Consider the following 57,671-nt stretch of genomic DNA (forward strand, 5'->3'; position numbering starts at 1 on the left):
AAAAAAGCTCCAGCGGAGCGTAATAATGTTTTTCTAACAGCTAAACATCTCACCCTAATGAGAGACTTTTGTGTGCTATTTTAATTAAAATATTTACATTAAAAAATAAAATAATGTTCCATTTTAGTTTATTTCTCCATAAGATATTTATATTTGCAACCAAGTTGCGTTAGTTATAAACTCAGAAAGTCCGCTACATACAAGCATTTCCAAAACAAGAATGAAAAAGAAAATTATCTTAATTAATCTTTTTATGTCTTTGACCGTATTGTTCGCAATGCTGTTTCAGACGGTGCATTCTTACGAGCATGTCTACAGGCAATTGACAGAAAAACAATGTGAGCATCAATATGTTGACGGGCAAAAGCAAATCACGCACCTTCATGCTGTAGATAGCAATTGTCCTGTTTGTCACTTTGCTTTTAGTACTTTTATTCCTAATTCATTTCAGGCTTTATCCTTTTATAAAGTCAGTTTCGAAACTGCTTATGTATTTTATGATACAAAAGTTGCTTCAACCTTTTTTAAAGGCAGTCTTTTTGCCCTTAGAGCACCACCTGTTTTAGTTTAGTTTATTACATTTTATTTTCGAAAAATTAAAGAGAGATCTCTAATGCAACATGCTTCAACAGATTAAACTGTTGGCTATGTCTCTGTTTTGTATCCTGATAAGGCTCAAATAAACCTCTTATTTTTCAAATCCTGATAGATATTCTTCTATCAAAATAGTTGTAAACTATCCCTTCCTCCTACTCAAATTCTAAAGTTGTCACCGCATCAAAGCAGCGACCAATAACTGGCACTGAGACTGAGACTGAGACTGAGATTGAGACTGAAAACTAAAAAAAATCCAAATACATACAAACCATGCTTATAGCTGAAAACCTGACGAAAAAATATGGCGATCATACCGCTTTAAACAAACTGAACTTAACGATTAAAGAAGGCGAAATTTTTGCGCTTTTGGGGCAAAATGGTGCCGGAAAAACGACTACTATAAATCTCTTTTTGGGTTTTATAACTCCTACAGACGGAGAACTCAAAATCAATGGTATCTCTGTGACAGAAAACGATCAGGAAACCAAAAAATATGTAGCCTATATCCCTGAAACGGTCCTGTTATATCCTAATCTTACGGGTTTAGAAAACTTAAAATTCTTCTCGTCTCTTGCCGGATTTAAATACTCTGTTGGCGAATTGACTTACTTCCTGACCAAAGCAGGTTTGCAGGTTGCAGCTCATGACCAGAATCTGGGCGGATATTCGAAAGGAATGCGACAAAAGGTAGGAATTGCTATTGCGATTGCCAAAAAAGCCAAAGTATTGTTATTAGATGAGCCTACAAGTGGTTTGGACCCTAAAGCATCGAATGAATTTTCGCAAATTCTAAAAGAACTTTCTACAGATGGAACAGCAATATTAATGGCGACCCATGATATTTTCAGGGCCAGAGAAGTGGCAACGCACATTGGGATCATGAAACAAGGAAATCTGGTAACGGTAATCGAAGCCAATAAAATCTCGGCAAACGAACTCGAAAATCTGTATTTACAAACCGTATAAAAGGAAATACAAATTTCCATCAGTAGCAAAATGAAACATTTAATTCCCTTTTTATTTTTAATAATTGGTACGCAACACGTACAATCCCAAACCATTGCTAAAAAAAGCAAAGACAGCATTGTTGCCGATTCTGTCAAAATAGCGAAAAACGAATTGCAAACCGTTGAAATCGTGGGTCGCTCCTCAAAAAAATACAATAGCGATTATTCTTTTGCAGCCACCAAAACGGCAGCACTCAACAAAGATATCCCGCAATCTATCTCGACAATTACCAAAGAATTAATAGCTGACAAAGGTGCTTTTTATCTTGCCGATGCCGTAAAAATGGCAAGTGGCGTGATTCCGGCAAGTTATTACAACCAATATACGATTCGTGGCATCAGTCAAAACGAAGAAGGTCAGATTATAAACGGAATGCGAACCCGACAATACTACTTTTTGCAGCCGTTGACCAATAATATCGAACGTGTAGAAGTGATCAAAGGTCCGTCGAGTGCTACATTTTCGTCTGTAGATCCGGGCGGAAGCATCAATTTGGTGACTAAAAAACCGCTGGCAATGGATCGCAAGGAAGTAAGTTTAAGCGTTGGGAGTTTTAGTACTTTTCGCGGAAGTCTGGACTTTACAGGACCTCTAAACGAATCAAAAACACTTTTGTACCGTGTAAACGGTGCCTATCAGGAAGCAAAATCATTTCGGGATCTCGTACGCAATAAATCATTTTTGATCTCTCCGTCGTTCAGTTATATCCCAAATGAAAAAACAGCGATTAATACGGAACTAATTTTAAGCGACATGACCGGAATCCTTGATCGTGGCCAGCCTGTTTTTGGAGCTGTTGCGGGCGTTACGAATTTAAATAAAACCCCAATAAGTTTAAATCTGGGTGCTCCAAGTGATTTTTTTAAATCAAAAGAAATGATTTTTACGACCAGTTTGGCACATAAATTTAGTTCTAAAATTGGTTTTAATGCACAATATATGAAGCAATCCTGGACCGAAAATCTTCAGGAACACAGAACCACCAATGCTTTTGCGGTCGATATGAACAATGCCCCTGTAACGAGTCTGGCGATGATGCAATTTGTGCAGCGCCAACAATATTGGAACATTGATAATTTGAGTACGTATTTTAATTTCGACTTAAAAACCGCAAAACTCAAACATAAAGTATTGGTGGGCTACGATTTAAGCAGCTGGAACAAAACCAAAGGAGGCGGGCAAAACGCAGCAAGAGGTTATTTGCTAAAAGACGGAACTGTAGCGAGTACTTTTGTTCCGGCAAATGCAGCCAATTATCAAACCACCACGGTTGAGGGAGTGGTTTTGCCAAAACCAAATGTAAACTACTTCAATCTCAACAATCCAACCTATACCCTGACCAGTCCGGATGATTATACCCTGAATGTGAGAACCGCATTGCCATCTGCCTTAACGACCACCAATGCCGTTTATATTCAGGATCAGATTCAGTGGGACAAGCTGAGTTTTTTGCTGGGTTTGCGACACGAATGGTTCGAAGATATTACGAATTATAAAGCCAACAATGAATTGACCGTCAAAAAAACCGCTTTATTGCCGCGTGTTGGTCTTACTTATGCCCTAAGCAATGCGATCAACGTTTATACGACATATCTCGAGGGTTATCAGCCCCAATCGAATACTGTGACTTTAATGCCACAAACAGGTTCTTTGCCTGCCGGAAGTTTGTATGATCCGCTAAAAAGTAATTTGAAAGAAGCAGGTCTAAAAGCTACTTTTTTCGACAATTCGATCAGTTTTAATGCTGCTGTTTACGAAATCAATCAGCGCAATATCCTGATGAATGCCAATGATCCTGCCAATCCGGATTTATTGGTAACCAGAGGTGCAGAGAGAAGTCGTGGTTTTGAGTGTGATATAGCGGGTTATATTACTGCTGATTGGCAAATAAATGCTTCATACAGTTATATCGATGCCCAAATTACGAACGATCGTGATGTGTCGTTAATTGGTGCCCGAAAACAAAATACACCAAAAAACAGCGCCAATTTATGGACACGCTACAATTTTAATTCAGATTCTGCCCTGAAAGATCTGGGTGTTGGTTTTGGGATGCAATATCAAAGCAGTAAAGTGCCTTGGTTTACGAGAGCTTTTATGCTTCCTGATTTTACTGTTTTTGATGCCGCTTTATATTACAAACCCAACAAAAGCAATATGCAAATTGCTCTCAATGCAGGCAATTTATTCAATAAAACCTATTGGTTGGGCGCCCAGAATTATTTGCGTTTATTTCCCGGAGCTCCCAGAAATTTTAACCTGACCGTAACCTATAAATTTTAGTTGTATGATGTCCTTACACATAGAAATTTTAATAGCCAAACATCTAAAGAATTCCGTTTTTAAAAATACGGCAGTTTTTATTATCACCCTTTTTATTGGGATTATTTTGCTTTATGCTGCATTAACAGGTTGGGAAAATTATACCGCTCAAAACGAAACCAGCGAAAAATACCAGCATGAATCCAGAGAAGACTGGCTTAAAAATCCGGACAAAAACCCACATCGAATGGCACATTACGGAAATTTTGCTTTTAGAAAAAGTACGCCTTTAAGTGTTTTTGAGTTTGGAATGGAGCCTTTTTTCGGGAATGCTATTTTTCTCGAAGCACACAAACAAAATACTGCCAATTTCTCTGAAGCAGGATTTTCAAACAGTATGCTTCGTTTTGGAGAAATAAGCATTGCAATGGTTTTACAGATTTTATTGCCGTTATTGATCTTTTTTCTGGGATTTAATGCCATCGCTGCCGAAAGAGAAGACGGAACCTTAAAACTACTTTTAAGTCAGGGAATAAGCTGGAAACAACTCTTGAGAGGTAAGATTCTGGGTATTGCAAGTGTTATCATGCTGCTTTTTATTCCAACAATTATAGCGCTTGTTTTGATCTGGTTGCTGCTTCAGGATTTTAGCATTTCGAGCGATGAAACCATAAAAATGCTGTTGTTTGTTCTCTTTCATTTTATCTATCTGCTCTTTTTTTGTGTTATCGCCGTTTTGATTTCTGCTGCGAGCAAAACATCCAAGAAAGCTTTGATTTCGCTCATTGGTATTTGGTTGGTTTTTACGATTATCCTGCCCAGAACTACGCAGGCAATTGGTGCTTACATTTATCAAGCGCCTTCTAAAATTGCGTTTCAGAGCGGGATCGAAAAAGACATTCTCAAACAAGGAGACAGCCATAACCCAAACGATTTGCATTATAAAGCGATCAAAGATTCCCTTTTAAGAGTTTACAAAGTCGATTCAGTACAAAAACTTCCCTTCAATTATTCCGGTTTCATCATGACCGAAGGCGAGAAAATAAGTTCCCGTATCTACAGTCAGCATTTAGAAAAATTGCTTCAGGTTTACGAAAAGCAAAACAGTTTTTCGAAAACAGTCTCTTTTATAAATCCGTACATCGCTATCAAAAATTTGTCGATGGGATTATCCAATACAGATTACGATTCGTATATCGATTTCCAGAAACAAGCCGAAAATTACCGGTATACTATGGCGCAAAAAATGAATGGTTTGCAGGTAAAATACATCTCTAACAAAAAACCAAAACCCAACGATAAACCCTTAACAATTAGCAAACAACATTGGGCAGATGTCGCTGAGTTTCATTATAAACCTAAAGGAATCAGGGATGTATTAAAATCTAAATTCGTCTCTGTAATTTCCGTTTTTTTATGGATCATCCTGTTGTTTATTTTGATACGGATTGCAGCCAAAAACCTTAAAGCCCTTTAATATGTTAGCACTATTATTTAAAAATTTTATACGATCCAAAGGAACCAAAATTGGACTGATTTTCCTTTTATTAATCTGTTTTATAAGCCTTTTAATTGGGCAGCAATTTCAGCAAAAACAACAGAAAAACATCTCTGAAGCCGCACTTTATCAAAAAGAACATATTGCCAGAAATGCTGCGTTTCATCAAGACGAAATAGGGCTTTTACTCTATTACATCAAATTTTCGCTGGTCAATAAAACAGTACCTGTCAACAGTCTGGCAATTGGTCAGAGAGATGTAAATCCGTCGATACAAAGTGTTACGATTCGTGGTTTAGAAGCCCAGAAATACGACTCGGAATTGAATAACCCCAATAATTTATTATCCGGAAATATCGATTTTAGCTTTGTGCTTATTTATCTTTTTCCACTTTTGATTATTGCCTTTTCTTATAATCTGGTTTCGGAAGAAAAAGAAAGCGGAACCTGGAAAATTGTCGCCACTCAAAGCACAAACACTTTTTTATACATCCTGAAATTATTCTATATCCGGATTTTAAGCCTGACAGCACTTTTATCAATCGTACTTTTTTGTGCTGTTTTGTTTCTGAATATCCCACTGGATGAATCTTTTTTTACTTTTTACGGAATAGCAATTCTTTATCTTTTGTTTTGGTTTGCAGTTTGCTTTTTTATCGTTTCCCTGCAAAAGCATTCGAACTTTAATGCTGTAATTTTATTAACGATCTGGTTGTTTCTTATTATCATTTTACCGGCAACAATAAACACTTATATTGTCAATAAATACCCTATTCCGGAGGCTTTAGAGTTAACCGTAAAACAAAGAAATGCATATCACGAAAAATGGGATATGGATAAAAAATTTACTATGGATAAATTCTATAGTCATTATCCGCAATTCAGGCATTACCCTTTGCCCAATACAGAGTTTAGCTGGCTTTGGTATTATGCCATGCAACAAGCGGGTGACGACGATTCTATAAAACAATCTCAGGAACTGGAACAGAAATTAGAGCAGCGAAACGCGACGAGTGCGTTTATAGCACAGTTTATTCCAACTTTGCATGCTCAGATCCAACTCAACGAAATTGCCAAAGCCGACTTAGGAAACCAGCTTTTGTTTTGGAAAGAAACCAAACATTTTCATGAAAAAATGCGTTTGTATTTCTATCCCAAAATCTTTGATAATGCAGCTGTTGCCAAACAAAACTGGTCTAAATTTAAAGTAGAAACCTTTGCAGATCCCACAGAAGTTGACTTTGCAAAAGCATTTTTGCCGTTGCTGCTTTTCAATTTGGTATTGGTAGGTTTAGGCTGGAGAAACTTTAGAATAAGAAAACAGACATTCTAATTTTTTTTAACCTTATAAGTGATATAAGTTCATAACCCGTTGGGTGTAATTAATTTGTCTGTTTGCTCTTGGGTCAAAAGATATATTTAACACATAGTAACATAGTTTTTTTTAGCTAAAAGAATGCAAAAAGAATTACATTTCTTTGACATAGCCAGGCTATGTGCATTTTAAATAAGTGAAAGCCTTTTTTAAAGGTTCAAAAGCTATGTTTCTATGTGTTAAAATTAATTACACTCAATGGGTTAAGTTCATAAAAAAGTAGTGCGTTAAGCTTAAATCACTTATATCTTTTCATTATTTAAAAGTTTAAGCAATGTAGCTTAAATTACTTATATCCCTTATATGGTTTAAAAATTTACTCCTATTCTGACTAATATTATTTGAAACCTTCTTTATTTTAATTTTATTTAGAATTAATATAAATAAACTTTTATATTTGCCGCTTTCTTGGCAAATCTGGGTAGTTTTTTATATTTACCGATATTGCTTTTCCTAAGTAAATTTCGTTTGATGAACAATAATAACAGTTTCGAATTAAATCTTTTTGAATCTTTCAAAGAAGGAGACGAAGCTGCTTTTACTTATTTTTACGACAAATACTTTCGCAGAATCACCTCTTTTAGCGTTCAGTTTATTTATGATCCTGAAGAAGCCGAAAATCTCGCTCAGGAAGCTTTTTTATATTTATGGCAAAACCGGGAAACGGTTGAATCTATAAATGGCATACAATCGTTCTTGTATACGTATGCCAAATCGAAATGCCTGAACATGATTCGCCACAACAAAGTAAAGGACAAATTCAAAAATGAGGTTTTAAACCAAAAAGAAAGAGAACTGGATATCGAAATCTTAAACTCGGTTCAGTTTGATACTTTAGAATTAACCGAATTAGAGCGTTTAATTCAGGAATCTATAAGCGATTTACCACCAAAAACCCGAGAAGTTTTTATAAAAAAACGTTTCGAGAATAAAAAAAATGCAGAAATAGCCGAAGAAATGCAAGTAACCTTAAAAGCTGTCGAAGCCCACATGACAAAGGCTTTGAAGATTTTGAAAACTAAATTATCCGACTATTTGTTCTTAATTTTTATTCTTATTTGTAATAATTAAAAATAAAGGTAGGGTATTTTATTTCTCAAGTGTACTTACTATAACCGGAAGTTTAAAGAACCAAAATATGAGTACCGAAATTATTTATAAATACCTTTCTAACGAAGCTTCAGAACAAGAAGTCCTAATACTTTTTGAATGGATTGCTGCTTCAGACGAAAACAAAAAACAGTTTATTGCTTTAAAGAAAACCTGGGCATTAGCGGCACTTACAACCAATATTTCCAGCGATTCTGTTTCGGTTATTTCGATCAGACCCAAAAAGAAAGCGTATCAGTATCTAAAATATGCAGCTGTATTTTTAGTCTTACTGGGATTAGGAAAACTGGCTTTTGACTGGAGCCAAAAAACAAAATCAGCCTCTAAAGAAATTGTTTTAGAAGGGGCAGATGGTCGTTCAGAATTTATCACCAAAAACAATAAGGGAACATTAGTCCTTAACGAGAATAAAAGTTTGATTGCCCGGAAATTTCCCAATCAAATTATCTATTTCGGAAAAGTTCAGGATCAAAAAGTGGTTTACAATACCCTAAAAGTTCCGTATGGCAAAACATTTAAGCTAATCCTTTCAGACGGAACGGTTGTGAGTTTAAATTCCGGTACGACATTGCGTTATCCGGAACAATTTGGCATCAACGGAAAAAGAAATGTATATCTCACCGGAGAAGCTTTTTTTGAGGTTGCAAAAGACAAACAACATCCGTTTATTGTCAATGCCAATGAGGTTGATATTGAGGTTTTAGGAACAAAATTCAATATTAGTGCTTATCCTGAAAACCCAACGGTTAACAGTACTCTGGTCGAAGGAAGCATTCAAATGTATGAAGTTGTAAACCAGCAAAATCTGGTTTTACTTACCCCAAACCAAATGGCAACCTGGAATAATAATTCTAAAAAAATTACAACAAAAGCAGTAGATCCAAGCTTTTATGCTGCCTGGACAAAAGGGGAACTTGCTTTTAAAGATACCCCGTTTTCTACAATCGCTAAAATAATTCAGCGTACCTACGACGTCGAAATTATCAATGAAAATGCTGTTTTGGCCAAACAGAGTTTTACCGGTACAATTAAAATTAGAGAATCGAGTGTCGAAAACATTTTAGAACTTCTAAAACGGGATACGCCTTTTAGTTATTCTATTAAAGAAAATACGATTACCATTACCAATCTTCCATAACTATATAAACATGACTTTTACGATAGCCAATTTAAGGAAAATTCTATTTTTCCTAGCCCTGTTCATATCTGGTTTTAAGGGTTTTTCTCAGAATAAAGGGATTACTTTACAGCTAAAAAGCAAACCTATAAGCTTGATTATTAAATCGATTGAAGAACAAAGCGATTTTAGAATCATTTATAATGCCCGAAAAATTAATGCCGATCAGTTGGCGGATATAAATGTTGTTAATGCAAGTTTAGAAACTACATTAACACAATTATTTTCAGGTAAAAATATTGACTTTTATATCCAAAACAAACAGGTTTTATTAACGAACTCTGCTCCTGCTTCGACCGCTACTGTAACCACTCCCGAAAAAGAACGATTGATAAGCGGAACGGTTTATAGTGTGAAGGAAAAACTACCGCTTGCCGGCGCAACAATTCGCATAAAAGGTACCGGAATGGGTGCTATAACAGACTTTAAAGGAAAATTTGTTTATGCTTTAAAAGGAAATAATATTAATAATACGATCCTTGAAGTTGGCTTTTTGGGCATGCAACCACAAACGATTAAAGCCGATAATAAAAAGGAATTTACGTTTTATCTTGACGAATTTACAGATGAACTAAGTCAGGTGATTATTACATCGTCTTACGGAACCAAAAAACTAAAAGAGGAAATTGTAGGGAGTATTTCGACTCTGAATGCTAAGGATATAGCGGTACAACAAGCATCTGAAAGTATCGATAAAATGGTCGAAGGGCAAATTGCAGGAGTTTTGGTCGAAAATGTTTCGGGAGTTGGCGGTCCGGTTAAGATCAACATTCGCGGGCAGGGAACCCTAAAATCATTGTCGAATTCTTTTCTGGGTACATCGACACAACCGTTAATCATTGTCGATGGCGTTATCATGAGCGAACAAGCCGGTATTGACAGCGAATATTTTGACGGAGGGCGATTAGCCGAAGGTTTATCGAATCCTCTGGCAATGATCTCACCGGATAATATCGAAGATTTTACAGTGCTAAAAGATGCCGCAGCTGTTGGTATTTATGGTGCTGACGGTGCAAACGGAGTCATTTTGATTACGACTAAAAAGGGAAAAGCAGGAAAAACTAAATTCGGATTTTCAAACCAACTTGGAGTTTCATCTGCCGTAAATCAAATTAAATATTTGAATGGTGCACAATATACTGAATTGAGAAATGATTACCTGAAGAATACTTCTACGGGATATGTTCCGGTTCCCTACAACGGAATCGACACCAATTGGTTCGATTTATTAAACAAAACAGGAATCTACAACAAATATAATTTTAGTGTTTCCGGAGGTGTTTCCAATTTTTCGTATCGCAGTACCTTAACCTATTTAAGCATCGACGAACCCCAATTGGGCAATACTACAAAACAACTTAACGGAGGATTAAATCTAGGATACCACCACTCAAAATGGGATGTTAATGTATCGTTGAACCCCAGTTATATCAAAAAAGATGCACCTAATATTTATTATGACTTTGCTTATTTGCCTACCCTGTCTCCTTATAATCCGGACGGTACTTATTCGACTCTTGGCGTGTCAGGCGGTAATACAGGAGGAAACCCCTTGGCGGCAATCGGGCAAAACAAGAATGAAACAGAGAGTCGCGGGATTTTAGGAAGTTTGAATCTAGGGTATGAACTGAATAAAAATATAAAATTTGGAACCTTGTTTGGTATCGATTATCTGGATAAAGCGCAGGATCGTTACTTTTCGGGAGAAAACGAAAGCGGACAAAATAATGGTACATTTCTCTTAAATGAAAAAACATATCCAAACTGGGGAAGACGCCTGATACATAACCGAAATTCTACCAAATGGAACTGGCAGGGACAAATGTTGTTTAACAAAAACATCAACCCAAACAATACTATAGACGGTGTTGCAGGTTTTGAACTTTCGGAAGAAAAAATCAATTTTGATTATGCATCAGCATCCGGTTTTGTAAACCCAAATGTCATTAATAAAATTGAAGATGCGATACAGGACGACAATCTTTTGACACCTTTGATCAACGAAACCAGAACCAGACAAGTAAGAGGTTCCGAGATTAGCAATAATTCGAGAGTGTCCTTATTCTCTCAGATCAATTACAATTATAAAAAGAAATACTATGTTTTGGCCAATTTTAGACGTGACGAAAGTTCTGTTTTTGGCGATGATACAAATGTGGCTTACAACAGTGGTGCAGGTTTAGCCTGGATTACGAGCAACGAAAATTTCCTGAAATCAAATTCCTGGATCGATCTCTTAAAGTTTAAAATCAGTTACGGTTCAACCGGTAATTCACGTATAGGTTCGTACCGATCCAAGGGGTTGTATACGGTTTCTCAAAACGGATATAATGGCGATACGAGTGCCACTTCGAGCGTTTCTCCTAACGGAAATTTAAGCTGGGAGAAAAATGTAAAATTCAATACCGGAATCGATTTTAATGTTTTCAATACGGTCGAACTTTCGTTAGAATACTATTACGACAGTTTATCTGATTTGATTGCTGCGCGCGACATTCCAACAGAAACAGGATATAGTTCTGTACAATTGAACGCTGCCGATATGTACAATAAAGGTTTTGAGTTTACGACCAGAATCAAATGGTTTAAAAAAGGAAAGTTCAAATGGACTTCGTCTTTCAATATCTCAACAGTCGAAAATAAAGTAACTGATCTGGTTGGTTTAGGCAGTGATTATTCGTTGTCTAATATTGCTCTGGAACAAAAAATTGGGTACAGTACCACCACTATCTGGGGCTTAAACTGGGTTGGTGTTGATCCGGCAACCGGAAGGGATTTAATTAAGAAAAATGGTCAGATTTATGACGCAGCCACTTACAACAGATTATTTACCAATGCCGATTGGGAACCTATTGGCGATTCGCAACCTAAAGCTTTTGGTGGTTTTAGCAATAAATTTACGCTAAACAACATTACTTTATCGATAACAGGTGCTTTTCAATGGGGCGGTGACAAACTAGTTTCAGATCAGATTATCTCAAAATACAGTACAACATCAAACCGAAACATGTCTGTAAATGCTTATGATTACTGGAGAAATCAGGGAGACATTGTTACACAACCTACACCTAGCAATAATACTTTGTTAGCGAATATGAGTAAATATGTTTATGATGCGACTTATATCAAAATCAACAATATAAACCTGAGTTATAATGTTCCTCTCAAAAATACTTTTCTGGATACTTTGACTGTTTTTGCAGATGTTTCGAATGCTTTGTATTGGTACAAAGAAAAAAGTCCGTCAGGAATGAATGGCATCAGAGAATTTAATTACACTTATCCGCAAGCAAGAACAATTTCGTGCGGAATTAATACTAAATTTTAAAAAGATGAAATATTTTAAATATAGAACCGGATTGCAATTCACGCTCCTTATGGTCTCGCTTTTTTTATGGCAAGGGTGTAGTGATTTTTTAGAACAAGAACCGGGTACACAAGTTTCTATTACAGAACAGCTGGATAGTAAAGCCGGTGTATTGCAAGCCTTAAACGGTATGTATCGTGGTGTTGAGTCTAATTTGCGTGCCGGAGTGTTTCCTGTTTATGCAGATGTACAAGGCGGAAATTTAAAATTTACCCCATCTGTTGCTTCCAGTACATCAGGATTAATTACGATCCCGTCGCCTATAGTAAACCTCTACTCTTTTGACGATCAATCTGATGCTTCAAATTTTTCGACCTTTTACAGCAGCAGTTACAGCATTATCAATCAGTGCAATTTGATTTTAGAATTTACAGATGCTTTACCCGATGCAACAGCTGCCGAAAAAAGTCAGATAAAAGCACAGGCATTGACTGTTAGGGCTTATGCTCATTTTTTATTAAGCGAAGTATACGCCCAAAACTACGGGTATACAGAAGATGCCTCGCATTTGGGAATTATTTACAATACGGCCTCATTGGTCAAAGGTCTTACCTATCCTGCCAGAGAAACTGTCGCCAATACCTATACTCTAATAATCAATGACATTACAACTGCCGTAAGCCTGTATTCTGATACTGTACTTTTGACCGGACCGTCTTATTCTTATTTTAATAAAAATAGCGCAAAAGCATTATTAGCCCGGGTTTATTTGTCTAAAAAAGACTGGAAAAATGCATACGAAACAGCCAATGATGTTATTTTAAATTCAGGCGTTACCCTTGTAAATTCAGCCAATTATGTTGCACAATGGGAACAACCTGATCTTCCGGTTTCTGAAATTTTATTAGAATTTTCGATTCCTAAAACTACAGACGGAACTGTAAGCGGGTCAATGTCTGTACCGTTTGGATATACTTCTAAAACCGTTTACGGAACTTATGTAGCATCGCAGGATCTGATAGACCTGTATGAAACGACAGATATCAGAAAACAATTATTTCTCGAAAAACCACTAGCTACTTTAGTAAACCTGCAACCGGCAGACCGCAATTACAGTTTTACCAAAAAATTTCAGGGAAATCCCGGATATGTTGCTTTCAGATTAAGCGAGCAATACTTAATTCGTGCCGAAGCCGCCTTGAAACTAAACAATCCGGATCAGGCAAAAACAGATATTAATACAATCAGAGCCAGAGCCAATGCAACTTTGCTAACCAATAACAACAACCTTGAAGAAGCTTTGTTTCTGGAAAGAAGAAAAGAGTTGTGTTTTGAGGGGCATTTACTTTTTGACATCGCCAGAAACAAAAAAAATATTTCGCGCAATGACGGCTGTATCTCCCTTACTTGTTCACTTACTTATCCGTCGCCTAAGTATGTTTTACCAATACCACGTTACAATCTTAATCTTAATCCAAACTTAAAACAAAATGAATCGTACTAAATTTATATCCGTATTAAGTCTCGTTATAACCTTATTTGCCTCTTGTTCTAAAGATGATTACAGATTAGATTCTAAAAATACAACGCCTTATATCAGGTTCAATTTTCTGGCAAACTCTGCTGGTGTTCCGCTTGAATACCCTGCTGTAAGTACCACAATAATTCCGGCAATCACGTATGATAATAAATCGATCAAAAAATTAAAAGTTCCTGTAACCTTGAGTTCTGCAACACTAAAATCGTCTGTTACGGCCCATTTTAGTGCCGTAACATCCGGAGATATCACGAGTTTTAGCGTAGAACCTGTAAACCAATTGTTGTTTGAAGGCAATAAACTTACCGATACCATTTATCTTTCTTTTGATAAAAGATGGAAAGACAAACAGACTATTACGCTAAAATTAGAGCATGTTTCAGATCCTGAAATCCATATTGGCAATCTCAATTCGTCCTCCTTAAACGATAGTTTTACCATAAATCTGGCAGAAATAAGTACCACCTATACCCTTCCTGAAAAACAAATTAATATAAAAGGAGCAGTGGGCGAAAAAGTAGATTTTAAAGTAAATTTTCCTAACGGATTTATTCCGTCAGAAATTGATAATCTTTCTATTTTTAAATTTACAAATGGTTTTGAATATGCACTAACACACGATGATTTTGGCGATAACCGAAGCTCCATAACCTATCATTTAACACTTCTGGAAGATATCCAGAACGACGATGTGCGCTTTGAATCTAAGATTACCTTAGTCAACGCTACCAACTATATTGCGACTGGCAATACTGGTTTGCAAATTGTAAAACCAATAAAATCACCTCGTGATATTCAGGCTAATCCCGCTTCTAAATTCTACGATTTATCGAATAAATTTTATCTTACCTACGGCGAAAACTGGTTTGATAAAAGCGGTACTTGCGCCTGGCAGGCTTACAATGCTTTTACGTTTCCGGTAGTGGTAACAAAAGATGCCGAAAACGCAATATTGTATAGCGATAACGGCACAACAAACCCCAATGATGATATTTATCACGATGCTTTTAAAATAGGATTTAATGTCGTTACAGGAACGTCTACCACAAACTCTTTTAACTTAAAAAGATGGTTTACCAACGAAAATGTAAATGCAGCAAATTCTCCGGGATTTAATATTACCTCAGCACTTGAATTTTTTCCGGAAAACGGAAACAGTAAAACTAACGGAAGCGTACTTGTAAATCCGCAGTCGATTACAATTGCCCCAACAGGCAAAGGCGCTGACGGAAAAGATAAACCGGGATATGTTATAGACATTTCTGGAGAAGGAACTTATAAAGAAATAAGCGCAGGTTTATTCGAAATTTCGTTTGAATTGAAACTTACCAACGAGCAACTTTTTGGAGGAACCGTTTCCTGCCAATACAGAATGTACAACAATAAAACCTATCCAAAGTTATCGCCTTTGACGGAATCGTGCCCTAAAGAAGTTACATTGCCTTAGGTTGCAGTTCTTAATGGAAGTTTTCAGTCGCAGTCGCAGTTCTTAATGGAAGTTTTCAGTCGCAGTCGCAGATTTCAGTCGCAGATTGCGGTAAAAACAGGAACCAAAACTTTGACAAACTTTTAAAACCAAGATCGAAACTGAGACTGAGACCGAGACTGAAAACTGAGACTGAAAACCGAGACTGTAAACCGAGACTGAAAACCGAGACTGAGACCGAGACTGAAAACTGAGACTGTAAACCGAGACTAAGACCGAAAACCGACATTCAAAAAAATATAAAATTGAAAAAACTACTAATCCCTCTCCTGTTCTTACTAAGCTTAACGGCTTACAAAAGCATCGAACAACCTGATTATATCGACATTCAGGAATTAAGAAAACTGTATTCGAGCGGCGATCCATCGTCCTGGCCCGAACCAGAATTAGATAAAAGTATAGACAAAAAAGCATTCCGGGATATCGGGGTGCTTTCTGCTGTTCCGTACCCGGAGTACAATCCATATTCGAAAGAAAAAGAAAGTTTGGGTAAACTATTATTTTTTGATCCCAGATTATCCACAAGCGGGCAAATTGCGTGTGCTTCATGCCATAATCCTGAATTGGGCTGGACAGATAATTTAACCCGTTCTTTTGGTCATGATCGCCAAACGGGCAAACGTAATTCAATGACGATTTTAAACTCGGCTTATGCCAAAACTTTATTTTGGGACGGTCGCGCTTCAAGTCTCGAAGATCAGGCAAAATTCCCGATTGGAGATCCGCTGGAAATGAATGAAAAGTTGACCATTGCTGTTGATAAAATTGCAAAAATTAAAGGCTATAATACACTTTTTGAAGCTGCTTTTGGAGACAAAAAAGTATCGCTGCAACGCATACAATATGCAATTGCTACTTTCGAAAGATCGATTAACAGCCCTAAAAGCAAATTTGATCAGTTTGTAAGCGGCAAATCTGATGCTTATACAGATTCGCAGGTAAAAGGTTTGCATTTGTTCCGGACCAAAGCACAATGCATCAATTGCCACAATACACCTTATTTTAGCGATAATGAGTTTCATAACGACGGGCAAACTTTATTTGGAACTAAAAACGAAGATTTTGGGCGTTATAATGTCACCAAAGATGTAAAAGATATCGGTAAATTCAGAACGCCTACACTGCGCGAAGTGGTCAATACAAAACCCTGGATGCATCACGGGCATTTTCCGTCCTTGCTGGATGTGGTCGAATTGTATAATGGAGGGAACCCCTCTCCGGTCCAGAAAAAATACCTGGGAACGGCAAGAGATTCATTGATTCCAAAAATAGATCCTATGCTTAAAAAATTAGATTTAAACAAAGACGAAATCAGCGATTTATTGGCCTTTATTGAAACGCTGAGTACGCCAACACGAAGAATTATGATACCTGCACTACCAAAATAAAACAGGCTCATTTTGTAAAATCATGTGAATTATCCCCAAGATTCACAGCTTTAAAAGTCTATTTCATTGATTTGAAATGGGCTTTTTTTATTTTAAACATCTAGAAACATAGTACAAATAAAATGTAGAAGATGTTTCGCTACAAATAAATCTCATAGCACTATGTAAAAAACGTGATTTTCTAACAATATCTAAATTGTAGTTTCAAATCTATGTCTCTATGTATTTAAAAAAATTACGTGTTATAATAATAGAAATTCTTATCATAATTTACTATTCATTCATTGAAGTATAAAATAGCTTCTCTATTATAATCTTTGAATCGTTTTTTAAATTTGTTTGAAACGAAAAAATTCTTTTATTCTTAAAAAAATACCATTATGAAATTAGAACACATCCAGATTCAGACCAATAACATTCAGGAAACTGCAACATTTTATACCCAAATATTAAACCTTTCTATAATCGAAAAAGAAACAGAATCGATTAGCATACAAGCCGGAAATTCTATTTTGAAATTTGTCGAAAATCCTGAATTTAATTCTGTCTATCATTTTGCTTTCAACATTCCGGAGAACAAACTCGAAGACGCTATTCGATGGTGTAAAGACAAAGTAGATTTAATTCTAATAGAAGATCAAAATGTGATTACCCGTTTTGAAAACTGGAATGCCAATGCTGTTTATTTTTATGACAACAATGGCAATTTATTGGAGTTTATTGCCAGACATGATCTTGACAATGCCCAGACCGAAAAATTTAGTTCTAATGCTATTTTGAATATCAGCGAGATTGGGATCGTAAACGAAAAACCATTGGAATTAGGAAATCAATTGATTGCAAAACACGGATTAGAATTGTTTGCTAAAAATGATAACAGCGAATTGTTTGCTGCTCTTGGAGATGACGAAGGTTTATTGATACTGGTAAAACCGGGTCGAAATTGGTATCCAACCCAAACTCCATCAGAAAGTAATGCAACCACTATTCGAATAGAGAATAAAAATAATCGCATTGAATTGTCTTTTTAAGAGTTCGAAAAAAACAACTGTAATTTCAGGCCTGATTCTAACAAATCAGGCTTTTTTTATGTTTCATTTTATAAAATGCAACATAAAAAACTATAAATCAATTCTTTAAAACAAATAACTTTACAAATCAAATTCGTTACGCTTTTTAATTTATCCCTTTTTAGCCCAATTCAATCATTTTAAACACATTTCCCATGAATTTATCAAAAAGATTACAACGGAATGAAATAACGATGAAGTTTGTGTTACTTATTTTATTGTTATTCGGATTTTTAACAACTGGTATCGCCCAAAACAACAAATCAAAGCCTAATATTCTAATCATTTTTGGAGATGATGTTGGCGTTACCAATGTAAGCGCTTATAGCCGCGGATTAATGGGTTTTACGACACCCAATATTGATAAAATAGGTAATGAAGGTGCTGTTTTTGTTCAATACTATGCACAGCAAAGTTGTACTGCCGGTCGTGCTGCCCTTATTACAGGACAATCTCCTTATCGTACCGGACTGACAAAAGTAGGTTTGCCGGGATCCCCGGTTGGTTTACAAAAAGAAGATCCAACTATTGCAGAGTTCTTAAAACCTCTGGGATATGTATGTGGCCAGTTTGGTAAAAACCATCTTGGCGATCAGGACAAATATTTGCCTACCGCACATGGATTTGATGAGTTTTTTGGCAATCTGTATCACTTAAATGCTGAAGAAGAGCCTGAAAATCCGGATTATCCAAAAGGCGAAGAATTTAAAAAAGCATTTGGTCCACGTGGTGTTCTAAAAGTAACTGCGGGTGGAAAAATCGAAGATACGGGACCATTGACCAAAAAAAGAATGGAAACGGTAGACGAAGAATTTTTGGCAGCTGCCAAAGATTTTATTACAAAATCAGCCAAAGCAGGAAAACCTTCTTTTACCTGGTTTAACAGTACGAGAATGCATGTTTTTACTCATTTAAAACCATCATCTTTAGGAAAAACAGGTCTGGGAACTCAAGCAGACGGAATGGTGGAACATGATGCAATGGTAGGAGAACTTTTAAAACTTTTAGACGATCTTAAAATTGCTGATAATACCATCGTAATCTGGTCTACAGATAATGGTGCGATGAAAAACCAATGGCCAGACGGAGGATCTTCGCCGTTTCGTTCAGAAAAAGATACCAACTGGGAGGGTGCTTATCGTGCTCCCGCTGTTATTCGCTGGCCCGGAGTTATTAAACCCGGAAGTAATTTGACCGGATTATTTTCGGCAGAAGACTGGTTGCCTACTTTGGTCGCTGCCGCCGGTGGTGATCAAAACCTGGTCGCAAGTGCACAAAATGGCGTTCAGGAAGGCAGTAAAAATTTTAAAGTACATCTGGACGGATACAATCAATTATCGTATCTAAAAGGTCAAAGCGGAAGTAATCGCCATGATTTTATTTATTTTGATGATGACGGAAACCTTGTTGCCTATCGTGATGACCGTTTTAAATATACTTTTGCGGCTCAATATGCAAAAGGAATGGAAATATGGCGTGATCCAATGGTCAAACTAAGAGGTCCGTTTATAATCGATTTATTAGCAGATCCATTCGAATATGCAGTAGATGGTTCTATTGGATATGAAAAATGGATGATAGACCGCGCCTTTTTGATTTTACCGGCAGTATCAAAAGTTGCCGCATATCTGGAAACCTATCGCAAATTTCCGCCACGTCAGGCGCCGGCATCATTCTCGATAGATGAAGTAATTGCCAAATTGCCAAAACCGCAGATCGAAAGATAATATCTTATAAAACAGAAACCCCGAAAATTATTTTCGGGGTTTTCTTTTTTATATGGTTCGTCTTTAAGAATGTGCTTATAATTAAAACTTCATTTTCTGGATTCTCACAGCATTTAATATCGCTAATAACGCGACACCAACATCGGCAAAAACAGCTTCCCACATTGTGGCAAGTCCGCCGGCACCAAGAATCAGTACAAAAGCTTTTACAACAAAAGCCAAAGTGATATTTTGCCACACGATTTTTTTGGTTTGTTTCCCTATATTGATTGCCATGGCAATTTTACTGGGTTTATCGTCCTGAATCACGATATCGGCAGTTTCTATTGTGGCATCGCTGCCTAAACCTCCCATAGCAATCCCCACTGTACTTAACGCAATCACGGGTGCATCATTTACACCATCGCCCACAAAAGCTACGGTTTCGTTCCTGGCTTTAATCTCGTTGAGTTTTGCTACTTTGCCTTCTGGAAGTAAATCTCCATAAGCATTGGTGATCCCCAACTTATCAGCCACAAATTGTACTACATTGCTTTTATCACCACTTAACATCGTAACTTTTACGCCTAATGCTTGGAGCCTGGTCACCGCTTCCTGCGCATCGGCTTTGATCTCATCGGCAATGGTTAGATATCCTGCAAACTTATTATCGTAGGCGATCGCAATGGTTGTATAAACAACTTCATTGGGATCTATATCATATTTTATATTGAATTTATCCATCAACTTAAAGTTCCCAACATGCAATTGTTTTCCGTTTATCTCGGCTTTTAAGCCATGTCCTGAAATTTCTTCTACGTTTTTTAATTCAACCGATGCATCTATTTGCCCCACATGATTATGAATTGCCGTTGCCACCGGATGTGTACTCTGACTTTCGAGAACATTAACCAATTTTAGAATCTCTGCTTTATCAAAATTATCCAAAATGATAACTTCCTGAACTTTAAAAACGCCTTCGGTCATGGTTCCGGTTTTGTCCATCACCACATTCTCAATCGTCGAGATACTATCCAGAAAGTTACTTCCTTTAAATAAGATTCCGTTTTTACTCGCCGCGCCAATTCCGCCAAAATATCCTAACGGAATACTAATAACCAATGCACAAGGACATGAAATTACCAGGAATACCAAAGCTCTGTACAACCATTGACTAAAAACATAATGGTCTACAAAAAGCATGGGCAACAAACAAATCGCAATGGCCAGATAAACGACGATTGGGGTATAAATCTTGGCAAATTTTCGAATAAACAATTCGGCAGGTGCTTTTTTAGTCGTGGCGTTTTGTACCATTTCCAGAATCTTAGACAACTTACTGTCTTTGTATGCCGTAGTAACTTTTACTAATGCAATCGTATTGCCATTGATCATTCCTGCCAATACCGTTTCGCCTTTTACTCTGGTATCAGGTTTACTTTCTCCGGTAAGTGCCGCGGTATTAAACGAAGCGGTATCTGATAACAATTCGCCATCTAAACCTAATTTTTCTCCCGCTTTAAGCTGAATTATCGATCCTATAGCTACATTTGCCGCTTTGACTTTGGTCGCAACATTATTTTCTAAAACGCTGACTTCATCAGGGCGTTGATCCAGTAAACTTTTAATATTCGATTTGGCACGACTAACCGCCAGTCCCTGAAAATTTTCGCCAATGGTATAAAATAACATTACTGCAACGCCTTCCGGGAATTCTCCTATTGCAAAAGCGCCAATTGTGGCAATACACATCAGGAAAAACTCTGAAAAAACATCTCCTTTTATAATGCTTTCATAAGCTTCTTTCAAAACCGGCAAACCAACAGGTAAATAAGCCACAATGTACCAGCCAATTCTAACATAACCCGTAAACCAGGCTTGCTTAAAATAGTTGTCTAAACCAATCCCTATAAGCAACAAAACAAACGATATTATTGCCGGTATGAACATTTTAAACAATCCGCCCTCGGCATTGTGCTCATGATCGTGATCGTGTCCGTCGTCGTCAGAATGATTGTGCTCCTGATGTGCAGAACAGCATCCGGATTGGTTTACTTTCTTTTTTATTACTTTTTCTTCTATAGGTGTATGTTCCATAAAATGCGTGTCAAGTTTTATTTATTTGAAGCCTAAAGTTCAAAATTTGTCGAAATAGCTTCTAAATTTACGGATTTTGTCGTAAATGCTTTTATGTTGAGCTATTTTAATCTCGCAAAGACCCAAAGTCACAAAGTTTTTTTAAGTTTCCTCTGATTTCATTACTATAATCGAATTGCCTCCCGCTTTAGCTGGAGGTCACATCAAATCAATGCCCGTGCTCGCCTCCGCCTTTCATTGCAGACAGCAAATAAAAAGCTCCTTTGGTAACAATTTTTGCTTTGTCAGGAACATGATCTACAAACTTTACCTCTGTAAAACCTAAATCTGTGGTTCCGGGAACAACTTCAATGGCTTTAAAATGAATTTCTTTTTCATGTGCTGTGCCTGCTTCCGGTTTCTTTTCCTGGTGTTCTTCTTCCTGAACGTATACAAAATACTTATCGGCGTTACGAACCACAGCATCTTTTGGTAATGCGGGTACAGTAGCATTTGTGATGTTGATATTTGCCGAAACATACATTCCGGGAATCAGTCCTTTTGCATCTGCCGATTCGATTTTGGCATGTACCGCAACCGTTTTGCTTTCGTTCGAAAATGATTTATTAATCCCGAAAATTTTTCCTTTAATCGATTTATTGGACTGATTTGTTAATACAAAATCAATTACCTGCCCTACTGAAATTGACCCTAAATCTTTCTCATAAACATTAAGGTCCAAATGCATCTGGCTGTTATCGACTACCTCAAACAAGGCAATTCCGGTTTGTGCATAAGCTCCTTTTGCTATTTTTATATTCCCTACATAACCACTTATAGGCGCCACAATTGGTACTAGCGAAGTACTGCCTTTGGTACTGACATGCAAGGCTTCTAATTTGTTCTTTGCTGCTTGTGCCCTTGCTCGTTCTGCTGCAAGTTTTGATTTTACTTCCTGAAAAACTTTCCTTGGGTTTACATTCTCATCACTCAGTGTTTTCTGGCGGTTGTATTCTAATTGCAAATATTCGATATTGGCTGTCGCCGAATGAAAATCTTCCTGCATTTCGATTACTTCTAAGTTCTGAATCGTAGCCAGCACTTTTCCTTTGGTGACAAAAGTACCTTCAAGTACAAAAATATCCTTTACTGTTCCTCCTATCAAAGTCGATACTTCGGCTGAGTTTTGTGGCGGAACTGTCGTATATCCGTTTGCTTTTATGACTTTATTCAGGTTTCTGTTCTCTACAAATCCGGTTTCGATCCCAACTGTTTTATACTGAGATTCGTTTAAGGCAACTTCTGTTTGCGATTTTTCTTCTTCAGGAGTTTCTTCTGCTTTTTTATTATTGCAGCTTATTAAGCTCACCACAAAGAGTATGAACATCCCGCAAAGAACACTATGTTTTATTCCTTTGCGAACCTGGCACTTTTCAATTGCGCGCTTTACGGTTAAATTTAAATGTATATTTTTCATTTTAATTGTTTTTGATGGTTGGAAATTGAAGTTCAATAGCACTTTGATTAAAAGTATGGGTTGCCTCTGTATATTGCTTTTTAATATCGATAGCCTGATTTAAAAAACTGATATACGACCAATAACTCATATCGCCGTTTGCATAACTTTTTTGCGCCGTATTGATGATCTGATCCGCATATTGCAAGCCTTCTTTCTGGTAATAGTCTAAGGCTTTTTGTTGTTTGGCATAATTGTTCTGCAATTCCTGTTTTTGCAAATTCAGCGTTAGTTTATTTTTATCCAAAGCCAGTTGCGATTGCGAAATACTAATGGCCGAAGCCTTTGCTTTTGCCGTATTGACACCACCAAACAACGGAATTTGCAATCCGGCAGTAAAACCCTGAAACAAGGACTCTGTATTGATCGTTTGTGCAAAATATCCCAATCCCAATTTAGGCGTTCGCATTGCTTTGTAAGTATTGGCTTCTTTTTGATAGACTGAAATTTGTTGCTGATAAAAATCAGTTACCAAACCTTCTGCTTTCGAATTTCCTTCTTCTTTTAAAACCATATATTGTAAAGACGTTTTATCGTCAGGAACAATATTTTCGTCCGTCTGAACAAAAAACTGCAGTTGCTTTTGGTATATCGCCAGATCATATTCTAATTGCGCCTTTTGCGTTTCGATTTCCTTGACCTTTGCTTTAGCACTAATGACTTCGATGTTCCCACTTTCTCCGGTTTGAAAACGCAACTCGGCGTTCTTTAGGAATTTGGTATAAATATCATTTAGTTCTGCGTTTAATCTCTGAATCGAAATACCATACAAATATTGGTAGTAAGAAAGTGTTACCGCCTTTTCTATTTCGTAAGAGGATAATGCTTTTCGTTTCTCGGCAAGTTTCACTAATTCTTCCTGCAATTGTCGATTGGCTTTTGTAATATTCCCTATCGGAAAAAATTGCTGGATCGAAACGTTATGATCATAATCAACGCTATTAAACTGTCCGCCCTGATATTGTACCTGAAGGGGTTCCGGCTGAAATGCGGTCTTTTTGAGAACCGTTTGTTTCTCTATTTCTTTATCGGCAATTTTTAAATCTATGTTGTTTGTTTTAGCAAGTTCGATTGCTTTTTCAAGACTGATTTTTTCTTGTGCTTGCGATAACATGGCGGTCAATAGAAATGTAATTAACCACAATCCCGATAGCCATCTGGAGCAAAGCTTTTTCGATTGATCTTTATATATTGAATTTTTCATTTTTATATTTTTTATCTCTCGCAGATTGAGCAGATTTTTTTTGATTCTTTTGAATTAATCTGCCAGATCTGCATAATCTGCGAGAGAAATTATTTTACGCTCAGTGATAAATTTTCTAATTATCTCATTTTCTAATTACCTCATCTCGATTAAACTTTCGCTCCAACAACAAATACAAGATCGGTAAAACGATTAGCGTTAATAATGTTGCCGAGAATAAACCGCCAATCACTACTGTTGCCAGAGGTTTTTGTACCTCAGCTCCGCCACTGGTTGATAATGCCATTGGCAAAAATCCTAAAGAAGCTACAGCTGCAGTCATTAAAACGGGACGTAATCTGGTTTTGGTCCCTATTAAAACTCTTTGCAACGGATCCAGAATACCTTCGGTTTTTAATTGATTGAAATACGAAATCAATACGATTCCGTTTAAGACTGCGATTCCAAATAAAGCAATAAAACCAATTCCTGCCGAAATACTAAACGGCATTCCGCGCATCCAGAGGGCAAAAACGCCTCCAATGGCTGACAACGGAATTGCTGTAAAAATTAAACCGGCTTGTTTGAAACTTTTAAAAGTAAAATAAAGCAACACCAGAATTAATCCCAAAGCAATTGGCAACGCTACCGAAAGTCGTTTCGTGGCTTCGATTAAATTCTCGAACTGACCGCCATAGGTTACGTAATAGCCTGCGGGAAGCTTGAAGTTTTTATCGAGCTTTTGCTGAATCTCTTCGACAACACTTTTTATATCACGTCCGCGAACGTTTAACCCAACCGTGATTCTGCGTTTTCCATCTTCGCGGGTTACTTGTACCGGACCTTGCTCATACTCTACCGTCGCCACTTGCGAAAGCGGTACTTGCTGCCCGTTTGGCAACGGAATAAACAAATTACTGACATCTGTAATATCTGCACGATTGTTTTCGTTCATGCGAACCACAACATCAAATCTTTTGCTTTCGTCATAGATTTTTCCGGCACTTTCTCCGGCAAACGAAGAACGGATAATCTGGTTGATGTCTGAAATATTCAAACCATATAAAGCAATTTTATTATAATCGTATTTAATCGTGATTTGAGGTAATCCGGTTACTTTATCGGCTTTTAGATCACCAATACCTTCAATCCCTTTTATCTTCGAGATGAGCTCAGTCGCTTTGGCATCAAGAATCTCCAGATCATCACCAAAAATTTTAATGGCAATATCGCTACGGCTTCCGGTCATTAACTCGTTAAAACGCATCTGAATAGGCTGCGAAATCTCAATATTGGCTCCGGGAATCACTTCCATCTCTTCTTTCATGGCATTTGCCAACTCTTCCCAATTATGGTATTTTTGTCCCCATTCTTTCTTGTCTTTTAATACAATAATCAAATCGCCACTTTCTATAGGCATTGGGTCTGTTGGTATTTCTCCGCTTCCTATTTTGGTTACTATGGTTTTTATTTCAGGAAATTTAGCCTTTAGAATTTGCTCATACTTTGTGGTAGTTTCTACCATTTGGGTCAGGGAACTTCCGGTCATAATAGTTGCATTTATAGCCAAATCACCCTCTTCGATGGTGGGGATAAATTCTCCTCCCATACTATTAAAAACAAGAACTCCAAGGGCAAATAAACCAAGGGATATCCCTAAAACAATCTTTTTAAATTGCAGGGCTTTCTGTAAAAAAGGCGTATAAACACCTTCTAACCAAGCCATCATTCTATCGCTAAAGTTTTGTTTGTGCACTGTTTTTTTAGATAAAAACAAAGCACTCATCATAGGCACATACGTCAGCGAAAGGATAAAAGCTCCGGCAACGGCAAAACCTACTGTCATTGCCATGGGTTTAAACATTTTTCCTTCGGTTCCTATCAAAGCCAGAATGGGCAGATAAACGATCAGGATAATGATTTCTCCAAAGGCTGCACTATTTCTAATTTTCGAAGCCGAATTATAGACTTCAACATCCATTTCGCCTTGCGATAATTCTTTTTTGTTTTTGAGTTTTTGCAAATGGTGCATCGTTGCTTCGACAATAATCACGGCTCCGTCGACAATGATTCCAAAATCAATGGCTCCTAAACTCATTAAATTGCCGCTTACGCCAAAGGCATTCATTAAAATAATGGCAAAAAGCATCGCCAGCGGTATCACAGAGGCAACGATTAATCCTGCACGAAGATTGCCCAGAAACAAGATCAGTACAAAAATCACGATCAAAGCCCCTTCGAGTAAGTTTTTGGTAACAGTCCCTATGGCATTATCAACGAGTTTTCCTCTGTCGATAAAAGCTTCGGCAACAACACCTTCGGGCAAACTTTTATTGATCTGAACCATTCTTTCTTTGATCCTGTTGACAACAGCGCTTGAATTTTCGCCTTTAAGCATCAAAACCATTCCGGAAACGATCTCTCCTTTTCCGTCTTTGGTCGAAGCCCCGTAACGCAATGCTACGCCTTCGCGAACTTCGGCAACGTCACGTACTAAAACGGGTGAACCATTTCTATTTTTAACCACCACATTTCCCAGATCTTTGGTCCCTTTTGCCATTCCTACTCCACGAATAAAGTAAGCATATTGATCTTTTTCGATATAGGCACCACCGGTATTTTGATTGTTTTTTTCGAGCGCATCAAAAATTTCGGTAATCGTAACGCCCAAACTGTTAAGTGTATTGGGGTTTACAGCAATTTCGTATTGTTTTAGTTTTCCGCCCCAGGTGCTCACATCTGCAACACCCTTAACACCTTGCAATTGCGGGATAATAATCCAATCCTGAATGGTTCTTAGTTTTATGGCGTCGTATTTGTTTTCATAGCCTTTTTTGGCATAAACATCATATTGGTAAATTTCTCCTAATCCTGTCGAAATAGGTGCTAATCCGGGCGTACCTGCATAGGCCGGAATATTTTCTTCGGCTTGTTTTAAGCGTTGAAAAATTTGTTCTCTGGCCCAATAAATATCGACATTGTCTTCAAAAACAACAGTAACGACAGATAATCCAAAACGCGAAATACTGCGAAGCTCTATAACATCCGGAACCGTTTTTACGGCTTGTTCGAGCGGATAAGTTATTAATTGCTCGACTTCCTGACTTGCCAAAGTTGGCGCTGTCGTAATTATTTGCACCTGATTATTGGTAATATCAGGTAAAGCATCTAAGGGTAATTGTTTTAGCGAATAGCTTCCCCAGGCTATTAAAACAAGGGTAAATAGTAGTATAACGAACTTATTCTTTATACTAAATTGTATGATTTTATCTAACATTTTTATGGTATAATGATGTGAGAAATTAGACAAAGCTTGTCTATTATTTCTGTGGAAAATCCACAACACTCTAACCCGTATCCCGATATTTACCGGGCGGGCATCATTATGCTATTTGAGGGGGTTGCCAAATACTTCCGTAGAAATTGGAAGCAAAAACAGAATTATAACTGGGTAATGCAATCGAAATTAAAGAATAAGCAACAGGAAAATCAAAAAATGGAGTGGTTTGATAACTTAAAACCTGTGCCCCGCAACAGTTACAAGCACAAAACGGCGAACATAAATCGTTCTGTTTGTCATGCGAATGATTGGTTTCTGATGTAAATTGGGCTGTTTTATGAACAACGCTATTGATCTCCATATCTGCACAAGGCATATTGGAAAGCGCCATTAAATAAACCGACAATATAATTGTTATCCATTTCACGATGCAAAAATACTATTTATTTCTTTTCTAAAATCTAAATTATTGAAAATGATCGTAATCAATACGCATAACACTACTTAAAATACAAGTAAGATCATTATTATTCTAAAGCATACTTTCTTAAAAAATATTGTTACTGATACGTTTTTTTAGTTAACTTTAACAATAATTACCACATAAATCTAGTTTTCAGATTATACGCCAGAATCGCTACTTCATTCTATACCAAAAAGATACACATACATTCCTCCCTAAGAATACATTAGTACCTATTTATTTTTCGCAGTTCTATTAATTAACAATTAAAAAACTAAAGTCTATGAAATATAATACATTACTATCAGCCCTTTTATTATTCTTTAGCATGCAAATTTTCGGACAGGTCTACACCGATAAAATCGTAGGAGAAAAAAATCAACAATTAAAAGACAGTTTAAAAGATGTCGATTATCCTTATGCCTTACCTATTTGGGGCGAAAAAGTAGCCAAAAAGGGGTATAACTTACCTTATTCAGAAGGACTTTCTATTAACTATTTCTGGCAGGACTCAGATATCACAATAAAGAATCTGGAGGTAGGTTTTAATAATGGTCCTTTATATAATTTAGATGAGATTGTTCGTTTTGATAAATCTTCTGTCGAAGTTGGAGCCATAACCATAAGACCTGACATTTGGCTTTTGCCATTTTTGAATGTTTACGGGATTTTTGGAAAATCAAAACCAACTACTAAAATCAATGCGGGGATCTGGATTCCTGATGCAGATAATAATTGGTCGCAGATTGCCAGTTTTAGTACAAAAGCCAATTTTGATGCTACGACTGTTGGTTTTGGATTAACGCCTACTATTGGTATTGGTGGTGGCTGGTTGGCTCTTGACATGAATATGTCCTGGAGCGATGTTAGCGCGCTGGACAAACCTGCTTTTTCTTATATTTTTGGCCCACGATTGGGTAAAACGTTTAAACTTCGCAAACCCGAAAGAAATATCGCATTCTGGGTGGGCGGTTTCAGGGTTCATATTAAGGGAGATACTCAGGGAAATATAGCTTTGTCTGATGTTTTGAACTTAGAAAACGCTCAGGAAAAAGTAGATACGGGAATTGGAAAAGTAGCCGAAAATCAAACAAAAGTCGATACCTGGTGGGACGGATTAACGGCAGCACAACAAAAAAACCCAGCCAACGTTGCCAAATACAATACGGCAAACAGAGCCCTGGTTGCAGCGGGAAATTTTCTAACTACGCTGGACGGTGCTTTGAGCACAGCAGGAACATCGTCGATACAATATTCCTTGCAGAAAGCCCCCAAAGATATGTGGAATTTTATTGTAGGATCTCAGTTTCAATACAATAAACATATCATGTTTAGGGTCGAAGCAGGTTTTTTAGGAAGTCGTACACAGGTTTTAACCGGGTTGCAGTATCGTTTTGGACTTTAATTCTCTCTTTATGAAAAAAGGTTTATTAGTACTTATCGCATTGTTTTGCATTGCTCCGGCACGATCTCAAGTTTTAATTTCCTTAATTTTTGGAGACAAACTTAATTCTCCTTTTCTTGAATTTGGTCTGGATGGCGGTGTCAATTTCTCTACTATTTCTGATCTTGAATCTTCGGGAACGAATCCAGGTTTTAATCTTGGGTTTTATTTTGATATTCGTTCCAGAAAAAATCCAGCCTGGATGATCAATACGGGAGTTATTGTAAAATCGCCAATGGGCGCACACGGGATTCCGGTTTACTCCTTAAATGATGTAAATCTTGATAACACTTTTGCAGGCGGAAGTGTCAATCGTGAAATCCGGTATTTTAATGTTCCCATCCTGATCAAATATCAGTTTAAAAATAATATTTACTTAAAAACCGGTCCTCAATTTGGACTTTTAGCCAAGGCTTTTGACGAATTTAAAAAGGAAGTTGATAAAGACGATGTAATTTATAAAAAGAATATACGGGATCAGATCCGGGTTATCGATGCCGGTGTAGCATTTGGTGCAGGGTATCATCTGAATGTGGGCAATGGTCTTAATATTACGGTGCAATATTATTATGGTTTGGTTCCGGTTATGAAAGGTGACGGCCCAAATGTATACAACAGATCTTTGTATGTAACGGCAGGAATCCCTATTGGAAAAGGAAAAGCGGCTCAAAAAAGAGCAGCAAAAGAAGCTGAACTTAACAAGATTGTCCTTCCGGAAGACGAAATAGTAAAACCTAAAAAGTAGTTTTTAAGAATTAAGAGCCATTAAAAACGTTACTATTTCCTGATTGTCTAAAACAAAATCCGGATTGGTGTTTAAGATCGCATTGTGAGGCATAAAAGGCATCTCTGCAACTGTTGGGTTCTGTACGACAATTGTTCCTCCGGCAGCTTTAATGGCTTTTAGACCATAAGTTCCGTCTGTATTTGAACCGGATAACAAAATCCCTACCAATGCCCCTCCATAAATTTCAGACGCAGACTCAAACGAAACGTCTATGCTTGGACGGCTGTAGTTTATTTTCTCTGAGATATCGAGAGAAAGTGTCTCATTTTTTTCGAATAATAAATGATAATTAGAGGGCGCAATATAAATAAACCCGGGTAAAATGGGCACTTTGTCCTCAACGGGTTTTACTGCAACAGTCGATTTTAAAGCAATCAGTTCTTCTAAGGTCTGATCGTCTGTGCTCTTTCTGTGTAAAGTAATTACAATAGCAAAATCCTTTAATTGAGGCAAATCAGGCAAAATTTGCATGAGAGCATTTAAGCTTCCTGCAGATCCGCCTATGACAACCACTTTGCAGCCCGATATTATTTTACTTTCCTCCATATTTTTTCTTTATCCAGCTGTTTGTATTTATTCATAGGTATAGAGTATTTTATGGTTTCCTTGGTCCCTAAGGCCAAAAAACCTAAAACAGCCAGACTTTCATCGAATAAATTTATGACTCTTTTTTGAAGGTTGTTATCAAAATAAATTAAAACATTACGGCATAATATCATATCAAACTCATTAAATGAGGTATCTGATACTAAATTATGTTGCGAGAAAACCATTTTCTCGGCAAGTTCTTCGTTGAACTTGGCAATACCATAATTGGCAATATAATAACTCGAGAAATCTTCCTGACCACCGGCATCGCGATAATTTTCTGAGTATTCTTTCATCATCCGCAAAGGAAAAATTCCTTTTTTGGCTGTTTCCAATACGGTCGCATTGATATCTGTGGCATAAATTAAGGATTTATGAAGCAACCCTGCTTCCTTAAGCATTATTGCCATCGAATATACCTCTTCGCCGGTAGAACAACCGGCATGCCATAATCTAATAAAAGGTTTTGTCCCTAACAAGGGTAATATTTCATTTCTAACCACTGCATAAAAAGCCGGATCACGAAACATCTCGGTAACGTTTACAGTAATTTCGTCTATCATTCTTTTGTAATACTCTGTATCGTATCGAACTTTAGACAGAAATTCATGAAAATGAGTAAAGCCGTCCAGATGCATTACTCTGTTGACACGCCTTTTTAATGAAGCTCTGGAATAACTGCTAAAGTCAAAACCATAATATTCATAAACATCATTAATAAGCGTTTCAAGTTCAATATCTTCAATCATACTCCCCTCAAATTTTGCTCAGAATAAGCAGTAATTTATCTACATCTACAGGTTTAGAGATATAGGCATCTGCCCCAGCCTCTAAACATTTTTCTTTATCGCCTACCATTGCCTGCGCGGTTACTGCCACAACAAAAGTAGACCTTCTGTTGGGTAATGCTTTTATTAACGGGATGGCATCATAACCATCCATTTCGGGCATCATCATATCAATTAAGACTGCATCGATGTGTTGTTCTGTACTTAATAATTTCAACGCTTCTTCGGCACTTAAGCAAGACATGCAATCAAATGATTTAGCTCGTAAAGTATGCTCTAAAGCAAAAATATTTCTAGAATCATCATCGATAATTAAGAGTCTTTTTTTATTCATTTCGTCTACTTTTTAATTTGGTTTTTTTGCCACAAATTCCACAAATTTGCACGAATTATTTTTTTAATGTTTGTGTAGTTTTTTTCTTTTGCCACAGATTTCAAAGATTCAAAAGGATTTTTAAAATTTAATCTCTAGCCAAACTTCTATACTCTTTCCTCTTTCTTCTATACTCTTTCCTCTCTACTCTTTCCTCTCTACTCTTTCTTCTCTAAATCTTATCATACAACCACACTCTCAATAACGAAAGCAACTGATCGATATCTACCGGTTTGGTAATATAATCTGAGGCGCCTGCTTTGATGCATTTTTCTCTGTCGCCTGTCATGGCTTTGGCTGTTACGGCAATAAGAGGCAAGTTTAGAAATTTAGGGTTAGAACGAATTTTTTCGGCCGTTTCGTAACCATCCATATTAGGCATCATCATATCCAGCAATACAACATCAGTATCTGTGTTTTCTTCTAAAATTTTGATAGCTTCTTTACCATCAAAAGCAGTAATAACATTCATTTTAAAAACTTCCAGGGCTTTTGTCAACGAATAGATATTACGCACATCATCATCTACAATCAGTACTTTTTTCTCGTGCAGGATATTGTTCAGTAAATTTAGTTTTTTATGGCTTTCTTTATTGTCTTTTCCCTCTTTTTTATCTTCTACCAAGTGAAGGAACAATGAAACCTCGTCGAGCATCCTTTGGTACGAATGCGCTGTTTTTACAATAATAGAATCGGCATATTTTTTTATTTTAACCTCCTCTTTCATCGATAAACTTTTTCCTGTAAAAACAATTACGGGTAAGTTCTCTAATCCCGGAGATTTCTTGACACCGTCCAGAATTTGATACGCCTGTTTGTCCGGAATTCCCATATCCAGAATCACACAATCAACTTCGGTTTTGCTTAAGGCTTCTAATCCTTGCGAAACTTCGCTTTTAATTTCTGAATTGATGTTATAGGTTTCCAGAAAATAAGCCAGTGCTTTGGCATGTTTAGGGTTATCCTCGATAATGAGAACTTTTTGCGCTTCTTTATTAATGATATGTTCGATTCGTAAAAATACATCCGGAATTTTATCAAAAGCAACTGGTTTGTCTAAAAAGTCTACGGCTCCTTTTAGTAAACTTTCCTGTTTTAGTTTGTGCGATGACATGATATGAACCGGAATATGTTTGGTTGCCGAATGATTTTTTAATTCTTCGAGTACTTCCCAACCACTTTTTACAGGTAATTCGATATCTAATAAAACACCAACGGGATGATACAATAATGCAAAATTTAATGCATAATCGCCTCGAACGGAGACAATACCTTTATATCCTTTTTGTCTGGTAAACGATAATAAGGATTTGGCAAAATTAATATCATCCTCGACAATCAAGATTACTTTATCGCCGGCAGTAACTGAATCTCTGTCATCTTCGATTTCGTCAGGAATATTGGCGCTTATGTATTTTTTCTTTGGTGTTACATTCTCCTCCGGTGTTACTTCTGTAAATTCTGTTGGAGGTATTTTCTCTACATTAATTTTATGAATTGCAGATCCAAAAACAGGCAAGCATAACGTAAACGAGCTTCCTTCATTGACCTTACTGTGTAATATAATCTCGCCACGAAGCAATTTTGCCAGTTCTCTACTAATCGATAATCCTAAACCGGTACCGCCATATTTACGTTTTGTAGAGCCATCGGCTTGTTGAAAAGCTTCGAAAATCAGTGGTTGCTTCTCTAACGGAATTCCTATTCCGGTATCTTTTACAATAAAACAAATGATTTTATCGTCGTCTGTATTTATTTTTATTTCTAAACTTACGGTTCCTTTTTCTGTAAATTTTATAGCATTCGAAATCAGGTTTTTTAGAATTTGTTCTAAACGCATTTTGTCTGTTTTAATGACAATTGGGGCATCTTTAGAAATAATCTCGAATTGTATGTTTTTTTGTTTCGCAACCTGATTGAATAAATTCCATAAAGTATCTGTGATTTCTTTGGTAGAAACTTCCAGAAATTCAAGTTCCATCTTTCCGGCTTCGATTTTAGAAAGATCCAGAATTTCATCGATTAGTCCTAATAAGCTGTTTCCGGAACTCTGGATTACTTTGGCAAACTCAATTTCTTCGTCGACCATGCTTTTATTATTGTTTTCAGACAATAAACGGCTTAAGAGTAAGATCGAGTTCAAAGGTGTTCTTAACTCGTGCGACATATTTGCCAAAAATTCAGACTTATAACGCGTAGTTAGTTCCAGTGCTTCTGATTTTTTCTGAATTTCATTGTTTTTTTCTTCCAACAAAACACTTCTTTCAGACAACTCTTCATTGGTTTGTTCCAACTCTTCCTGTTGTACCCTAAGTTCTTCTTCTGATGCTTGTAGTTTTTCTGTTTGAGCTTCTAACTCTGCATTTATAGCCTCCAATTCGCTGTGTTGTACCTGTAGTTCTTCAGACTGGGCTTTGGTTTCTTCCAGCAACTCCATTACTCGTTTTCTATTTTGAGTAGATTTTATTGCGATTCCGATATTGCTGGCAACCGCTTTTAAAAATTCCAGATGTAATGCCGAAAATCCGTAGATGCTTGCCAATTCTAAAGCACCCTCCGTTCTGGTGTCTAATAATGGAACGGCTACAATATGAGTTGGTTTTATTTGTCCCAAAGCATAATTGATCTGAATATCATCTGACGACAGGTCTTTTAATTCCAGTATTCTTCCTGAAATAATCGCCTGACCAATAAGCCCCTCACCTTTCTGGATGCGTTCGCGATTTTTGCTTGGTATATAACTGTATCCACCAGCCACAAAAAGTTCATCATCTTCAAGAATATACAAAACTCCTGCGCTGCTATTGGTATATTGACATACAAATTCGATAACATCTTTTGCTAATTTTTGCATTGCCTTGTCTCCCAGCATCACATTATTAAGACTTGCAATACCGGTTTGCAACCATTCTTTTTGAGATAACAGATCAAAAGAACTTTTAAGGGAAATTCCCATGCTGTTCAATGATTCGCCCACACTACCCAATGCATCGGCTTTAGTATCGTCTACACGAATATCATAATTCCCGTTCGAAATATTACTGGCAATCGTGCTGATAGCTACAATTCTTTCTGCCGTTTCGCGATCTTTTTTCTCTAATTCGTTCTGCAATAACGCGCGCTCATTAAAATCTCTTAAAATTCGGAGTAAAAAAACAATCGAAATGATAAAGGCAATAATAAAAGCAACCAAAATTAAAATAGTACTGTAATTGCTGTAACGTTCAGATCTATCACTTCTAATCTTTAAGAGAGCTTGTTCATTATTTTCAAGACGTTTGAAATAACTACGCAATTCATCCATCATTTTTTTTCCTTCGCGTAAATCAAATGTGGCTGACTTTCCTGCTAATCGTTTTTTTACAATTTGATTGTTCAAATATTTAAAAAAGTTAGTACGTAGCGGTTTTAAATCCTGTAATATTTTTTGTTGATTGGGGTTATCAACCGTTAAATCTTCAATTTTATCAAAATAGAAATTTGATTCCTTTTCTGCTTCAGTATAGGTCTTGATAAAACCCTCATCTCCAGCAATCAGATACCCGCGCATACTTGTTTGCGCTTCTGTAATTATTGATGATCCATTGTTTAAATTATAGATAACCTCCTGCGTATGATTGACCCAGGAATTACTGTCTAATAAACTTCTGATACTAAGAAATGAAGCCGTCGAACTAATCGTTAGAACCAGTAACGAAACTGACGAACTTATTAATAAATTTCTTCTAAAATTACTCTTCATATTTTTTTTGTTTCAGTTTTTCTTTGTTTGCTTCGCCAATTTGGCTTTCGGCCTCGGGTCAGGTTTTAAACTTTTATCTGTTTTTTGAAAATATCAAATCCTGCTTATTTTTTTCCCACAGATTAAAAGGATTTAAAACAATTTCTTTATAAAAACCCTTTAATCTGTGGTATAATTTTTACTCGTATTTTAAAGGCATAATAATAATAAAGCTTGCGCCCTTGCCTACTTCGCTTTTTGCGGTGATTAAACCATTGTGTTTTTCGATGATTTTTTTTGCAATTGCCAGTCCAATTCCGGTTCCTTCATAAGACTGACGGTCGTTTAAGCTCTGGAAAATAATAAAAATACGATCCAGATAAATTTCATCAAAACCAATTCCGTTGTCTTTAACCGTGATTCGGCAAAATTTTCCTTGTGCAGAAACCGGACTGTCAAACGATTTGTCCCGAATAATTTCTGCTGTAATTTCGATTAATGGCTTTTGATCATTTCCGGAAAACTTTAAGGCATTTCCGATCAGGTTCTGGAATACCTGTCTCAACTGACTAGGAATACTGTCTATCGTGGGAAGTTCGTTGGATTTTATGGTAGCATTTTTGCGTTCGATCAAATAATCAAAGTCAGAAAGTACCTCTTGCAGAACCACATTTAGATCTGTCATTTCTGGTTTTACCTGCGACGATAATCTCGAATAGGCTAATAAATCGGTGATTAAAGTCTGCATTCTTTCTGCCGATTTAATCGTGCGATCTACATAATCAATTGCCTTGGCATCATCTGCCAGATAAAGCTCTTTGATTATTTTTATAAAGATTTGGATTTTGCGGATTGGCTCATTTAAATCGTGCGAAACTACCCAGGAAAATTGTTGCAGTTCGTGGTTTTTCATCTCTAATTCTTCGTTTTTCAGAACCAGTTCTTTCGTTCTTTCCGCAATTTTTATTTCGAGATTATCCTGTGCTTCTTTCCTGATTTTTATCTCCTTCGAAAGTAATTCTTTTATGCCTTTTAATTCGTTTTGCTGTTCGTAAAGCTTCAGGAAAGTCTTTACTTTTAAGATCAGTAAATCGCTGTCTACGGGTTTTGTGATGTATTCGACAGCACCAGTTTCATAACCCTTAAAAATATATTTTTTCTCGATATTAAGTGCCGAGAGAAAAATAACCGGAATGTCTTTGGTGCGTTTATTGCCAGAAAGGATTTTTACGACTTCGAAACCATCAAGTCCCGGCATCTGAACGTCCATAATAATCAGGCAATAATTGGTTTTCAGGATTTTCTTTAGCGCTTCTTCACCGGACTCCGCAGTATCTACGTCGATATCATGCAGCTCTAATGTTTTTTTTAAGGCAATAATATTTGCCTTTATATCGTCTACGATCAATACCATACCATTTTGGGGGAGTAAAGTTTATGAATAAAATTTGTTTTTGGTTTGAAAATCTTTAAAAAATGCCTTTAAACGCAGCTGATCCTACTTTTAAACAACATTGGCAAAACCCTCAAATTTATAAAAAAAAAGAACAAAGCAATTTTATCAAAACTGAAATTCGTTACATAATTCCCATGTTTTACATGGGAATTATGTAACCTTTAGTACCTCAAAGATCTAAAATATAAAATGGTCCTGATTTATTTTAAAAATAAAAACAGCTCTAAAGAAGAGCTGTTTTCGCAAAAGTCGAAGTGTATGTATTGCTATTTAGCTAGCTAATTTTTGGTTGTAAGGCTTGTACAATAAATGATATTTTTCTTTAAAAAATCTTGGCAAATAGTGTCTGCTTGCTAATCCTGCAGCATTAAGTACTTCGGCAATATTCATTTGTGAAATCCTTCTGATTTCATTAATTTGTTTGGTTGCGATAGTTACAATTGGATCAAATGCAGTACTGTAATTGTAACTATGTTGAGCTATCTCCATTTGAACAATTTCCTTCAGAATAAGCTTTTTAAGCAAATTTCGAACAATTCCTTGTTGCGGAAGTGTTTCTAGTTCCTGCCATTTTTGGGCTATTTTTAAACTGGTTGCTCCTGTATAAATATAATTTCCGGATTCGTTCAAAAATCTTTTTTTCAATTGGGTTGTCATCTCATAATTCTCATTTTCAACAGAAACCATTGTTGGCATTCCAATCAATGAAAACTGAATATGTTGATGACTTGCCAGATACAAAACACTATTAATAACCGATGTATTACTCAAAATACCGGATTGATTTTTTTTAAGTCTTTTTTGATCACCATTGGCACCAAAGCTATGTGCTACCTTTCCGTTTTGGCAATAGGCAAAAAATACACGCGCAGACTGAAATGATTCTATACTTAAACTCACGTCCTGATTTAATACAAGATCAAAAGTCAAATGCGACATTTTGTTGTCTAAACAAATTCCGCTAATCGTTCCTTTTGCCCATTTTGACTTGATTGTCAAATTGTATTCTGTGTTATTAATGGCTAATTCACCATTAAAACTATCTTTAAGATCCTTAAAAATAGCATCAAATCCTCCTGTATTTAAGTATAGTTTTTTCATTTTGGTATGGCTTTAATAAATTGACTTGTATCTATTTACGTACAAATGCGAACTTTGGTTTTTATCTTATTTTGATATTTCAAATTTCGTACATATTGCTAATCAATTTATTATACAATTACAGAGAGATATTTCATAATTATTATACTACAAAGAATTGTGAATTGTGAATTAAGAACTTAACCGGAATTTCGAGTTTATCTATTTCCCAGAAAGTAACTTTCTAATCACTTTGTTCTACTCTGAACCCTTGCACCTCTGAACCTTTGTACCTTTGTACCTTTGTACCTTTGAGCCCTTTAAACTAAAAAAAAGCAGCTGCTCCAGATAAATCTGAAACAACTGCTCCCCAGCAAAATAAAAAATACTCTCTATTTTATTTTATGTAAGTTCACTGATATCGGCATTTTTAGAATAATTTGCCTTTGGGATATCTTTAAAAAATTCAGCTTCTTCGAGATCTGCCGTTGGACCGTATCCTAATAAATGGGTTCCTTTTTTTTGATCTTTTGTTTCGATTATATACAAAATCGACATATCATCAGGATCGCTCATACCTTCGTATCGATGATGAGCAACAATAAAAATATCTTCGGGCGCATACGTTGCTTTTGTTTCAGAGTCTAACAGGTTTTTGCCATCAAACAAATAATTGGTTGTATAACCTTCGTTCTGATATCGTTTTATATAATCGGTTTCGTGTTTTTGCTCTTTTTTCATGATATTGTGGTATTAAGATTTTTTTGAAATCTATTGGTAATTCAAATTTCATCAATGATTATTGATAAAATTAACTCAATAGAATTAAAAATTACCTCATTCAAAAAAATCAAAATTATATCAATATTTATTTTACTAATTTTAACAATTATCTAAGACCACTATAGAAATTATTATATTTATCGAATATGTTTTATTGTTTTAACCAAAGACAAAATATCTTTTAATGAGTACTGTAAATCACTATTTTCTCGCTAATGGAGGCGAAATGGGTGCGTTGACACGTGCTAAAGACTGGAGTAAAACACCTGTGGGTGCTGTCGAATCGTGGCCACAAAGTTTGCGTACTACTTTAGGAATCCTCTTGAACTCAAAGTTTCCTATGTTTTTATTTTGGGGACCGGACCATATTTGTTTTTATAATGATGCCTATCGCCCAAGCCTTGGTAACGATGGTAAACACCCTGCTATATTAGGACAAAAAGGGGCTGAATACTGGCCGGAGATCTGGGAATTTATAAAACCATTAATCGATCAGGTTCTTACTACAGGCGAAGCAACATGGCATGAAGACCAACTTTTGCCTATTTACAGAAACGGAAAAATGGAGGATGTGTACTGGACTTTTAGCTATAGTCCGGTTAATAACGATGAAGGAAAAATAGATGGTGTTCTTGTAATTTGCGATGAGACAACAAGTAAAGTCAATAATCGTAAAAATCTTGAAAACAGTAACGAACGATATCTCAATAACATCCTGCAAACCCCTACTGCCATGTGCATTTTTAGAGGAAAAAACTATGTGGTAGAAATTGCAAACGAATTAATGCTGGAAATTTGGGAACGAAAAATAGAGGATGTACTCAACAGACCTGTTTTTGAAGCCTTGCCAGAAGTTAATGGTCAGGGGTTAGATGCTATTTTACTAAAAGTATATCAAACAGGGGAAAGATTTACGGCGTATGAACTTCCGGTAAAACTAAACCGCAATGGCAAAGTCGAAAACACTTATATTAATGTGGTTTATGAAGCACTAAAAGAACCCGACGGAACAATTTCAGGTATTGTAGCGATTGCCAACGACGTTACCTATTCTGTTAAGGCACGCTACCTTTTGGCACAAAGCGAAAAAGCTTTCCGTAATTTGGTGATCGACTCTCCTATCGCAATGGCAATATTTAGAGGGAAAGATCATATTATCGAGATGGCCAATAATGCTATGATGAAAACCATCTGGCAAAAAAAGAAAAAAGAAACCATTGGAAAAACAATACTGGAAGTATTTCCGGAATTATTAGAACAAAAATATCCGGAATTGCTGGATCAGGTTATTCTAAATAAAAAAGTGGTTCGGGAGATCGAGTCGCTGGCTTATGTAAAAGTCAATGGAGAACTTAAAAAGTTTTATCTCGATTATCAATATACGCCCATTCTGGAAAAAGAGGGAGAAGCATCCGGGGTAATGGTTACGGTAAATGATGTAACCTCAAAAGTTGAAGCCCGAAAAAAGGTCGAAGATGCCGAAGAAAGAGCCCGATTAGCAGTAGAAATAGCCGAGATTGCAACCTGGGATGTCAATATTGCTACACAGGAATTAATTTACTCTGAAAACCTGGCGACTATTTTTGGACATGACAAAACATCAAAAATAACACGACCACAAATTAGAAATCAGGTACATCCAGACGATCAGCAAATCCTGGAACAAGCTTATAAAGTAGCCCTGAAAACGAGTATCTATAAGTATGAAGCCCGCGTTGTTAAACCTGATCTTTCGATAAGCTGGATCAAAGCGCACGGTAAAATATTTTTTGACGAAAAGAAACAACCCATAAAAATGCTGGGGACGATAATGGATATTACAGACGAAAAAAACAATCAGCAAACGTTGATGGAAAGTGAACAAAAATTCAGGCTCCTTGCCGATTCTATGCCACAACATATCTGGACCAGTGATCCAATGGGAAATCTTAATTATTTTAATCAATCTGTGTATACCTATTCCGGGATACCGGTTGAAGAAATCGATAAAAAAGGCTGGTTGCAAATTGTACATCCTGAAGATCGCGAAGAAAATGTAAATGCCTGGATGGAAGCTGTAAAAACAGGAAATGATTTTTTATTGCAGCATCGTTTTCGTCGTTTTGATGGCGAATACAGGTGGCAGTTAAGCAGGGCGATAGCACAAAAAGACAGTGAAGGAAAGATCCAGATGTGGGTAGGTACAAGTACTGATATTCAGGATCAAAAAGATTTTACATCGAAACTCGAAAAAGAAGTTCAGGAACGTACCGCACAGCTTGAACTTAAAAATAAGGATCTTATTAATATGAATATTGAGTTGCAATCGTTCGCTTATATTTCGAGCCATGATTTGCAGGAACCGCTTCGAAAAATTCAAACTTTTGCAAGCCGATTATCGGATTTGGATGAGCAAAATATATCAGCAAATGCCAAAACTTATTTAAGCCGAATTGAAGTTGCAGCCAAAAGAATGCAAACTTTAATCCAGGATCTTCTGGAATATTCCAGAACAAATTCTGCCGAAAGAATCTTTGTCAAATCCAATCTGGATGATATTGCCGAAGAGATCAAAAGTGACTTTCTGGAACGAATTGAGGAAAAAAATGCTCAGGTTATTTTTCATCCTTTAGGCGAAGCTACTATCATTTCTTTTCAGTTTAGGCAATTGTTGCATAATCTGATCGGAAATGCATTAAAATTCTCCAGAAAGGATTCTACCCCCATAATCGAAATAAAAGCCAAAAGAATCAAAGGAAACCGCATTAAACACGAAGTAAATTATCCGGATAAGATGTATTACCACCTTAAAATTTCGGATAACGGGATTGGCTTTGATGCGGAATATAAAGATCGGATCTTTGAAGTCTTTAAACGTTTGAATACAGAAGCTGAGTTCGCAGGAACCGGAATTGGTCTTGCAATCGTAAAAAAGATTGTAGAAAACCATAAAGGAATTATCACGGCAAGTGGCGAAAAAAACAAAGGCGCCACTTTTGATATTTATATTCCGGAGCTACACTAAATTATTTATGATTTATAGACAAAATCTTTATCGGTTGGATTAAATTTTTTCCAATCGATTTCAAGCGCATGTTCAATTGATTTTAAAATGTCTTTCATTAAAATAGGCTTTGTAATAAAATAGTTGGCTCCCAGGTTGCGGCATTTTTCGATAATACTTGGCTCATTTGAAGTCGAGAAAATAATTACCGGAATATTATTTTTTTCTTCAGAATTTTTAAGTTCGGTCAAAACATCAAATCCATTTTTGCCCGGCATATTAAGATCCAAAAATACTACGTATGGTGTTGGTGGCGGATTATATATAGCATTGAGTAATTTCTCTCCTCCTGAGTATGTCTTAAGCTGTATTTTTTTTGGCAATGATTCTACCGCATCTGTAAAAATGCTCAAATCATCTTCGTCATCATCTGTATAAAATATAGTTAAGTCAGTCATTTTTTATCTTGTAATTTCAGTGTTTTTGTTTTTCAAAGATAACCAAATTTATAGATTAATCTTCCCTTTTTAGCACAGCAATCCAAAAAATTAATACTTGAAATCTCATAATTTAAAAAGCAAATTATGTAAGCCTTAAAAGCATAAAATCGGGAACTTTACAATCATGAAGTTTTTGATGAAATTCTATATTTTAGGAGTCACTAAATGAGAATTTTACAAAATAATATAACCTAATTTAAAACGTATAAAGCCATGGGAGATCATAAAGACCTTACAAACGAATTTGCAGTAGATAAAATTAAAGATCTGGCAGAAAATATTAAGACCTGTATGTTTTGTACATACGACGAATACAGATTACAATCGCGCCCAATGTCTGTCCAGAAAATTGACGATTTAGGTCAGCTCTGGTTTTTATCTGACCGAAACAGCACCCACAATGCCGAAATTACATTAAACCCGCAAGTGGAGCTTTTTTTTGCTGAACCGCACGATAAATTCCTAACGCTGCACGGAACCGCAAGTATATCCTACGACAGGGAAACGATCAAAGAATTATACGATCCAATTGTAAAGATCTGGATGCCTGGAGGCGAAGACGACCCCAATTTAAGTGTTATAAAAGTAGTTCCGGAAGATGGCTATTACTGGAATAATAAAAACGGGAAAATGGTCGCTATTGCTAAAATGGCAACTGCTCTGGTAACCGGAAAAACAATGGATGACGGGATCGAAGGTAACTTGACTTTGTAGTTTTAGGTTTAGCCATAAAACGCTAAGATTTACACAAAGTTCCTAAAAAAATAAAATTTAGCCACAGCTTAAAATGATGACAGGGATTTTAAAATCTTTTTTAATCATTTTGAGCTGTGGCTAAAAAAATTTGCAGCCCTTGAACTTCCATTATTCCATTATCTTCTTGAGTTCTAAAGCGTTCAGGATTCCTGCTTCGCTTGCTGTATTATTAAAATACACAAATGCTGATTTTAAACGTATTGCATCTTTTATTTCAAGTAATTCTTTAGCCGAATAACTAGAGTAAAACATTTTGGGAACTCCGTGTAACCGAATGTAAATAAGTGGAGAATCTTTAAAAATTGTACGGGGCAATTGCGGGTGACTCACACTGCAAAACGTAATTTTGTTGTCCTGAAAAGCATCGAATACATCTTGATTCCACCAACTTTCGTGACGAAATTCGATTACATTTCTGAACTTTAGGTCTAAATTCCCTATAATTTGATGCAATCTTTCGATACTATACTGATAACTGGGTGGAAACTGAAATAAAACACAGCCTAATTTATCTTTTAAGCCTGTTTCGCATACTTTATAAAATTCATTTATGAGATATTCGCAGTCGACAAATTTCTTAAAATGTGTGATCTCTTTTGGTGCTTTTACAGAAAAAATAAAACTTTCGGGCGTTTTTTTATACCAATTTTCAAATACTTTTACGGTCGGAAACTTATAAAAGCTTCCATTGAACTCATAGGTGCTAAAATACTGGCAATAAAACTCAAACCACCTCGAACCTGACAAATTGTCTGGGTAGAAAATTCCCTTCCAAAAGCGATTATTGAAGCTCGAACAGCCTATTGATTGTTTCTTTTTCATTTGTGCAGTTTTTGACAATTGGTACAATAAAAACTTCTGCGCTTTCTCTTCCCTGTTTGCTTTTTATGCATGGGAAGATCGCAACGAACACAAACACTTTTTGTGTAAGCAAGCCAGTGTTTTTTTAATTCATCATTTTTCTTCCAATCCAGAAATTCAAAACTATAAATGGAACATTCGTTGATGATGTTTTTTAAATCCTTTGGCGAAATTTTTCCAACCAGAGATTCCGGGTGAATCCGGCATCGATACAAAACTTCATTTTTGATTATATTCCCTACTCCCGAAAAAATATTCTGATCTAAAACAGCATCACAAATCATTACGTCCGGAATTTTATCAAGACTTTGTTTTGCCTTTTTCGCATCCCATTTTTTATTCATTACGTCCTCGCTCCAATCGTAATATTGATTTATATTTCCTTCTAATATTTTTACGGAGCAGGTATAAAAATTGAGTTCTCCTTTGGCAAAAATCATACTCAGTTTGGGTATAGATTCTTTTTGTTCGTTTATTCGATAGGTACCAAACATGAGCAAATGAATTTTGACGGTAAAATCATCAAAACAAATTAAAAAGTGTTTTCCCCAGGTTTTAAATTCAAGAATTATTTTGCCTTGCAGACGCTCGATATCGATCGCACAACTACCGGAAACTTCTCTTATTTTTTGTTGCTCAAATTGCTGTACTTGTTCTTTCAAAATTATTATTGACGGACCTTCTGGCATAATAGCTATTTTAGAATTATAAACTAAAAAAGTGCAACTTAGAGTTGCACTTTTTATACTACTGTTTTTAGAATTACTCTAATTCTGCAGCCTCAAGATTTACAGCATTTACTGCAACCTCTGTTAGTTTTTTGTCTGCTCCTTTTTCTTCGTCCAATGTTAGTTCCAGAATACTGGCAGCCTCAGTTAAACCAAGTGTTTCTGCAAATTGTCGTAAAGTACCGTAGGTCGCAATTTCGTAGTGTTCTATTTTTTGTGCTGCTGCGATAATACCGGCATCACGTACAACCCCAACTTCAGTTTCTTCAATAATGCCTTTCCCCTCTTCGATTAAGCCCGCCATTGCGTCGCATTTTTTTGCCGAAGCCTTTTTACCAATTAACTCAAAAACTTGCTCTAATCGCGTTACATGCTCTTCAGTCTCGGTCAAATGACTGTTTAGCGCTTCGATTAAATCTGCCGATGTAGCATTTTTTGTCATCACAGGTATTGCTTTTGTCAAAGCTTTCTCTGCCCAGTAAATGTCTTTTAGTCCATCTTCAAACAATTCCGACAGTCCTGATGCTGCATCCGATTTTGGTTTTGTTACTCCTTTTTTGACTTCTTGTTTTGTAGTCGTCTCTTTTTTATTGTCTGCACTTTTCATGGTAATAGTTTTTTATGATTAATTATTTCAAAATTACTACCTTGATTACCAGACTAGTTATATTATTATTCATTTTGGTTGTATTCTAAACACCTGTTTATTATACAATTACATTTTAGAATTCTGTAAGACACATTTATCCTCTGGAAGATAGATTTGTAGTATCAAATTTTAAAAAATATACTATAATGGAAACTTATATAGATCATACCTATCAGGAAGCAGAACTTTATTTTCAGCAAAAATATCAAAAGGGACATCTGGATATTGATACCGCAATATTAATCGATAAAGCTATAGACAAACTGCTTAAAAAAGACCATATCATCCGGAACGAAAATATCCCAAACGAGGAACAAGTTACCAACGAGGATGACCATATTACCAATACAGAGCAGGAAGAAGATGATTTTATCGAATCTGACGATCTCGACCAGGAACAACACATAGAAGATGATGATCACTTTGATGATGATGATCTGGAACGTAACGACAACTAGAGAAATCAAAGTAAAATGCTGATATTCAAAAAAAAACTAAAACACCAAAAAAGACCGTTAGTTATGATAACGGTCTTTTTGGTAAATGAAAACCAAAATAGTATAAACAGCTGTTAATTATACAATTACATTTTACAATTCTATAATACAAAATGCTGGTTTAGGGAGTAACTTTGAATATACTAAACTATTAAACTACACTATCATGAATACTACAGATCAAAAATACAGTCTGACTAAAGGAAATAAAGACCCTCGAAATCAAAACAATAACGATAAAAGCAAGCTAAACAGCGACCAATCGTATAATATCGATGATAGCAAAGAAAGCGATACTGATAATCGTGAGATAGCAGAACGTGGTTATACCGTGAGAAATGGTTACGATCCACATAAGCCAAATCCGGATCAGCTTATAGATGATGAGGAAGATTTGAACGATGATTTTCATAATCAGAATGATCTAAAGCCTAATAACGATGATCTGTATGAAGAAGAATTGGACCTCAACGGCAAAAATGTAGACGATATAAACGACGAACTCGATAATCCGTCTGATGTGCTCGAAGATGATTTTAATGAAACCGAAGAAGACCTCGAAGATATCGATGATCAGGAAGAAGATGATGAATATATCGAAGACGATGTTCAGGAAGAAGAAGATGTAAAATATCCCGATAATGATCCAAGAAAATTTTAAAAAACAAGGCAAAGGTTTTGAGGAAAGGTTCAATCAAAGGTTCAAAGGTTCAGAGAGGCAAAGGAACAGAGTTTATAGACTTTGCCGGTTTGGTTCTTTGAACCTTTTTTCTTAATCCTATTTTACACAAAATTTTTATGCGCCCTTGCAAATTTTACCATATTAATCTCCTAAAACAGAATATCTCGCAGAGATTATATAGTGACAGAAAAAAGATAAAATAATTGCTGATTTTTGAGTAACGCTTTTTGATTTTAGATCTTTGGAACCTAGAAAAATAGCTGCTATTAGTATTTAACAACACACAATTAGAAATCTTTAATCTTTAATCGTTAATCTTCAATCTAAAATCTAAAATCTCCTAGCCTATCGACATTACCGCAGGCGTTAGATTTGTTTTATGCCGTAAATTATAATTATTTATCAAATTATCTGCATACCTACAACGACCTTTTTCGCTCTGAACCAAAAAAAGACGCACTGCTGTGCGCCTCTACAACAACCTTTGTCGCTTTGAACCTTTGAACCTTCGAACTTTTGAACCTTTAAAACTTTCCTCAAAACCCTAATCTCCAATAATTTCCAAAACCGGAATATCGTCCATTTTTTCCAGGCGTTCTGCAAGTCCTGCTCTAGCTTCTTTGAGTTCTTCTTCGGCTTTGATAAGATCTTCTAATAAGGCTTCTTTTCCTGAAGACACTTTTTCTATTTTACGCATAATTTCGTAAATCTCACCTTCGGCCTCCATCACTTTCAATCTTTTGTAGTAGGTCAGGCTCTCGGTCATGTGCGCCAATGCGATCATAGCCGTTAGAAACGGATGATTATTGGTTACGTTTACATCCTTAATTTTCCCGTGTTCGAGTTCTACTTTCAAGGCAAAAGCAAATTCCTCCATATTAAAAGCTTCATATTTGCTCTTTGGATTCAGATAAGCCTTAATCGACTCAACGTTGTTCATGGTCGAAAGATCTACATCAGTCTCTTTTTTATCGTTTAAATCCTTAAAAACTACGTTTCCAATTGCTCTTGCTTCGGCAACGGTTGGATTATTCTTAGGATTTTCGAAATCACGAATCGACCAATCCCAATTTTCCGGATGTACAGGTTTTATATATTTTTTGCAAAAATCTGTTACATCATTCTTTAAGCTCACCATTTCATTCTCTCTCTTAATGTAGACATCCTGATAAGCACCGCTCTTAGTTCCCATAATTAAATTTTTTATTGTTAAAAATGCAAACGACACATTTACCGAAATATATGTGTCGTTTTTTTGATTGTTATTTATTTGCTGACTAAATACTTTTTCTTCCGCTAATTAGAGATATAACGAATAAGACTAAAAATATGAAGAATAAAACTTTAGCAATACTTGCGGCTCCGGCGGCAATTCCTCCAAAACCAAATATTCCGGCTATGATAGCAAGAATAATAAAAATGACTGTATAACGTAACATAAGCTTGTGTTTTTTAGTTGATAATGATTTTGTTTGTTACTCAAATTTCATACTTTTTACAGAGATGTATTAACTCTAAAGATTGTAATATTAACACGATCAATCGTGATTTATAATAAATTGATCTGATAGTTTTGAATCAATTCCGAAAAGGCAATTTCGCTATGCGAAAAATGCTCTTTATTACTCCTGCATTTTTTGGCTCTCTCAAAATACTGCTCAATCGAACCATCTTCGTAAGTCGAAACCAACAAAGGGTGAACATAATAATTCCTGCATACATTTCTCGTATTTCCCAAAGCTTGAGCCGTGGTATCAAAAGCAGACAAAATGTTCTTTTTAATGTCTTTTTCGTCTGTTGAAGTTCCAATTTCCATCAAAGTTTCAAAAAATATAATCGATGCTGCCCAGGTTCTAAAATCTTTGGCGCTAAAATATTCGCCAGAAATCTCATGCAAATATTCATTGACCATGTGGCTGTCGAGAACCTTTCGTTCGCCATTTTTATCATAATATTTAAAAACCTCCCAACCCGGAATTTCCTCACATCGACTTACCAATTTTACCAATTTTTTGTTTCGGGTCGTAATCGTATGCAGCACCCCTTTTTTGCCTACAAATTCAAATCTCAGCGCATTTTTATTGATATTGATATGGCGTTTTCTTAAAGTCGAAAGTCCATAGGATTTATTATCCTTGGCATATTTTTCATTTCCAATCCTAATATGCGTTTCCTCCATTAGTCTAATCACAAGGGCGACCACTTTTTCTTTCGACCATTCTTTTTTTTCCAGATCCTCGTCGACTTGTTTTCTTATCAACGGCAATTTGGTTCCAAACTCGGCTATTTTGTAAAATTTGGTCTGATTGCGAATCAAATTCCAACGTGGGTGATATCTATATTGTTTTCTATTTTTATCGTCTAACCCAACCGCTTGTAAATGCCCGTTTGGCAAATCTGAAATCTGAACATTTACCCAAGCGGGCGGAAGAACCAGACTGCTAAAACGTTTCAACTCGCTTTTTTGCTTAATACAACGTCCGTTCTTTTTATAAATAAAACCGTCTTCGCCTTTGCATCGCTCAATAGGCAGCTTTTGATTGTTGATGTAAACTAAATCTAATTTTTCGATCACCAAATGAGGTGTTTTGATCAATTGATTCATTAGTTTTTCGGTTTTTGCTGCTGCATTCATCATCGTTGAGTTTATTATTTTGTCACACATTAAGATTAAAAAAGATTATTTCCGATATTCTATTATTCTCTACAACATGTGGCATATATGGTTTTAAAACGCTATTAATTATTGCGCAGCGATTGAATAAGATTTTTTTTGCTCATATACGACCGTCCTGCAATACCTACCTTTCTTGCCTGTTGATACAATTCGGCTTTCGTCCACTCATCATAAGGTTTTGCTCTTCCGCCCTTTTCGGCAGCATCTGGTGTATTGGCAATTCGTGCCGCTTTTTCTTTGCTGTAACCTATTTCTAAAAGTGCCTGGTATTGTTTTTCGTTTTTAATTCTTGCATCTGGCATGGCTAAAAAATTTTGAAGTTAATATTAGAAATCCATTACATCAAAATTCCTCAAAAAGCAGGAATTCTCTGTTATATAATTTTATGATATATTTTCATAATTAACTCTATTTTAGCAGGTTTATAAATATTAGAACCATTAAATTTTTTTGGAGCTATTCCTGCTGTCCTTCCAAATCTTTTGTGTCCGCTGCCGCTCACACAAAAGGATTTTCCCTCCCATCAGGGCTAGGCATTTGGTTTTATAAGAAACATTGATAAAAATTGATTTACACAAATTATTTTTATTAATATTATTTTTCTTACTATATAGCTATTGTTTTTTGGTTACATTTACGGTTCTTAAACTACAACATTAAGAACGAAATAAGATTTGCCCTTGTATTATGTGTGCGGTATCGGAAACGACCGCAAGCGCTGTTGTAGGCGTTAGAAACACTAATTTACGAGGGTTTTTTACATCTAAAACTACAACATTATGAGTAAAAGCACCCTTTCGAAAGAAGCTGAAATCAGGCTACTTAATTTTTTTAATACCACAATTGATCCAAAAGGAATGGCAAAAGCACTAAGGCAAGTAAATTTTGTACTCGCTTTAGGTCTCGTGAGAGAACACCAAACCCTTCATCAGGAAATAACCAGATTAGAAAGTAGTTCTTATTGGCTCAACAAACTAGCCGAAATCTTAAATCCTTATCTCGATGCAGAGTAAATTTCTATCCTTTTAATACCAAAAAACCTAGACCTAAAAAGTCGAGGTTTTTTTATTGTATTGAACGTTCCTTTACCGATAAGCTTTTGCCCTTTCAGGGCTCAAACAAAAATTATCCTTTATTCATGGCGCTACGCACCATGCTATTGCCAAGGCTCTTTCAGAGCAGCTTTCGAACAGAACAGTTAGAATCTCGTGAGCACAAAGATTAAAAACGGTCTAAAAATCTAACTCCTATTATATATCGTCATAATTGTTCGAAATATTCAAAAAATGGGCTGAAAGTCCAAAACCACTAGCGTAGTGCAACGCACTACGAAATAAATTAAACGCGATTTTTGCCCTTTCGTTCATGGCGCTACGCACCATGCTCTTGCTAGAGCTCTTTCAGAGCAGTTTTCGAATAGTTAGAATTTCGTGAGCATAAAGATTGAAAACAGTCTAAAAATGTAACTCCTATTATATATCGTCATAATTGTTCGAAATATTTAAAAATGGGCTGAAAGCCCAAGACCACTAGCGTAGTGCAACGCACTACGAAATAAATTAAGCGCAATTATTGCCCTGAAAGGGCTATAGCAAGAGCATGGTGCAAAGCACTATAAAAACAAATTACCCGAGTTTTTTGCCCTGAAAGGGCTTTAGCAAGAGCATGGTGCAAAGCACTATAAAACAAATTACGTGGGATTTTGCCCTGAAAGGGCTCCAGCAAATCTATTCGAATTGTTGTCTTTCTAAACAATTACAATATTGAACGGTTCCTTTACAGATAGGCTTTCGCCCTTTCAGGGCTTAAAACAAAAATTGCCCTTTCGTTCATGGCGCTATGCACCATGCTCTTGCCAAGGCTCTTTCAGAGCAGTTTTCGAATAGTTAGAATTTCGTGAGCATAAAGATTGAAAACAGTCTAAAATCTAACTCCTATTATATATCGTCATAATTGTTCGAAATATTTAAAAAAGGGCTGAAAGCCCAAAAGCACAAGCGTAGTGCAACGCATTCCGAACCAAATTAAGCCCGATTTTTGCCCTGAAAGGGCTTTAGCAAGAGCATGGTGCAAAGCACTATGAAATAAATTACGTCGGATTTTTGCCCTTTCGTTCATGGCGCTACGCACCATGCTTTTGCCAAGGCTCTTTCAGAGCAGTTTTCGAATAGTTAGAATTTCGTGAGCATAAAGATTGAAAACAATCTAAAAATGTAACTCCTATTTATATATCGTCATAATTGTTCGAAATATTTAAAAATAGGCTGAAATCCCAAAACCACTAGCGTAGTGCAACGCACTACGAAATAAATTAAGCGCAATTATTGCCCTTTCGTTCATGGCGCTACGCACCATGCTTTTGCCAAGGCTCTTTCAGAGCAGTTTTCGAATAGTTAGAATTTCGTGAGCATAAAGATTGAAAACAGTCTAAAATCTAACTCCTATTATATATCGTCATAATTGTTCGAAACATTTAAAATGGGCTGAAAGTCCAAAACCACTAGCGTAGTGCAACGCACTACAAACCTAAATTAAGCCCGATTTTTGCCCTGAAAGGGCTCAAGCAAATAGTAATTTTAAAAACTATAGTCATTACGGAAAACCATATTTCGCTTATTTTTTTAGACAAGCATAAAAATCAACTATCAGTTAGAAATATTCGTTTATATAACCGCAATATCCAAATCATATAAAATTATTCAAAAATACTGTAAGACAATCATCTCACAATCTGAATAATTTTACACTATAACATTTAAACTATTAAAATCATGAAAAAAATACTCTTAACCGGAAAAGCAATTTTAGGAGCGGGATTACTAATCATAGCCCTTAATTCTTGTAAAAATGAAACAAAACAAGAAGATCCAAAAGAAGTTGCCGAAGATACAAACGAAGCTAAATTTGACTCTGTTGCAGATAAAAAAGATGATTCTGAATTTTTGGTAGATATCGCAGAAGTGAATCTTGCTGAAATCGAAATCGGAAAATTGGCTCAAACTAAAAGTACCAATCCTGAGGTTAAGAAATTTGGAAAAATGCTCGTTGATGAGCATACCAAATCGGCTTCTGAAGTAAGCGCTTTGGCTAAAGCAAAAAACTTCACTTTACCTACTTCGATTACCGAAGACGGAAAAGAGGAATACAACAAACTAAATGAAAAATCTGGTCTTGACTTCGATAAAAAATTCGCTGACCTGATGATCGACGGACATCAAAAAGCAATTGATAAATTGCAAAAAGCAACTGAGGATGCAAAAGATCAAGATGTAAAACTTTGGGCATCGAATAATATTGCACCGCTTACAGCTCATTTAGAGCATGCTAAATTGCTAAAACAAGACTTAGACAAAAAGAAATAAATTTAACTGGTTATTATTTATTTTCAAAAACCCCTTCAAGAGTTGAATTGCTTGAAGGGGTTGTTTTTTTTAAGCCTCTGAGTTTTTTTCTAAATTCTAAAAAGGGACAAGGGTTTTTTCTAAAAAGGTACAAAAGAGTAAAGGTTCAGAGGATCAAAGGTTTTCTGTAGAAGCGCACAGTTTGGAAACCTTTTTTAGGTTTGAACATGACGCATCCTATCTTGTCCCTTTACTCCTTTGTTCCTCTGAACCTTTTCAACTATGAACCTATAACCCCACCAATCTTTCTTCCTTTATAAAAAACTCCTTCTCTTTTAGGCAAACGTGCTACGGCTTCGGCGGAGCAACTAGCGTTTACCAAAATAAAATTAGCTTCATTATCTACAGCAGGCCATACTCGGGTTCCTGAATCGTTAAGTGGCAAAATCTCATCTTTTGTAGCAATATGAAGGGCACGGCTTAAATTAAACTCATCTGTCCAGCCATAAAGTTGGGCACATAGTTTTGCTTTTTCAAGCATATCACAAGTCCCAAAAGGCTGCCAGTGATCGACAATACTATCGGTTCCGGTCATTAGTTTTACACCGTATTTTTTCAGGGTGGGGATTGGCATTATCGTTTTCCCAATCGGGATTGTCGAGACCACTCCTATTCCGAGATTTCCCATTTGTTCGGCTATTTTTTCCAGATCTTTTGGGTCCATTCTCGCAAGGGCAAAACCGTGACTTATATAGGTTTTTCCTTGTAGTTCCTTATTTTCTTCGGTCTTTTTTATGATATATTCAATAGCAGCTTTGCCGGATGGTGGCGATTCGTGTAAATGTATGTCGATCCCTTTATTGGTATCCAGCGCTATCTGAAACATGGCGTCAAGGGATTTCTCCATATTGCCATCGACATTGGTTGGATCAAGTCCGCCTATAAAATCAATTCCCATCGCAGCGGCTTCTCTTAATAAAGGTTCTGATTGTGAATATAAAATTCCGTGTTGCGGAAAAGCAACAATTTCCCACCCAAAACTATCTTTATTTTTATCTAATGCCGCCAGTAAATGTTCTAAACTTTTTAATCCGCTTACAGGATCAATATTACATTGGCAACGGGCAAAATAGCTGCCCTGACTTTGCATGAGTTTTATTGCTTCTTGAGCTTTATGCTGAGAATCCGGTAATAATTGCGGAATAAGTTTTTGCTCCAGCGTAATCATATCTTTTACGGTATATCCTTTTCTTGGTGCTGCATTCCAGGTACCGCTGCCATAATAGGTTTTATCAATATGAATGTGCATATCCCGCAATCCCGGAAGCATTAAAAGTCCTTTGGCATCAACTGTTTTTAATTTCAAAACCGGCTTTCCTGTCGTGATACTTTTTATTTTTCCATTGGCAATATGTATCGTATACAAAGCCGTTTTGGTAGCAACGACTTCATTTTTATCATTGTATTCAAAACCATCTTCCAGCCTTACATTGGTCAAAAGATACTCGTTTAAAACTGTTTTATTATCCTCAGGCAATACTTGCGCAATTGCATTGCCTCCAATTCCCGAAAACAGTGCAGCTCCTGTTGCTGCAGCTCCTAAGCCTAAGAATTTTTTTCGGCTTATTTTATGCTCTTCCATAAATTATATTTTACCTTTTATGCATTTGTTATCTCTTTTTGCAATAACACTTTGCTAAAAAATAGCATTTATTGCTTTGCAAAAATCGTGAGAAACTAAAAACGATAACGGTAATATTACGGATAAGGATGGTAAAAATTATAACTTTGCTTAAAATCACCCGGAGTTTTTCCGGTATATTTTTTAAATACTTTGGTAAAATAACCGTTGTCGTTAAAACCAAGTTGGTAGGCTATTTCTTTGATCGACAAATCAGTGCTGGTCAATAAACGTTTTGCTTCAAGAATAGTTCGTTGTTTTATGACATCGCCTGCCGGCATTTTTAAATATTTCTGGCAAAGAATATTGAGGTAGTTGGGTGTAATATTTAATTTATCAGCATAAAAATTCACCGAAGATTCTTCGTTAAAATGAGCGTCAATTAAGGTATTAAATCTTTTGATTACCTTCTCGGGTTTGGTAGATGAATCGTGTTCCGGAAATTGGTTTAGGTAATCCATTTGCAATAATTTTAGCAGTAAATGCAAGCGTAGCAAAACTATCTCCTTAATAAGTAATTCATTATCAGACACTATTAATTCTATATCGTGCAAATGATTTTTAAACTGCTCAAACTCTTTTTGGGTCAGAGAAAGACAAGACGGAACACTTTGCTCAAAAAACGGAAATGGTGCTAAATTCGAAAAAACAGTAATTACATCTGCCGAAAGCATCAACTGAAAACCGGCAGTATCAACATCCAGCGACCAGTTATGCACCTGTCCCGGCCTGATAAAATAAACCTGATAATCGCTTACTGTATATTGTGTAAAATCGACATTGTGAACTCCTGATCCTTTTTCTACAAAAAACACTAGGTAAAAATCATGTTTATGAGGTTGCTCAAATTCGTTTCTTCCCTTGACACTATGGCGAAATAAGGTAATCCCCAAAGTTTCTTCTCCAAGTATACTGCCAACAGATAAAGTAGGAATCGAATGTTTTTGCAACAGAAAGTGATTTGTTAGTGAATTTCAAAATTAATAATTAAATAGTATAAGTTATTTTAAAAGAATAAAAAAAGGCCGGACTTTATATAAGTCGGACCTTTTTTAGAATTTATTTAGCTGCAAAGAAACCGCTGTACCTTTGTCTCTCTGTAACTATGTACCTTACTTTAAAAACATAGCAATTTAGAAACTTAGACTATTTTCCAAAACTCAAATACTCTTCGTCGGTTACGCTATCTAACCAGATCCCTTTGCCTTTATCGATTTCTGTAATGATATTGATATGCGAAAATCGGCTAAAAGGTGTTGCGCCATACCAGTGTTCTACACCAGGTAAAATTGTAATTACCTCATCTTTGTGAAGCAAACGAATGGCAGAACCTTTTTCCTGAAAATAGCCAATTCCGTCTGTTGCGATAAACAATTGTAAACTTGCGTTAATATGCCATTTGCATCTCGATCCTGGTTCAAAAGAAATTTCTTTGATAACCGTATTATCCGGATGAATATTGCTGGTTTGTTTTTTATAAGAAACATCACCAGTCATAAATGTATTGGGGATTTTTCCCTCTTCAATAGCAGAAGTATAAAGTGTTGACATAAAATTGATTTTTTGAGATTGATTTTTATTTTAAATAAGATCTAACAAAACCGTTACTTATCATTAGAGCATCAAACAACACTTTTACTTTAATTATCTAAAGCCATTATATTGTTCGTTTGTTACTGGTTCAAGCCAGTCTACAATACCTTTTTCGGTATTGGTACTAATAGCAATGTGGGTAAATTGGCCATCCGGAGAGGCTCCGTGCCAATGTTTTACTTCGGGCTTAATGTTTACAACATCCCCTTCCTGAAGTAACTCAATTGGTTTTCCTTCCTCCTGATAATATCCTGTTCCTTGTGTAACTATTAGTATTTGCCCGCCGGGATGTGTATGCCAATTGTTTCTTGCACCTGCTTCGAAAACTACATTGCCAACGGCAGTATTTAAAACCGGATCATTGGGAACCAACATTTTCACCCATGCTTTTCCTGTAAAATAATCCGCAGAAGCTAAATCTCCTTTTGGGAAAATAGATTCATTTAATTGATTTTCTGATTCTTTCATAATTATTTTGTTTTTGTATATCAGTGCTGGAAACTAAATTAGAAAGCTAGAATGTGCTTTATTGAAGTTATATTTAGTCAGCAAAAAACCGATAGGGGTTCATACTAATTATTTCTGGGCAAAAGTAGTTTAGTACTGTGGATCTGAAATAACAATATTCAAACAAAAAATTAAGAATATGAAACAATTTATACTCGTAACGATTTCGGGATCGTTCCGGTAAGTCTTTTAAAGTAGTTATTAAAATAGCTTGGATATTCAAATCCGAGCGAATATCCAATATCCGAAATGCTCCAATCTGTGTGTTGCAACAATGCCTTTGCTTCGCCAATGATTCTTTCGGTAATATGCGCTGTTGTTGGTTTTCCCGTTACTTCTTTTACAGAGCGGTTTAAGTGGTTCACGTGTACCGCCAGGCTTTGTGCATAATCCTGAGGTGTTTTTAATGCCAAAGGTTCATTTTTTGTTTCGATAGGAAATTGTCGTTCCAGCAATTCTAAAAATAAAGACGTAATTCTTGAAGAGGCATTTTTATGTTTAAAGAAATTTTCTGTAGGTTGCATTTTCATCGATTCATGCAAAATCAGATTGATATAATTACGAATTAAATCATCCTTAAAAACATAATCGGTTTCCTGCTCTTCGATCATTTTTTTAAACAATGAATCTATAAAGACTTTTTGCTCAGGAGATAAGAAAAAAATAGGAGTTCCGCCAATTTTAAACAAAGGCGATTCATGAAGACTTTCAGAACGATCGTTGGCCCTTAGAAACTCTTCGGTAAAAACACAGGCATATCCGTGATAAACAGGCGAAATAATTTCCCATGAATACGGAATATGAGGATTGCCAAAAAACAAAATTGTTCCGTTGGTTTCTATACCGCGATCTGCATAATGAATTAGGCTCTCGCTTGTATTTATACAAATTTTGTAAAAATCCCTGCGATTATAGGTCGGAATTTTACTAACATCATCACTTACTTCGTATACTTTAAACCCTTTTAGCTTTAAATCGCTAATACCAAGTTCTGAAGCCTGAAAATCTAAGTTATCTTTCATGCTGCAAAGTTATGAAAATCAAACAAAATGAAAAAAGTTTTTTTTGCAAGTAAGACTTTGTATAATCACAATGTTTACAAAACTTTGTGTCCTTTGCATTTGTCAACAGAATCGGGTATAAAAATCTTTGTATAA

General features: G+C 36.1%; 46 protein-coding genes. 21 read left to right on the plus strand and 25 right to left on the minus strand.

Annotated elements, in window-relative coordinates:
* The first annotated feature begins 220 nt into the window (after positions 1–220).
* From B0A64_RS21520 to B0A64_RS21580, 13 genes are all read left to right on the plus strand, one after another.
* Complete coding sequence (locus B0A64_RS21520; RefSeq protein WP_165769860.1) at positions 221–571, plus strand: hypothetical protein; 351 nt, start codon at positions 221–223, stop codon at positions 569–571.
* Positions 572–867: 296 nt separating this feature from the next.
* Positions 868–1,563, plus strand: coding sequence for an ABC transporter ATP-binding protein (locus tag B0A64_RS21525; RefSeq protein WP_089481530.1), 696 nt, complete (start codon positions 868–870; stop codon positions 1,561–1,563).
* 30 nt (positions 1,564–1,593) lie between these two features.
* Positions 1,594–3,888: a TonB-dependent siderophore receptor gene (locus tag B0A64_RS21530; RefSeq protein WP_089481531.1), complete on the plus strand. Its 2,295-nt coding sequence runs from the start codon at positions 1,594–1,596 to the stop codon at positions 3,886–3,888.
* 4 nt (positions 3,889–3,892) lie between these two features.
* Complete coding sequence (locus B0A64_RS21535) at positions 3,893–5,344, plus strand: ABC transporter permease (protein WP_244285465.1); 1,452 nt, start codon at positions 3,893–3,895, stop codon at positions 5,342–5,344.
* A 1-nt stretch (position 5,345) separates the two neighbouring features.
* Positions 5,346–6,698, plus strand: coding sequence for a DUF3526 domain-containing protein (locus tag B0A64_RS21540; protein ID WP_089481533.1), 1,353 nt, complete (start codon positions 5,346–5,348; stop codon positions 6,696–6,698).
* Between the two features lie 513 nt (positions 6,699–7,211).
* Positions 7,212–7,811, plus strand: coding sequence for an RNA polymerase sigma-70 factor (locus tag B0A64_RS21545; protein ID WP_089481534.1), 600 nt, complete (start codon positions 7,212–7,214; stop codon positions 7,809–7,811).
* Positions 7,812–7,878: 67 nt separating this feature from the next.
* Positions 7,879–8,988 (plus strand): FecR family protein, encoded by a 1,110-nt coding sequence (locus B0A64_RS21550; protein WP_089481535.1) that lies wholly within the window; start codon positions 7,879–7,881, stop codon positions 8,986–8,988.
* A gap of 133 nt (positions 8,989–9,121) precedes the next feature.
* Positions 9,122–12,355, plus strand: a complete 3,234-nt coding sequence (locus B0A64_RS21555) for a SusC/RagA family TonB-linked outer membrane protein (RefSeq protein ID WP_244285466.1) — start codon at positions 9,122–9,124, stop codon at positions 12,353–12,355.
* Positions 12,356–12,359: 4 nt separating this feature from the next.
* On the plus strand, positions 12,360–13,838 hold the full coding sequence (locus tag B0A64_RS21560) for a RagB/SusD family nutrient uptake outer membrane protein (RefSeq protein WP_244285467.1): 1,479 nt from the start codon (positions 12,360–12,362) through the stop codon (positions 13,836–13,838).
* Positions 13,825–15,318: a hypothetical protein gene (locus B0A64_RS21565; protein WP_089481537.1), complete on the plus strand. Its 1,494-nt coding sequence runs from the start codon at positions 13,825–13,827 to the stop codon at positions 15,316–15,318. Before B0A64_RS21560 ends, B0A64_RS21565 begins: the two co-directional genes overlap by 14 nt.
* 284 nt (positions 15,319–15,602) lie before the next feature.
* Positions 15,603–16,745: a cytochrome-c peroxidase gene (locus tag B0A64_RS21570; protein ID WP_089481538.1), complete on the plus strand. Its 1,143-nt coding sequence runs from the start codon at positions 15,603–15,605 to the stop codon at positions 16,743–16,745.
* A gap of 380 nt (positions 16,746–17,125) precedes the next feature.
* Positions 17,126–17,776 carry a VOC family protein gene (locus B0A64_RS21575; RefSeq protein ID WP_089481539.1) on the plus strand — a complete coding sequence of 217 codons (651 nt, stop codon included), beginning with the start codon at positions 17,126–17,128 and terminating at the stop codon, positions 17,774–17,776.
* 194 nt (positions 17,777–17,970) lie between these two features.
* Positions 17,971–19,542, plus strand: a complete 1,572-nt coding sequence (locus tag B0A64_RS21580) for an arylsulfatase (RefSeq protein ID WP_089481540.1) — start codon at positions 17,971–17,973, stop codon at positions 19,540–19,542.
* 81 nt (positions 19,543–19,623) lie between these two features.
* Here B0A64_RS21580 and B0A64_RS21585 read toward each other — a convergent pair whose 3' ends face one another.
* From B0A64_RS21585 to B0A64_RS21605, 5 genes are all read right to left on the minus strand, one after another.
* Positions 19,624–21,618 carry a heavy metal translocating P-type ATPase gene (locus tag B0A64_RS21585; protein ID WP_089481541.1) on the minus strand — a complete coding sequence of 665 codons (1,995 nt, stop codon included), beginning with the start codon at positions 21,616–21,618 and terminating at the stop codon, positions 19,624–19,626.
* Between the two features lie 208 nt (positions 21,619–21,826).
* Positions 21,827–23,074: an efflux RND transporter periplasmic adaptor subunit gene (locus B0A64_RS21590; RefSeq protein WP_089481542.1), complete on the minus strand. Its 1,248-nt coding sequence runs from the start codon at positions 23,072–23,074 to the stop codon at positions 21,827–21,829.
* A 1-nt stretch (position 23,075) separates the two neighbouring features.
* Positions 23,076–24,317, minus strand: a complete 1,242-nt coding sequence (locus B0A64_RS21595) for a TolC family protein (protein WP_089481543.1) — start codon at positions 24,315–24,317, stop codon at positions 23,076–23,078.
* A gap of 124 nt (positions 24,318–24,441) precedes the next feature.
* Entirely contained in the window at positions 24,442–27,573 is a 3,132-nt protein-coding gene (locus B0A64_RS21600; RefSeq protein ID WP_089481544.1) for an efflux RND transporter permease subunit, read from the minus strand.
* A gap of 106 nt (positions 27,574–27,679) precedes the next feature.
* Positions 27,680–28,003, minus strand: a complete 324-nt coding sequence (locus tag B0A64_RS21605; protein ID WP_244285468.1) for a DUF6660 family protein — start codon at positions 28,001–28,003, stop codon at positions 27,680–27,682.
* Positions 28,004–28,322: 319 nt separating this feature from the next.
* Between B0A64_RS21605 and B0A64_RS21610 the strand changes: the two genes are divergently transcribed.
* The gene (locus tag B0A64_RS21610) at positions 28,323–29,444 is read left to right on the plus strand and encodes a hypothetical protein (RefSeq protein WP_089481545.1); all 1,122 of its coding nucleotides are present in this window, start codon (positions 28,323–28,325) and stop codon (positions 29,442–29,444) included.
* A gap of 10 nt (positions 29,445–29,454) precedes the next feature.
* Positions 29,455–30,228 (plus strand): porin family protein, encoded by a 774-nt coding sequence (locus tag B0A64_RS21615; RefSeq protein ID WP_089481546.1) that lies wholly within the window; start codon positions 29,455–29,457, stop codon positions 30,226–30,228.
* A 3-nt stretch (positions 30,229–30,231) separates the two neighbouring features.
* Here B0A64_RS21615 and B0A64_RS21620 read toward each other — a convergent pair whose 3' ends face one another.
* The 7 genes from B0A64_RS21620 to B0A64_RS21650 all read right to left on the minus strand — a co-directional run bounded on the left by B0A64_RS21620 (position 30,232) and on the right by B0A64_RS21650 (position 39,017).
* On the minus strand, positions 30,232–30,816 hold the full coding sequence (locus B0A64_RS21620) for a chemotaxis protein CheB (RefSeq protein WP_089481547.1): 585 nt from the start codon (positions 30,814–30,816) through the stop codon (positions 30,232–30,234).
* On the minus strand, positions 30,798–31,607 hold the full coding sequence (locus B0A64_RS21625) for a CheR family methyltransferase (protein WP_089481548.1): 810 nt from the start codon (positions 31,605–31,607) through the stop codon (positions 30,798–30,800). Before B0A64_RS21625 ends, B0A64_RS21620 begins: the two co-directional genes overlap by 19 nt.
* Before the next feature lie 7 nt (positions 31,608–31,614).
* A complete protein-coding gene (locus B0A64_RS21630) occupies positions 31,615–31,980 on the minus strand; it encodes a response regulator (RefSeq protein WP_089481549.1) in 366 nt (121 codons plus the stop codon).
* Positions 31,981–32,191: 211 nt separating this feature from the next.
* Complete coding sequence (locus B0A64_RS21635) at positions 32,192–35,761, minus strand: response regulator (protein ID WP_089481550.1); 3,570 nt, start codon at positions 35,759–35,761, stop codon at positions 32,192–32,194.
* A 178-nt stretch (positions 35,762–35,939) separates the two neighbouring features.
* Positions 35,940–37,154, minus strand: coding sequence for a hybrid sensor histidine kinase/response regulator (locus B0A64_RS21640; protein ID WP_089481551.1), 1,215 nt, complete (start codon positions 37,152–37,154; stop codon positions 35,940–35,942).
* Between the two features lie 312 nt (positions 37,155–37,466).
* Positions 37,467–38,297, minus strand: a complete 831-nt coding sequence (locus B0A64_RS21645; RefSeq protein ID WP_089481552.1) for a hypothetical protein — start codon at positions 38,295–38,297, stop codon at positions 37,467–37,469.
* A gap of 381 nt (positions 38,298–38,678) precedes the next feature.
* On the minus strand, positions 38,679–39,017 hold the full coding sequence (locus tag B0A64_RS21650; protein ID WP_089481553.1) for a hypothetical protein: 339 nt from the start codon (positions 39,015–39,017) through the stop codon (positions 38,679–38,681).
* 226 nt (positions 39,018–39,243) lie between these two features.
* Here B0A64_RS21650 and B0A64_RS21655 point away from each other — a divergent pair, with 226 nt between their 5' ends.
* Positions 39,244–42,063: a PAS domain S-box protein gene (locus B0A64_RS21655; protein ID WP_089481554.1), complete on the plus strand. Its 2,820-nt coding sequence runs from the start codon at positions 39,244–39,246 to the stop codon at positions 42,061–42,063.
* Between the two features lie 5 nt (positions 42,064–42,068).
* Here the strand turns inward: B0A64_RS21655 and B0A64_RS21660 are convergent, their stop codons facing one another.
* Positions 42,069–42,500 (minus strand): response regulator, encoded by a 432-nt coding sequence (locus B0A64_RS21660; protein WP_089481555.1) that lies wholly within the window; start codon positions 42,498–42,500, stop codon positions 42,069–42,071.
* A 255-nt stretch (positions 42,501–42,755) separates the two neighbouring features.
* Between B0A64_RS21660 and B0A64_RS21665 the strand changes: the two genes are divergently transcribed.
* Positions 42,756–43,256, plus strand: coding sequence for a pyridoxamine 5'-phosphate oxidase family protein (locus tag B0A64_RS21665; RefSeq protein ID WP_089481556.1), 501 nt, complete (start codon positions 42,756–42,758; stop codon positions 43,254–43,256).
* 150 nt (positions 43,257–43,406) lie between these two features.
* Here the strand turns inward: B0A64_RS21665 and B0A64_RS21670 are convergent, their stop codons facing one another.
* The 3 genes from B0A64_RS21670 to B0A64_RS21680 all read right to left on the minus strand — a co-directional run bounded on the left by B0A64_RS21670 (position 43,407) and on the right by B0A64_RS21680 (position 45,494).
* Positions 43,407–44,120, minus strand: a complete 714-nt coding sequence (locus B0A64_RS21670; protein WP_089481557.1) for a DUF72 domain-containing protein — start codon at positions 44,118–44,120, stop codon at positions 43,407–43,409.
* Positions 44,117–44,848: a DNA-formamidopyrimidine glycosylase family protein gene (locus tag B0A64_RS21675; protein ID WP_089481558.1), complete on the minus strand. Its 732-nt coding sequence runs from the start codon at positions 44,846–44,848 to the stop codon at positions 44,117–44,119. Before B0A64_RS21675 ends, B0A64_RS21670 begins: the two co-directional genes overlap by 4 nt.
* Before the next feature lie 73 nt (positions 44,849–44,921).
* Positions 44,922–45,494: a YciE/YciF ferroxidase family protein gene (locus tag B0A64_RS21680; RefSeq protein ID WP_089481559.1), complete on the minus strand. Its 573-nt coding sequence runs from the start codon at positions 45,492–45,494 to the stop codon at positions 44,922–44,924.
* Positions 45,495–45,682: 188 nt separating this feature from the next.
* Here B0A64_RS21680 and B0A64_RS21685 point away from each other — a divergent pair, with 188 nt between their 5' ends.
* Both B0A64_RS21685 and B0A64_RS21690 read left to right on the plus strand, forming a co-directional pair.
* Complete coding sequence (locus tag B0A64_RS21685) at positions 45,683–45,994, plus strand: hypothetical protein (protein ID WP_089481560.1); 312 nt, start codon at positions 45,683–45,685, stop codon at positions 45,992–45,994.
* 205 nt (positions 45,995–46,199) lie between these two features.
* The gene (locus B0A64_RS21690; RefSeq protein WP_089481561.1) at positions 46,200–46,694 is read left to right on the plus strand and encodes a hypothetical protein; all 495 of its coding nucleotides are present in this window, start codon (positions 46,200–46,202) and stop codon (positions 46,692–46,694) included.
* A gap of 565 nt (positions 46,695–47,259) precedes the next feature.
* Here the strand turns inward: B0A64_RS21690 and B0A64_RS21695 are convergent.
* From B0A64_RS21695 to B0A64_RS21710, 4 genes are all read right to left on the minus strand, one after another.
* Entirely contained in the window at positions 47,260–47,907 is a 648-nt protein-coding gene (locus B0A64_RS21695) for a DUF5661 family protein (RefSeq protein WP_089481562.1), read from the minus strand.
* An 85-nt stretch (positions 47,908–47,992) separates the two neighbouring features.
* The gene (locus tag B0A64_RS21700) at positions 47,993–48,154 is read right to left on the minus strand and encodes a DUF1328 family protein (RefSeq protein WP_083691381.1); all 162 of its coding nucleotides are present in this window, start codon (positions 48,152–48,154) and stop codon (positions 47,993–47,995) included.
* A gap of 110 nt (positions 48,155–48,264) precedes the next feature.
* Positions 48,265–49,350 (minus strand): DNA topoisomerase IB, encoded by a 1,086-nt coding sequence (locus B0A64_RS21705; RefSeq protein WP_089481663.1) that lies wholly within the window; start codon positions 49,348–49,350, stop codon positions 48,265–48,267.
* Between the two features lie 104 nt (positions 49,351–49,454).
* A complete protein-coding gene (locus B0A64_RS21710) occupies positions 49,455–49,694 on the minus strand; it encodes a DUF7218 family protein (protein WP_089481563.1) in 240 nt (79 codons plus the stop codon).
* A 477-nt stretch (positions 49,695–50,171) separates the two neighbouring features.
* On the opposite strand from B0A64_RS21710, the gene B0A64_RS21715 reads away from it, so the two are divergent.
* Positions 50,172–50,405 (plus strand): hypothetical protein, encoded by a 234-nt coding sequence (locus B0A64_RS21715; RefSeq protein WP_089481564.1) that lies wholly within the window; start codon positions 50,172–50,174, stop codon positions 50,403–50,405.
* 1,758 nt (positions 50,406–52,163) lie between these two features.
* Positions 52,164–52,754, plus strand: a complete 591-nt coding sequence (locus B0A64_RS21720) for a DUF4142 domain-containing protein (RefSeq protein WP_089481565.1) — start codon at positions 52,164–52,166, stop codon at positions 52,752–52,754.
* 259 nt (positions 52,755–53,013) lie between these two features.
* On the opposite strand, the gene B0A64_RS21725 is transcribed toward B0A64_RS21720, so the two are convergent.
* The 5 genes from B0A64_RS21725 to B0A64_RS21745 form a co-directional block, all read right to left on the minus strand.
* Positions 53,014–54,375, minus strand: a complete 1,362-nt coding sequence (locus B0A64_RS21725; RefSeq protein ID WP_089481566.1) for an amidohydrolase — start codon at positions 54,373–54,375, stop codon at positions 53,014–53,016.
* Between the two features lie 116 nt (positions 54,376–54,491).
* Complete coding sequence (locus B0A64_RS21730; protein WP_244285469.1) at positions 54,492–55,364, minus strand: helix-turn-helix domain-containing protein; 873 nt, start codon at positions 55,362–55,364, stop codon at positions 54,492–54,494.
* A 196-nt stretch (positions 55,365–55,560) separates the two neighbouring features.
* Positions 55,561–55,965, minus strand: coding sequence for a cupin domain-containing protein (locus B0A64_RS21735; protein ID WP_089481568.1), 405 nt, complete (start codon positions 55,963–55,965; stop codon positions 55,561–55,563).
* Between the two features lie 93 nt (positions 55,966–56,058).
* Positions 56,059–56,475 (minus strand): (R)-mandelonitrile lyase, encoded by a 417-nt coding sequence (locus tag B0A64_RS21740; protein ID WP_089481569.1) that lies wholly within the window; start codon positions 56,473–56,475, stop codon positions 56,059–56,061.
* Positions 56,476–56,663: 188 nt separating this feature from the next.
* The gene (locus B0A64_RS21745; protein ID WP_089481570.1) at positions 56,664–57,536 is read right to left on the minus strand and encodes a helix-turn-helix domain-containing protein; all 873 of its coding nucleotides are present in this window, start codon (positions 57,534–57,536) and stop codon (positions 56,664–56,666) included.
* Between the last annotated feature and the right edge of the window lie 135 nt (positions 57,537–57,671).

Origin of the sequence: Flavobacterium araucananum, from assembly GCF_002222055.1 — a bacterium.
In the GTDB taxonomy this organism is placed as follows: domain Bacteria; phylum Bacteroidota; class Bacteroidia; order Flavobacteriales; family Flavobacteriaceae; genus Flavobacterium; species Flavobacterium araucananum.

Coding starts and splice junctions, on each gene's coding strand:
- B0A64_RS21655 (WP_089481554.1), top strand. CDS start 39,244: ATGAGTACTGTAAATCACTATTTTCTCGCTAATGGAGGCGAAATGGGT.
- B0A64_RS21560 (WP_244285467.1), top strand. CDS start 12,360: ATGAAATATTTTAAATATAGAACCGGATTGCAATTCACGCTCCTTATG.
- B0A64_RS21740 (WP_089481569.1), bottom strand. CDS start 56,475: ATGAAAGAATCAGAAAATCAATTAAATGAATCTATTTTCCCAAAAGGA.
- B0A64_RS21670 (WP_089481557.1), bottom strand. CDS start 44,120: ATGAAAAAGAAACAATCAATAGGCTGTTCGAGCTTCAATAATCGCTTT.
- B0A64_RS21720 (WP_089481565.1), top strand. CDS start 52,164: ATGAAAAAAATACTCTTAACCGGAAAAGCAATTTTAGGAGCGGGATTA.
- B0A64_RS21650 (WP_089481553.1), bottom strand. CDS start 39,017: ATGAAAAAAGAGCAAAAACACGAAACCGATTATATAAAACGATATCAG.
- B0A64_RS21645 (WP_089481552.1), bottom strand. CDS start 38,297: ATGAAAAAACTATACTTAAATACAGGAGGATTTGATGCTATTTTTAAG.
- B0A64_RS21600 (WP_089481544.1), bottom strand. CDS start 27,573: ATGTTAGATAAAATCATACAATTTAGTATAAAGAATAAGTTCGTTATA.
- B0A64_RS21535 (WP_244285465.1), top strand. CDS start 3,893: ATGATGTCCTTACACATAGAAATTTTAATAGCCAAACATCTAAAGAAT.
- B0A64_RS21635 (WP_089481550.1), bottom strand. CDS start 35,761: ATGAAGAGTAATTTTAGAAGAAATTTATTAATAAGTTCGTCAGTTTCG.
- B0A64_RS21685 (WP_089481560.1), top strand. CDS start 45,683: ATGGAAACTTATATAGATCATACCTATCAGGAAGCAGAACTTTATTTT.
- B0A64_RS21625 (WP_089481548.1), bottom strand. CDS start 31,607: ATGATTGAAGATATTGAACTTGAAACGCTTATTAATGATGTTTATGAA.
- B0A64_RS21615 (WP_089481546.1), top strand. CDS start 29,455: ATGAAAAAAGGTTTATTAGTACTTATCGCATTGTTTTGCATTGCTCCG.
- B0A64_RS21675 (WP_089481558.1), bottom strand. CDS start 44,848: ATGCCAGAAGGTCCGTCAATAATAATTTTGAAAGAACAAGTACAGCAA.
- B0A64_RS21630 (WP_089481549.1), bottom strand. CDS start 31,980: ATGAATAAAAAAAGACTCTTAATTATCGATGATGATTCTAGAAATATT.
- B0A64_RS21715 (WP_089481564.1), top strand. CDS start 50,172: ATGAGTAAAAGCACCCTTTCGAAAGAAGCTGAAATCAGGCTACTTAAT.
- B0A64_RS21610 (WP_089481545.1), top strand. CDS start 28,323: ATGAAATATAATACATTACTATCAGCCCTTTTATTATTCTTTAGCATG.
- B0A64_RS21690 (WP_089481561.1), top strand. CDS start 46,200: ATGAATACTACAGATCAAAAATACAGTCTGACTAAAGGAAATAAAGAC.
- B0A64_RS21705 (WP_089481663.1), bottom strand. CDS start 49,350: ATGAATGCAGCAGCAAAAACCGAAAAACTAATGAATCAATTGATCAAA.
- B0A64_RS21620 (WP_089481547.1), bottom strand. CDS start 30,816: ATGGAGGAAAGTAAAATAATATCGGGCTGCAAAGTGGTTGTCATAGGC.
- B0A64_RS21665 (WP_089481556.1), top strand. CDS start 42,756: ATGGGAGATCATAAAGACCTTACAAACGAATTTGCAGTAGATAAAATT.
- B0A64_RS21520 (WP_165769860.1), top strand. CDS start 221: ATGAAAAAGAAAATTATCTTAATTAATCTTTTTATGTCTTTGACCGTA.
- B0A64_RS21575 (WP_089481539.1), top strand. CDS start 17,126: ATGAAATTAGAACACATCCAGATTCAGACCAATAACATTCAGGAAACT.
- B0A64_RS21525 (WP_089481530.1), top strand. CDS start 868: ATGCTTATAGCTGAAAACCTGACGAAAAAATATGGCGATCATACCGCT.
- B0A64_RS21680 (WP_089481559.1), bottom strand. CDS start 45,494: ATGAAAAGTGCAGACAATAAAAAAGAGACGACTACAAAACAAGAAGTC.
- B0A64_RS21540 (WP_089481533.1), top strand. CDS start 5,346: ATGTTAGCACTATTATTTAAAAATTTTATACGATCCAAAGGAACCAAA.
- B0A64_RS21530 (WP_089481531.1), top strand. CDS start 1,594: ATGAAACATTTAATTCCCTTTTTATTTTTAATAATTGGTACGCAACAC.
- B0A64_RS21590 (WP_089481542.1), bottom strand. CDS start 23,074: ATGAAAAATATACATTTAAATTTAACCGTAAAGCGCGCAATTGAAAAG.
- B0A64_RS21550 (WP_089481535.1), top strand. CDS start 7,879: ATGAGTACCGAAATTATTTATAAATACCTTTCTAACGAAGCTTCAGAA.
- B0A64_RS21565 (WP_089481537.1), top strand. CDS start 13,825: ATGAATCGTACTAAATTTATATCCGTATTAAGTCTCGTTATAACCTTA.
- B0A64_RS21660 (WP_089481555.1), bottom strand. CDS start 42,500: ATGACTGACTTAACTATATTTTATACAGATGATGACGAAGATGATTTG.
- B0A64_RS21695 (WP_089481562.1), bottom strand. CDS start 47,907: ATGGGAACTAAGAGCGGTGCTTATCAGGATGTCTACATTAAGAGAGAG.
- B0A64_RS21585 (WP_089481541.1), bottom strand. CDS start 21,618: ATGGAACATACACCTATAGAAGAAAAAGTAATAAAAAAGAAAGTAAAC.
- B0A64_RS21545 (WP_089481534.1), top strand. CDS start 7,212: ATGAACAATAATAACAGTTTCGAATTAAATCTTTTTGAATCTTTCAAA.
- B0A64_RS21725 (WP_089481566.1), bottom strand. CDS start 54,375: ATGGAAGAGCATAAAATAAGCCGAAAAAAATTCTTAGGCTTAGGAGCT.
- B0A64_RS21700 (WP_083691381.1), bottom strand. CDS start 48,154: ATGTTACGTTATACAGTCATTTTTATTATTCTTGCTATCATAGCCGGA.
- B0A64_RS21640 (WP_089481551.1), bottom strand. CDS start 37,154: ATGGTATTGATCGTAGACGATATAAAGGCAAATATTATTGCCTTAAAA.
- B0A64_RS21745 (WP_089481570.1), bottom strand. CDS start 57,536: ATGAAAGATAACTTAGATTTTCAGGCTTCAGAACTTGGTATTAGCGAT.
- B0A64_RS21580 (WP_089481540.1), top strand. CDS start 17,971: ATGAATTTATCAAAAAGATTACAACGGAATGAAATAACGATGAAGTTT.
- B0A64_RS21735 (WP_089481568.1), bottom strand. CDS start 55,965: ATGTCAACACTTTATACTTCTGCTATTGAAGAGGGAAAAATCCCCAAT.
- B0A64_RS21595 (WP_089481543.1), bottom strand. CDS start 24,317: ATGAAAAATTCAATATATAAAGATCAATCGAAAAAGCTTTGCTCCAGA.
- B0A64_RS21710 (WP_089481563.1), bottom strand. CDS start 49,694: ATGCCAGATGCAAGAATTAAAAACGAAAAACAATACCAGGCACTTTTA.